Annotated in this window: 57 protein-coding genes and 1 pseudogene (1 of these 58 running past the window's edge); 29 read left to right on the forward strand and 29 right to left on the reverse strand. The window is 64.1% G+C overall.

Translation table 11 applies throughout. The annotated features are described in order from the left end of the window. Positions 1-1,357 (forward strand): annotated as a pseudogene (locus A3840_RS01985) (hypothetical protein); the annotation flags it as partial. Positions 1,358-1,462: 105 nt separating this feature from the next. Here the strand turns inward: A3840_RS01985 and A3840_RS19385 are convergent. The 4 genes from A3840_RS19385 to A3840_RS02005 all read right to left on the reverse strand — a co-directional run bounded on the left by A3840_RS19385 (position 1,463) and on the right by A3840_RS02005 (position 6,472). Further along, positions 1,463-2,200, reverse strand: a complete 738-nt coding sequence (locus tag A3840_RS19385) for a hypothetical protein (RefSeq protein WP_131798219.1) — start codon at positions 2,198-2,200, stop codon at positions 1,463-1,465. Then, entirely contained in the window at positions 2,197-3,174 is a 978-nt protein-coding gene (locus tag A3840_RS19550) for a tyrosine-type recombinase/integrase (RefSeq protein WP_067451075.1), read from the reverse strand. The genes A3840_RS19385 and A3840_RS19550 overlap by 4 nt, the downstream gene beginning before the upstream one ends. A 107-nt stretch (positions 3,175-3,281) precedes the next feature. Continuing rightward, positions 3,282-4,037 carry an N-acyl amino acid synthase FeeM domain-containing protein gene (locus tag A3840_RS02000; RefSeq protein WP_131798220.1) on the reverse strand — a complete coding sequence of 252 codons (756 nt, stop codon included), beginning with the start codon at positions 4,035-4,037 and terminating at the stop codon, positions 3,282-3,284. 125 nt (positions 4,038-4,162) lie between these two features. Further along, entirely contained in the window at positions 4,163-6,472 is a 2,310-nt protein-coding gene (locus tag A3840_RS02005) for a putative bifunctional diguanylate cyclase/phosphodiesterase (protein ID WP_131798221.1), read from the reverse strand. A gap of 185 nt (positions 6,473-6,657) precedes the next feature. Here A3840_RS02005 and A3840_RS02010 point away from each other — a divergent pair, with 185 nt between their 5' ends. Then, positions 6,658-6,975 (forward strand): 4a-hydroxytetrahydrobiopterin dehydratase, encoded by a 318-nt coding sequence (locus A3840_RS02010; protein ID WP_067451084.1) that lies wholly within the window; start codon positions 6,658-6,660, stop codon positions 6,973-6,975. Here the strand turns inward: A3840_RS02010 and A3840_RS02015 are convergent. From A3840_RS02015 to A3840_RS02025, 3 genes are read right to left on the reverse strand one after another with little or no spacing between them, the layout of a single operon-like run. Further along, entirely contained in the window at positions 6,949-10,407 is a 3,459-nt protein-coding gene (locus A3840_RS02015) for an error-prone DNA polymerase (RefSeq protein ID WP_082903578.1), read from the reverse strand. The two genes, A3840_RS02010 and A3840_RS02015, sit on opposite strands and share 27 nt — an antisense overlap. Further along, on the reverse strand, positions 10,404-12,074 hold the full coding sequence (locus A3840_RS19555; RefSeq protein ID WP_067451089.1) for a Y-family DNA polymerase: 1,671 nt from the start codon (positions 12,072-12,074) through the stop codon (positions 10,404-10,406). Before A3840_RS19555 ends, A3840_RS02015 begins: the two co-directional genes overlap by 4 nt. Then, on the reverse strand, positions 11,962-12,768 hold the full coding sequence (locus A3840_RS02025; protein WP_067451091.1) for an ImuA family protein: 807 nt from the start codon (positions 12,766-12,768) through the stop codon (positions 11,962-11,964). Before A3840_RS02025 ends, A3840_RS19555 begins: the two co-directional genes overlap by 113 nt. Before the next feature lie 219 nt (positions 12,769-12,987). On the opposite strand from A3840_RS02025, the gene A3840_RS02030 reads away from it, so the two are divergent. Next, complete coding sequence (locus tag A3840_RS02030) at positions 12,988-13,443, forward strand: tellurite resistance TerB family protein (protein WP_067451093.1); 456 nt, start codon at positions 12,988-12,990, stop codon at positions 13,441-13,443. Here A3840_RS02030 and A3840_RS02035 read toward each other — a convergent pair. Further along, on the reverse strand, positions 13,437-14,009 hold the full coding sequence (locus A3840_RS02035; protein ID WP_131798222.1) for a hypothetical protein: 573 nt from the start codon (positions 14,007-14,009) through the stop codon (positions 13,437-13,439). The two genes, A3840_RS02030 and A3840_RS02035, sit on opposite strands and share 7 nt — an antisense overlap. 94 nt (positions 14,010-14,103) lie before the next feature. On the opposite strand from A3840_RS02035, the gene A3840_RS02040 reads away from it, so the two are divergent. The 4 genes from A3840_RS02040 (at position 14,104) to A3840_RS02055 (ending at position 17,943) form a co-directional block, all read left to right on the forward strand. Next, positions 14,104-14,553 carry a universal stress protein gene (locus A3840_RS02040; RefSeq protein WP_067451098.1) on the forward strand — a complete coding sequence of 150 codons (450 nt, stop codon included), beginning with the start codon at positions 14,104-14,106 and terminating at the stop codon, positions 14,551-14,553. A gap of 108 nt (positions 14,554-14,661) precedes the next feature. After that, positions 14,662-15,192, forward strand: coding sequence for an inorganic diphosphatase (ppa, locus tag A3840_RS02045; protein ID WP_067451101.1), 531 nt, complete (start codon positions 14,662-14,664; stop codon positions 15,190-15,192). Positions 15,193-15,261: 69 nt separating this feature from the next. Further along, positions 15,262-16,641 carry a serine hydrolase gene (locus A3840_RS02050; RefSeq protein WP_067451103.1) on the forward strand — a complete coding sequence of 460 codons (1,380 nt, stop codon included), beginning with the start codon at positions 15,262-15,264 and terminating at the stop codon, positions 16,639-16,641. A 330-nt stretch (positions 16,642-16,971) separates the two neighbouring features. After that, complete coding sequence (locus A3840_RS02055; protein ID WP_082903581.1) at positions 16,972-17,943, forward strand: heme-dependent oxidative N-demethylase family protein; 972 nt, start codon at positions 16,972-16,974, stop codon at positions 17,941-17,943. A gap of 201 nt (positions 17,944-18,144) precedes the next feature. On the opposite strand, the gene A3840_RS02060 is transcribed toward A3840_RS02055, so the two are convergent. The 10 genes from A3840_RS02060 to A3840_RS02105 form a co-directional block, all read right to left on the reverse strand. Beyond that, positions 18,145-20,259, reverse strand: a complete 2,115-nt coding sequence (locus A3840_RS02060) for a sodium-translocating pyrophosphatase (RefSeq protein ID WP_067451106.1) — start codon at positions 20,257-20,259, stop codon at positions 18,145-18,147. A gap of 178 nt (positions 20,260-20,437) precedes the next feature. Continuing rightward, complete coding sequence (locus tag A3840_RS02065) at positions 20,438-20,728, reverse strand: DUF167 family protein (protein ID WP_067451109.1); 291 nt, start codon at positions 20,726-20,728, stop codon at positions 20,438-20,440. A gap of 10 nt (positions 20,729-20,738) precedes the next feature. Beyond that, positions 20,739-21,041 carry a YggT family protein gene (locus A3840_RS02070; RefSeq protein WP_067451112.1) on the reverse strand — a complete coding sequence of 101 codons (303 nt, stop codon included), beginning with the start codon at positions 21,039-21,041 and terminating at the stop codon, positions 20,739-20,741. 311 nt (positions 21,042-21,352) lie between these two features. Continuing rightward, complete coding sequence (locus tag A3840_RS02075; RefSeq protein WP_067451115.1) at positions 21,353-21,976, reverse strand: DedA family protein; 624 nt, start codon at positions 21,974-21,976, stop codon at positions 21,353-21,355. Between the two features lie 140 nt (positions 21,977-22,116). Then, positions 22,117-23,931: a translational GTPase TypA gene (typA, locus tag A3840_RS02080; RefSeq protein WP_067451118.1), complete on the reverse strand. Its 1,815-nt coding sequence runs from the start codon at positions 23,929-23,931 to the stop codon at positions 22,117-22,119. Between the two features lie 553 nt (positions 23,932-24,484). Beyond that, a complete protein-coding gene (locus A3840_RS02085) occupies positions 24,485-24,868 on the reverse strand; it encodes a VOC family protein (protein WP_067451120.1) in 384 nt (127 codons plus the stop codon). Positions 24,869-24,897: 29 nt separating this feature from the next. Continuing rightward, positions 24,898-25,506: a sigma factor gene (locus A3840_RS02090; protein ID WP_067451123.1), complete on the reverse strand. Its 609-nt coding sequence runs from the start codon at positions 25,504-25,506 to the stop codon at positions 24,898-24,900. A 25-nt stretch (positions 25,507-25,531) separates the two neighbouring features. Next, positions 25,532-27,655 (reverse strand): putative bifunctional diguanylate cyclase/phosphodiesterase, encoded by a 2,124-nt coding sequence (locus A3840_RS02095; protein ID WP_067451126.1) that lies wholly within the window; start codon positions 27,653-27,655, stop codon positions 25,532-25,534. Positions 27,656-27,736: 81 nt separating this feature from the next. Beyond that, positions 27,737-28,303 (reverse strand): phosphotransferase-like protein, encoded by a 567-nt coding sequence (locus A3840_RS02100; protein ID WP_067451129.1) that lies wholly within the window; start codon positions 28,301-28,303, stop codon positions 27,737-27,739. A 148-nt stretch (positions 28,304-28,451) separates the two neighbouring features. Then, on the reverse strand, positions 28,452-29,678 hold the full coding sequence (locus tag A3840_RS02105; protein ID WP_067451207.1) for an argininosuccinate synthase: 1,227 nt from the start codon (positions 29,676-29,678) through the stop codon (positions 28,452-28,454). 125 nt (positions 29,679-29,803) lie between these two features. Here A3840_RS02105 and A3840_RS02110 point away from each other — a divergent pair, with 125 nt between their 5' ends. From A3840_RS02110 to A3840_RS02120, 3 genes are all read left to right on the forward strand, one after another. Then, complete coding sequence (locus A3840_RS02110; RefSeq protein WP_067451209.1) at positions 29,804-30,268, forward strand: Lrp/AsnC family transcriptional regulator; 465 nt, start codon at positions 29,804-29,806, stop codon at positions 30,266-30,268. A gap of 309 nt (positions 30,269-30,577) precedes the next feature. After that, entirely contained in the window at positions 30,578-31,225 is a 648-nt protein-coding gene (locus A3840_RS02115; RefSeq protein WP_067451132.1) for a LysE family translocator, read from the forward strand. A gap of 1 nt (position 31,226) precedes the next feature. Next, the gene (locus tag A3840_RS02120) at positions 31,227-32,075 is read left to right on the forward strand and encodes a 23S rRNA (adenine(2030)-N(6))-methyltransferase RlmJ (RefSeq protein WP_067451135.1); all 849 of its coding nucleotides are present in this window, start codon (positions 31,227-31,229) and stop codon (positions 32,073-32,075) included. A gap of 124 nt (positions 32,076-32,199) precedes the next feature. Here the strand turns inward: A3840_RS02120 and rlmN are convergent, their stop codons facing one another. The 6 genes from rlmN to thpR all read right to left on the reverse strand — a co-directional run bounded on the left by rlmN (position 32,200) and on the right by thpR (position 35,717). Beyond that, the gene (gene rlmN / locus A3840_RS02125; RefSeq protein ID WP_067451138.1) at positions 32,200-33,408 is read right to left on the reverse strand and encodes a dual-specificity RNA methyltransferase RlmN; all 1,209 of its coding nucleotides are present in this window, start codon (positions 33,406-33,408) and stop codon (positions 32,200-32,202) included. A gap of 108 nt (positions 33,409-33,516) precedes the next feature. Continuing rightward, positions 33,517-33,639, reverse strand: a complete 123-nt coding sequence (locus A3840_RS20095; protein ID WP_281180529.1) for a hypothetical protein — start codon at positions 33,637-33,639, stop codon at positions 33,517-33,519. Next, positions 33,636-33,857 carry a hypothetical protein gene (locus A3840_RS02130; protein ID WP_067451142.1) on the reverse strand — a complete coding sequence of 74 codons (222 nt, stop codon included), beginning with the start codon at positions 33,855-33,857 and terminating at the stop codon, positions 33,636-33,638. The genes A3840_RS20095 and A3840_RS02130 overlap by 4 nt, the downstream gene beginning before the upstream one ends. A 3-nt stretch (positions 33,858-33,860) precedes the next feature. Further along, complete coding sequence (locus tag A3840_RS02135; protein WP_067451145.1) at positions 33,861-34,367, reverse strand: invasion associated locus B family protein; 507 nt, start codon at positions 34,365-34,367, stop codon at positions 33,861-33,863. An 87-nt stretch (positions 34,368-34,454) separates the two neighbouring features. Further along, positions 34,455-34,976: an invasion associated locus B family protein gene (locus A3840_RS02140; RefSeq protein WP_131798224.1), complete on the reverse strand. Its 522-nt coding sequence runs from the start codon at positions 34,974-34,976 to the stop codon at positions 34,455-34,457. Between the two features lie 201 nt (positions 34,977-35,177). Further along, on the reverse strand, positions 35,178-35,717 hold the full coding sequence (gene thpR / locus A3840_RS02145; protein WP_067451215.1) for an RNA 2',3'-cyclic phosphodiesterase: 540 nt from the start codon (positions 35,715-35,717) through the stop codon (positions 35,178-35,180). Positions 35,718-35,923: 206 nt separating this feature from the next. Here thpR and A3840_RS02150 point away from each other — a divergent pair, with 206 nt between their 5' ends. The 3 genes from A3840_RS02150 (at position 35,924) to A3840_RS02160 (ending at position 37,767) form a co-directional block, all read left to right on the forward strand. Next, entirely contained in the window at positions 35,924-36,694 is a 771-nt protein-coding gene (locus A3840_RS02150; protein ID WP_067451149.1) for a Bax inhibitor-1/YccA family protein, read from the forward strand. A 96-nt stretch (positions 36,695-36,790) separates the two neighbouring features. Then, positions 36,791-37,288, forward strand: coding sequence for a GNAT family N-acetyltransferase (locus A3840_RS02155; RefSeq protein WP_067451153.1), 498 nt, complete (start codon positions 36,791-36,793; stop codon positions 37,286-37,288). Between the two features lie 5 nt (positions 37,289-37,293). Next, positions 37,294-37,767: a P-loop nucleotide/nucleoside kinase family protein gene (locus A3840_RS02160; RefSeq protein WP_067451156.1), complete on the forward strand. Its 474-nt coding sequence runs from the start codon at positions 37,294-37,296 to the stop codon at positions 37,765-37,767. 197 nt (positions 37,768-37,964) lie between these two features. Here A3840_RS02160 and A3840_RS02165 read toward each other — a convergent pair whose 3' ends face one another. From A3840_RS02165 to acnA, 3 genes are all read right to left on the reverse strand, one after another. Then, complete coding sequence (locus A3840_RS02165) at positions 37,965-38,345, reverse strand: DUF2794 domain-containing protein (protein WP_245676530.1); 381 nt, start codon at positions 38,343-38,345, stop codon at positions 37,965-37,967. Between the two features lie 280 nt (positions 38,346-38,625). Further along, positions 38,626-39,369, reverse strand: coding sequence for a DUF1223 domain-containing protein (locus A3840_RS02170; protein ID WP_067451159.1), 744 nt, complete (start codon positions 39,367-39,369; stop codon positions 38,626-38,628). Positions 39,370-39,506: 137 nt separating this feature from the next. Continuing rightward, entirely contained in the window at positions 39,507-42,260 is a 2,754-nt protein-coding gene (acnA, locus tag A3840_RS02175; protein WP_067451162.1) for an aconitate hydratase AcnA, read from the reverse strand. A gap of 153 nt (positions 42,261-42,413) precedes the next feature. On the opposite strand from acnA, the gene ccmA reads away from it, so the two are divergent. The 7 genes from ccmA to A3840_RS02200 all read left to right on the forward strand — a co-directional run bounded on the left by ccmA (position 42,414) and on the right by A3840_RS02200 (position 46,024). Then, positions 42,414-43,040 carry a heme ABC exporter ATP-binding protein CcmA gene (gene ccmA / locus A3840_RS02180; RefSeq protein ID WP_245676531.1) on the forward strand — a complete coding sequence of 209 codons (627 nt, stop codon included), beginning with the start codon at positions 42,414-42,416 and terminating at the stop codon, positions 43,038-43,040. Next, complete coding sequence (ccmB, locus tag A3840_RS02185) at positions 43,037-43,702, forward strand: heme exporter protein CcmB (protein ID WP_067451166.1); 666 nt, start codon at positions 43,037-43,039, stop codon at positions 43,700-43,702. Before ccmA ends, ccmB begins: the two co-directional genes overlap by 4 nt. 140 nt (positions 43,703-43,842) lie before the next feature. After that, the gene (locus tag A3840_RS02190; protein WP_067451168.1) at positions 43,843-44,604 is read left to right on the forward strand and encodes a heme ABC transporter permease; all 762 of its coding nucleotides are present in this window, start codon (positions 43,843-43,845) and stop codon (positions 44,602-44,604) included. Continuing rightward, the gene (locus tag A3840_RS19245; RefSeq protein WP_109442262.1) at positions 44,601-44,747 is read left to right on the forward strand and encodes a heme exporter protein CcmD; all 147 of its coding nucleotides are present in this window, start codon (positions 44,601-44,603) and stop codon (positions 44,745-44,747) included. The genes A3840_RS02190 and A3840_RS19245 overlap by 4 nt, the downstream gene beginning before the upstream one ends. Then, positions 44,747-45,280 (forward strand): DsbE family thiol:disulfide interchange protein, encoded by a 534-nt coding sequence (locus A3840_RS02195; protein WP_067451172.1) that lies wholly within the window; start codon positions 44,747-44,749, stop codon positions 45,278-45,280. Before A3840_RS19245 ends, A3840_RS02195 begins: the two co-directional genes overlap by 1 nt. A 70-nt stretch (positions 45,281-45,350) precedes the next feature. Then, the gene (locus A3840_RS19250; RefSeq protein WP_109442263.1) at positions 45,351-45,494 is read left to right on the forward strand and encodes a Flp family type IVb pilin; all 144 of its coding nucleotides are present in this window, start codon (positions 45,351-45,353) and stop codon (positions 45,492-45,494) included. A 62-nt stretch (positions 45,495-45,556) separates the two neighbouring features. After that, a complete protein-coding gene (locus tag A3840_RS02200) occupies positions 45,557-46,024 on the forward strand; it encodes an SRPBCC domain-containing protein (protein ID WP_067451223.1) in 468 nt (155 codons plus the stop codon). A gap of 193 nt (positions 46,025-46,217) precedes the next feature. Here A3840_RS02200 and A3840_RS02205 read toward each other — a convergent pair whose 3' ends face one another. After that, the gene (locus tag A3840_RS02205) at positions 46,218-46,424 is read right to left on the reverse strand and encodes a DUF1674 domain-containing protein (RefSeq protein WP_067451226.1); all 207 of its coding nucleotides are present in this window, start codon (positions 46,422-46,424) and stop codon (positions 46,218-46,220) included. A 97-nt stretch (positions 46,425-46,521) separates the two neighbouring features. On the opposite strand from A3840_RS02205, the gene htpX reads away from it, so the two are divergent. From htpX to A3840_RS02235, 6 genes are all read left to right on the forward strand, one after another. Next, positions 46,522-47,505, forward strand: coding sequence for a zinc metalloprotease HtpX (gene htpX, locus A3840_RS02210; protein ID WP_082903585.1), 984 nt, complete (start codon positions 46,522-46,524; stop codon positions 47,503-47,505). A gap of 9 nt (positions 47,506-47,514) precedes the next feature. Next, the gene (locus A3840_RS02215) at positions 47,515-48,816 is read left to right on the forward strand and encodes an RsmB/NOP family class I SAM-dependent RNA methyltransferase (protein WP_082903586.1); all 1,302 of its coding nucleotides are present in this window, start codon (positions 47,515-47,517) and stop codon (positions 48,814-48,816) included. Between the two features lie 83 nt (positions 48,817-48,899). Beyond that, positions 48,900-50,507, forward strand: a complete 1,608-nt coding sequence (locus A3840_RS02220; protein WP_131798225.1) for a heparinase II/III family protein — start codon at positions 48,900-48,902, stop codon at positions 50,505-50,507. Between the two features lie 72 nt (positions 50,508-50,579). Continuing rightward, entirely contained in the window at positions 50,580-52,163 is a 1,584-nt protein-coding gene (purH, locus tag A3840_RS02225) for a bifunctional phosphoribosylaminoimidazolecarboxamide formyltransferase/IMP cyclohydrolase (RefSeq protein ID WP_067451177.1), read from the forward strand. 230 nt (positions 52,164-52,393) lie between these two features. Beyond that, entirely contained in the window at positions 52,394-53,800 is a 1,407-nt protein-coding gene (leuC, locus tag A3840_RS02230; protein WP_067451232.1) for a 3-isopropylmalate dehydratase large subunit, read from the forward strand. A gap of 139 nt (positions 53,801-53,939) precedes the next feature. Continuing rightward, a complete protein-coding gene (locus A3840_RS02235) occupies positions 53,940-54,377 on the forward strand; it encodes a metallopeptidase family protein (RefSeq protein WP_067451234.1) in 438 nt (145 codons plus the stop codon). Here A3840_RS02235 and A3840_RS18940 read toward each other — a convergent pair. Beyond that, on the reverse strand, positions 54,374-54,673 hold the full coding sequence (locus A3840_RS18940) for a hypothetical protein (RefSeq protein ID WP_067451183.1): 300 nt from the start codon (positions 54,671-54,673) through the stop codon (positions 54,374-54,376). The genes A3840_RS02235 and A3840_RS18940 overlap by 4 nt on opposite strands. A 76-nt stretch (positions 54,674-54,749) precedes the next feature. Here A3840_RS18940 and A3840_RS02245 point away from each other — a divergent pair, with 76 nt between their 5' ends. The 3 genes in view from A3840_RS02245 to trmD are tightly spaced (at most 57 nt apart) and all read left to right on the forward strand, a layout consistent with a single transcriptional unit that may run on beyond the window. After that, positions 54,750-55,316: a DUF4893 domain-containing protein gene (locus tag A3840_RS02245; RefSeq protein ID WP_067451187.1), complete on the forward strand. Its 567-nt coding sequence runs from the start codon at positions 54,750-54,752 to the stop codon at positions 55,314-55,316. A 57-nt stretch (positions 55,317-55,373) separates the two neighbouring features. Continuing rightward, positions 55,374-55,913: a ribosome maturation factor RimM gene (rimM, locus tag A3840_RS02250; protein ID WP_067451190.1), complete on the forward strand. Its 540-nt coding sequence runs from the start codon at positions 55,374-55,376 to the stop codon at positions 55,911-55,913. After that, a protein-coding gene (trmD, locus tag A3840_RS02255; protein WP_067451192.1) for a tRNA (guanosine(37)-N1)-methyltransferase TrmD crosses the window boundary here: on the forward strand, positions 55,913-56,132 show its start. Its footprint extends 473 nt past the window's final position; 220 of the gene's 693 nt are visible here — the first part of the coding sequence; the start codon lies at positions 55,913-55,915; the stop codon falls past the right edge of the window. The genes rimM and trmD overlap by 1 nt, the downstream gene beginning before the upstream one ends.

Below are 56,132 nucleotides of genomic sequence, written 5' to 3' on the forward strand. Positions count from 1 at the left end.
CTCTACCAAAATCTGGAGGAGATCCAGGGGCTCAGGTCAGGATCAAGCTGCCAACCGTTCGACCGTGAGTCACACCTTCTACGTTGGAGTGGTGGACCACCTCCACGCATCCGGATTCATTGATCACCAAACAGCAAAGGCAGGAAACAATAGGTACTCCTCCCGCATGCGAGCTACACCGCTGCTCGCTGAAAAGCTAGCCGGTGTTCGAGGCCTCTGGGCTTCGGTGTCCATAGACCTGGATGCCCAGCATATCTTTGTTCGAGACGATCAGAAAAAGGTCGTGCCCTACCCTGACCCAGGGCCGTTCGATCTTGCGCAAGCCAACCAAAATCTTCGGCGGATCAACGCTAACCTTCAGACCTCGCTTCTCAACATAGCCATTTCGGACGATCAGACATTGGCGTTGCAGAGGCGCTTGCATGGCGACCCCGACGAGGCAACGGAGGATGATGACGACGAAGACCTGCCACTCGATTTCTCAGATCGGTCACTGAGGCGATTGTTTGCCCAAAACTCGTTCGAACGAGGCGGACGGTTTTATGGGGGATGGTGGCAAGGCGTTCCAAGCGAGCTTCGAAAGTTCATCGAGGTGGATGGGCTGATGACTGTGGAGCTGGACTTTTCGTCTATCCAGCCACGCATTCTTTACGCACTGGCAGGCGAGACGCCTCCCGACGATGCCTATGTTTTCAAGGGCTGGGGAACACTGTTTCGGCCCTTCATGAAGAAGGCCTTCAACCAGTTGCTCAACAGCGCACCCTCATCTCGGGACCCAGCGCAATGGCACAGGTTTGCTCCAGCACTATCTCAGTTCAAGCAGGCCCAACTTAAATTTCCCGGACTGAAACTACCGGCGTTGCCCGAATGGGAAGCAACCTCTCCCCATGCGAAGCGCAAGTTCACTCGCAAGCTCTTCAGCGAGGTTTTGGAAAGAGATTACGATCAGATGCTATCGGCCCTGCTGGCATTCCATGCTCCGATTAGCGACGCATTCTTCAGTGGCGCATGGGCGACGCTGCAGTTTCAAGATTCTCAGATAGCGGAGAGAGTCATGATCAAGATGCTCGACGAAAACGTCACTGCGTTGCCGATACACGACTCATTTATCGTACGTCGAGGAGCTGAACCGATGCTCGATAGGGCCATGAAGGAGGCCTTTCGGGAAGTAGTGGGCATAGATGCATTGGTTGATGCTGATACAAGTTTGTACGCCAACCCCACCAATGATGATCCGGGTCTAGTTTTTGGAAAGGACCTTCACGACGCCATGAAAGATCACATGGTCAGTCACTCCATGTATATCCGAAGGGAATACGAATGGAGAGAAGTAAGAGGATTAGGCGGGATTGACTAACGAACTTGCCGGTCGATGTCGACTGCGGTTTGTGCCTGCGTCGCCACATGACCGGACAGGTGTTGGGAGTGACAAGAATTTCCTCTCATACTAGGGGTCGATAGCTTATTCTAGCCCCGTCAGCGTAACGCTGATGGTATGAGACCGACCGAACTCGTATGCCCTATCCACTTGGTCGAATCCCTCACTGATCATGATCCGAAGCTGCTCACCGCCAACCATGCCTGCTTCGGAGGTAGTAACCGGCGAGGATGTGCCAATACGCTCTATAGTATAAGCACTCCGGAAACACTTTATCATCGTGCCCAAAGGTGGCAGACTTCCATCAAGGTAAAAGACCTGTCCGCCATCGACCGGTTCGCCCGCAGCATTGAAAATTTGGACAGAGACTGCTGCCCGGTCAAGTGTTTGCCAAGTGTAGTTACGGAGCTCAATTAATATAGGGTCGTCTGTGTCGCAGCCGTTGGGCCGAGCAATGACCCCGTTCACCCAAACATGCTGGATCGCGGCCACTGATACCAGGGCGACCATGAAGGCTATCCCGCCGAGCTGCAGCCAATGTCGAGGCACCCGTATGGCTTTTATTGATCGTGCCAATTTGGCGCCATTTGCCTGGCCGAGGGTTGTTGGCGACGGAGCGCTTCTTAGTACGGCGACAAGGAAAACCGCTGCTAAGACAATGACCGAGGCACCTAGCCCCACCCACTCTGGCCTAAAGCAAGTGGAAAAATCGCACGATTGTCCCGCCCAATTTTGATCGAACCGGTTTTGCCAAGCCGAGGCAAAGATAAACACCCCCAAGCCAACCAGAACCGCAGCAATAGTCAACCTAACAATCTTCATTCGCCTTCCTTTAGGTCCATGAGACCGATCACATCCCGAACGTTCAGATGCGTGTACCGCTGGACGCTTCGGCTGTCTTTGTGTCCGCTTACCATCATAATCTGGGCTTGATTGAATCCCTTTCGGGCCACCATGGTGATGCGTGTATGCCGCAGTTGGTGCAGGCGCACGTCCTCATCCAAGCCCACGGCCCTCCTTGCCCTTCTAACAGCCGTGGAGACGCTATGGGCGGCTACCGGGAACAACCTATCATCGGGCGATTTGCAGCGCTCCTGAGCCGCCCTGAGCAGCGTCACCGCGCGCGTTGTGAGCGGAACAAATCGATCACCTGTTTTCCCGTCCACGACTGATAGCACTCGTTCATCCAGATGCAAAACACGTGGAGTCAGTTTGATGATTTCTGATCGGCGCATTGCCGTCTCATACGCGAGCTCAACCAACGCTCTCATCGAAGACGGGAGTGCGGAAATCAAGAGCTCGATCTCGTTCCTTTCAATAACTCTAGATCGGGGCTTGCACGCGGCCGGCAGAGGGATGTTCTTTGCTGGTGACGGAACGTCTCGTTCTCCAAAGATCATTTCTCGCTCTGCCCAGCGAAACAGCTTGTTGATCAGTTGGATTTCCTCTCTCACCGTTGGCCCCGAAACCTGCGTTAAACGATTGAGGCGGAATGAATTGACGTCTGACCGCGTGATACTGATGAGGGCTTGGGGAAACGACTTTGCGACCCGCTCCATCTTCTCTAGCATCATGTGCCTGGACGGCTTGCCTTTGAGCTGTGTGGAGCAATACCGCAAAGCGAGCGCATGCATGGTCAACGTGTTTTGGGAGGCAGGGCTATGAGATGGCGTTTGTGCGCCGACCCAAGCCTGAGCCTCGCCCAACGTGCCGAAGGACCGGGAGCGACTGGGGGCTCCCTTGATTCTGATCTGTGCGTTGAATTTGCCGGATGGAAGCTGCCTAATGCTGGCCACGGGGAGTACTCCTGAGCGTTTCCAAGTACATTAAGTACTTGATATTACACGCTCATTCGTAATGATGGGGTCGTCAGTTCGAGTCTGACAAGCGGCACCAGTTTTCTTCAGCCCACCTTTTCCATTAGTTCGAGCCGCTGTGCCTGGCGTGCCGAGGGCGCGATGGCGACGAGATCGGTCGGGGACGAACCGAACAGGGCGGCGCGTTCCTCAGGCAGCGACAAGAAGAACGGATAGCGGTCCATCACCCTGTCGCGGATCACAGGTACGTCGGCCGTGAAAAGCTGCATGGGGAAGGCCAGATCGGCATAGGTGCGTTCATCGCCCAGCGGCCGAGCGTTGAAGACTCGCCTGTAGAAGGCGGTGTGTTCCGGCCGGACGGCGGACATGCAATAGCGAACCGGAAAATGTTCGCAGGCCATGGCTGCGATCCGGAGCGTGAGATAGGGCAAAGCCGGATAGGCCAGCGACAATTCGAAATCGGTGGTGAAGCGGCCGGGGTCGATAAATGACTTGCCATTGTCCAAGAGCGGCTGCAGCACGTCGGGCCAGACGGACATGCAGGGCGAATATGGCTGCTCGGGCGTCACCACGTGAAAGCGCAGGGAACTGGCCAGCCGGCCGCCGATATAGACGCCGAAACAATAGCAGTTCGGCAATTCGTCGAACTGGTCGCGTGTCACCTGCTGGGAATTGACGGGGATGAAATCCTCCCGCCGATAGGCTTCGTAGCGCAGCCGATAGACCGGATCGAATTGCTCGTCCACGCTGACTCGCCGATAACGCACCTGGTCGAGAAGATCGATCAGCGTATTCGCAAATTGCGAACTGGTACTATTGCCAGCAGGTTTGCCCGCATTCATGAACATCGCCCCCGTTGTTCGGAGCGCATATTAACCGCCTGTTAGGGATAACCGCATTGGGAAAAATGACAGGTCCGCGGTGACGGGAACGGCTGGAAGCGGAATTTCGAAACCGGATCAGGAGGTTAATGGGAGTTAACCACGCGAACGTTTTCCGGCCGCGTTGACACCATGGGCTTGCCGTTGAACCGCTCGATAAGTTCGGCAACATCCTTGGCCGGCAGGGGACGGCTGAAGAAGTAGCCCTGGACCTGCTGGACGCTCGTCTCGCTCAGCATCACATTGAGCTGCTCTTCGGTTTCCACGCCCTCGGCGACGACCATCAGGTCGAGGTCCCGGCCCAGGCGCGCCACATTGGCCAGCAGCCGCAGGGCGCGCGGATCCTCGGCGATATCAACGACGAAGGAGCGATCGATCTTGAGCTTTGTAAACGGCAGGGCGCTGAGATAGCTCAGCGAGGAATAGCCGGTGCCGAAATCGTCAAGCGCGATGGCGATCCCCTTGTCGGCGAGGGTCTGCAAGACGCTGCCGGCCAGGTCGCGTTCTTCGATGAGCGCCGTCTCGGTGACTTCAATTTCAAGCCGGCCCGGAGCCAGCCCCGATTGGGTCAGCGCCCTGTCGATCAGCGCCGGCAGGTCGACACCGCGAAAATCGCGGGCCGAGACATTAACTCCGACACCCACCGGGCTCGACCAGCTTCGGCATTCATGCGTGGCATTTTCGATCACCCAGGCCGTTATGCTGGAAATGATCCCCATTTCCTCAGCCAGGGGAATGAAGGTTGCCGGGGGAATCGGCCCGAATTCGGGATGGGTCCAGCGCACCAAGGCCTCGCAGGACACCACCTTGCGCGTCGCGATATCGAGGAGCGGCTGGAACACCAGGCCCAGCTCCCCCTCCGCCACCGCCTCACGCAGATCGGCCTTGAGCCGCTGACGATAATGATAGTCGATATCCATCTGGGTATGGAAAATCTGGCTGCGACCCTTGCCCTCGGCCTTGGCGGCATAAAGCGCCAGGTCGGCCTTGGTCATCAATTCTTCCAGGTCACTCTGGCTGCCCGGGCTGAGGACGACGCCGACACTGACGCGAACCGGCAAAGCGATCCCGTTGAGCATGAAGGGGGGCTCGAAAGCCTCCAGCACCCGTCCGGCCTCGGCCCGACCATCGGTTTCGTCGCCGGCGGCGGACAAGACGATGAACTCGTCTCCGCCCATGCGGGCCAGCATGGCATTGGCCGGCAGCGCCGCGCGCAGCCGGTCGGCGGCCTGGCGCAGCAATTCATCGCCCACCACGTGGCCGAAGCTGTCATTGACGTGCTTGAACTCGTCGATATCTACGATCATCAGGGTGCTGGAATCGCCGGCAGCAGCCCGTTCCTGCAATTGTTCGAGAGCCAAGATGCCGAAATAGCTGCGATTGGGCAGCCCGGTCAGCGCGTCGTGCCGCGCGATGAAGCTGATGCGCTCATCGGCCAGGACACGTTCGGTAATGTCCTCGAACAGGAGCACGGTGCGCTGCTGGCCGGAACTGACCGTCACCTCGAAGATGCGGTCCCCGTCGATCGAAAGCTGCACCTTGCCCGAGCTGTGCTCCGCGATGATCTCCTGCAACCGGTCCACTGCATTCCTGGGCATTCTGCCGTCCGTACCCAGGCCTTCCAGAATCGGCGCGAAGGGTCGGCCGGCCAGTTTGCCGATATCGAGGGCGGTGAACATCCGCACGGCCCGGTCATTGGCCAGGGTAATCACGCCCTTTTCGTCCAGCATGCACAACCCATGCTCGAGCGTGGTGATGGCGATGTCGAATTCGGCGGCCAGCCGCGAGACCTCGACGCGCCCATGCACGGCGGACAATAGCAGCGAGCGAATGGCCGCCGCGTGCTTGCGATAGCTGATCAGCAGCAGGATCAGCATCGCCGCCAGCAATTGATTGTAGAAGTCGCCCCGGAAAATCATGGTGATCCAGAGCGGCACCGACAGGGAGATGATCTGGATGGTCAGCAATCGGTCGAGGCCGAAATTGCGGGCGACCAATCCCACGGTGGAGGCAATGGTGAGTGTAAAGCTGGCAAGTTCCGCGAAGGGATCACGCACGACCAGAAAAGCCACCAGGCACCACAATCCGTGGGTGAAAGCCACCAGGACGCCACCGACAATGGCCTTGTTTTCCCAGCGCTCGGCCGATTCGGCATCGTCGTCGCCGATACCGGCGCGCCAGAAGGCCCCCATATTGTGGAAACGCACAAAGGCGACCGCCAGAATGGCAAGAGCCACTACCAGCAGGATCGGCGCCTGTGCCTTGAACGCCGAGAGAGCGGCGACGGCGGCGCTGGAAAAAGCGCCCAGCAGCATTTGCCGCCGGTCGCTATAGACCGAGCGGATGATGGACACATAATCCAGAGCCGGCATGGTTTTTCGGGCTGGGGTCAGCACGGAAATTTCCCTGTTACTATGCCATTGGGCCCTTAAGCCCTTAACAAGGTCTTGCTCGCCCTCCCGGCCCAGCGCCTAATCGGCCTGCAGGCTGAACGACAGGTTAATACGGTCCGAACATAGCAGCCTTTCGCGCTTCCCCGCGTTTGTGCCGGTGACGAAGAAGGCCTTTTGAGGAGCAGGACATGGCTGAAAAACTCTCTGCCACGAGCCGCGACGCGGCCTTGGCCAAACTGACCTCCTGGTCCTACGACACCGCGGCGGACGCAATCACGCGGGAATTTCGCTTCGAGGATTTCTCGGCGGCCTTCGCCTTCATGACGCGGGTGGCGCTGGCCGCCGAAAAGGCCGGGCACCATCCCGAATGGTTCAATGTCTACAACAAGGTGCGCATCACCCTATCCACCCATGACGCTGGCGGATTGAGCCGAAAGGATATCGAGCTGGCCGAGCGCATCGACGCGCTCCATTCTGCCTCAGTGAAAATTGCGCCCGCCGGGTAAGGCCGCATAGGCCCGGCGTCTGGCGAGCTCGATTTCCCGCAACGCCTCGCGATTGCGGCTTTCCGGCCGATCCGATCCCGATTTGCCTTCATCGGCCCGAGCCAGCATGCGCTCGCCGATATCCTTGCCGTGTGAGAGATCCAACAGGTACGGCGTCAGGTCCGTCATGTCCTCGGCGACGATATGGATGACCCCATGGCTCGATTGCACCTTGCCGCGCACCGCCAGCATGCGGCTCGACAACAGGATCTTGCGCAGCCGGTCGTCCTTGAACAGTTTGGGCCAGACCACGACATTGGCGATGCCGGTTTCGTCCTCGAGCGTGGCGAAGATCACCCCGCTCGCCGTGCCCGGGCGCTGCCGCACCAACACCAGGCCCGCGACCTCCACCACGATATCGGACGGCACCGAAACCAGGTTTTCCGCCCGTGTCGTGCCGCGCGCCATCAGCATGGGCCGCAGGAATTGCACCGGATGGCCCTTGAGCGAGAGAGCAAGGGTCGAATAATCGTGGATGACCTCCTCGCCCGGCGCCATCAGCGGCAGGTCCGCCGGTTCCTCCGCTGCGCCATCGGACGGCGAAGCGGCGGCGGCAAAAAGCGGCAGCGTCTCGGCGCCATGAGTGCCGATCAACCCCTTGACCGCCCAGAGCGCCTCGCGACGATTGAGCCCCATCGAGGCAAAGGCATCGGCCCGCGCCAGCTTTTCGAGGCTGGCAATGGGCACGCCGCTGCGCAACCAGAGTTCGCGCACCGAACCATAGCCATCGCCACGATGCTCGACGATGCGGATGATATCTTTTTCCGCCAGCCCCTCCACGCGGCGCAGGCCCAGACGCACGGCATGCTCGGTCCGGATTTCTTCGGCCATGTCCCTGTGCCTGGACCAGATATGGTCGCGAGGATCGCGCGCGTTTCTTTCGAGTGCCGATTCCAGGCCCGATTCATTGACGTCCGGCGGCCGGACCTCCACCCCATGCTCGACGGCATCGCGGACGAGCTGGCTGGGCGCATAGAATCCCATGGGCTGGGAATTGAGCAGCGCGCAGAGAAACACATCCGGATAATGGCATTTGAGCCAGCACGAAGCATAGACCAGCAGGGCGAAACTGGCCGCATGGCTTTCGGGGAAGCCATATTCGGCGAAGCCCTCGATCTGTGAAAAGCAGCGCTCGGCAAAGGCGCGGTCATAGGACCGACCGGGATTGTCGACCATTCCGGTGATGAAGCGCTGCTTGAACACATCGATTTTGCCGGTGCGACGCCAGGAGGCCATGGCCCGGCGCAATTGATCGGCCTCCCCTTCGGTGAAGCCGGCACCCTTGATGGCCATTTGCATGGCCTGTTCCTGAAACAGAGGAATGCCGAGGGTTTTTTCGAGCACCATGTCCACCGGATCGTCCGGATCGGCCGTCCATGGCTCGATGCCATCCCGCCGTTTGAGATAGGGATGCACCATGCCGCCCTGGATCGGGCCGGGCCGCACGATGGCGACCTCGATGACCAGATCGTAGAATTCCTTCGGCCGCAGCCGCGGCAGCATGGTCATCTGTGCCCGGCTTTCGATCTGGAATACCCCGACCGTATCGGCGCGATGGGTCATTTCATAGACCGGCCGGGCCCGCTCGGGATGATGATATTCCTCGTTCTGCAATTCGGTCAGCTCGACCCTGCGCCCATAATGGGTTTCCATGAGCTCGAAGGCGCGCCGCAGGCAGGTCAGCATGCCCAGGGCCAGCACGTCGACCTTGAGAATCTTCAAAGCGTCGATGTCGTCCTTGTTCCATTCGATGATGGTGCGGCTGTCCATCGCCGATTTGCTGATCGGCACCAGGCTTTCGAGCGAATCCCTTGTGATGACGAAGCCGCCCACATGCTGGGACAGATGACGCGGAAAGCCCCGTAGCACCTTCACGACCTCGAACATCTGCGCCATGACCGGATCGTCGGGATTGAGCCCCAGGCTCCTGAGATCGCGCAGGTCGAGCTTGCTGCCCCAGCCCCAATGCAATTGATTGAAGGCGGCTATGGTGTCGTCCGACACCCCGAATACTTTGGCCGTCTCCCGGATGGCGCTGCGGGAGCGGTAGGAAATGACATTGGCGGTGAGCCCGGTCCGGCGCCCGCCATATTTCTGATAGACATATTGCATCACCTCCTCACGCCGTTCGTGCTCGAAATCGACGTCGATATCGGGCGGTTCGTCGCGCTCCGTGGAGATGAAACGGCCGAAGACCAGATTGGCCTTGCGCGGATCGACGGAGGTAATGCCCAGGCAGAAGCAGACCGTGGAATTGGCCGCCGAACCGCGCCCCTGACACAGAATGCCTTTTTCCTCGCGCGCGAATTTGACGATGTCGTAGACGGTCAGGAAATAGGCGGCATAAAGCTTGTCGGAAATGAGCTTGAGTTCGGTGCGGATCGTCTGCTCGATATCCTTGGAAAGCCCTTCGGGAAAGCGCTTTGCCGCCCCTTCCCAGGTCAGTCGCTCCAATGTCTGTTGCGCCGTTTCCCCTTCGCCGGTGGTCTCCTCGGGGTAATTGTATTCGAGCTGGCTGAGCGAAAAGCCGATCCGGGCGGTGAAGGCCTGGGTCTGGGCGATGGCGTCGGGATGTTCGGCAAAGAGCCGGGCCATTTCCTCGGGCAGTTTCAGATGCCGTTCGGCATTGGCGCTCAGCCGGAAACCGGCCTCTTCCAGGGTGACATGCTCGCGGATGCAGGTGACCACATCGAGCACCATGCTGCGCTCGGGCTGGTGATAGCGTGCGTCATTGCTGGCGATCATGGCCGCGCCATGCCGCTTGGCCAGGGCGGAGACGCGGTTGAGGCGGACCCGGTCATGGCCATCGAAATGTGGTACGCCCGCCACCCAGACCCGCCCCGGAGCCTGGCGGCTCAGATGATCGAGGTTTTTTTCGGTCAGAGCCCAATCCTGCTCCTCGGGCACGAGGATGAAGAGCTGGCCCTGCGAATAATCCTCCGGCGGGCCCTGTTCCACCGCATCTGCCGGATCGCCCGAACCGAAGAGATCGGAAAACAGCAATTGCGGATTGCCCTTCTCGCCCCTTTTATTGCCCACGGTCAGCAGCTTGCACAGCCGTCCATAGGCCGCCCTGTCGGTGGGATAGGCGATGATGTCGGGCGTGCCGTCGGCAAAGGCCAGCCGCACGCCGACCAGATAGCGGAAATCGGGACTGCGCCTCTTATTGTCGCGCGCCGTGACATAGCCGCGAACCACCCCGGCAAAGGAATTGCGATCGCACACGCCTAGGGCGGTCATGCCCATTTCCATGGCCTGGGCCACCAGTTCTTCCGGATGCGAGCCGCCCCGCAGGAAGGAGAAATTCGTGGTGCTGATCAATTCGGCGTAGAACGGAGGCGCGAGCACGATCGGCTTGGGCGCCTTGTCCTGGGGAGGAAGGGGTGCGTTCATGCGAACAATCCATGCAGATACCAGGCCGGCGGCACCGCGCCGCTGTAAAAACCCTGGCGGAACACCCAGAAACGGCGGCCGTCCTGGTCTTCGACCACGTAATAATCCCGCGTTCCCGCATCGGGATCGAAAGACGGCAGGCGAGGAATATAGGGTGGCGGCTCCGGCTCTTCCCCCGGTTCCGGCTCCTTGGGTGTGGGAGGTTCGACCAGTTTGAGCTGGGCGCCGCTGCGCCACCATTCCGCGCCCAGCCGCTCGGGCCCCTCGCCCCTGATCAGGCGGTAATTTTCCCGTCGCCAGACCATCGAGGCCGGCAGGCCATCGGGCACCTCGGCCATGATCGCCACCCGCTCGGGCTCGGGCAAGAGACGCAAGGGACGCTGCAGCACCGGCGCCGCGAGCGGCTCGGCACGGACGGCCACGGCCGGCACCAGCCGGGCCGCCCGTTCGGGCAGGCGGGAGGCGATCAATTCGGTTTTCAGCACGGCGCCCGGGCCCAGCCGGCTCGCCAGGCGGTCATTGAGCCGATCGATATCCTCGAGGCCGTTTTCGTCCGAAAAGGCCCCTTTCTGGACCGCATCGAGGCTTTCGAGGCTGGAGGCCGCCAAGCGCACCATGTCGATGCCGAAACCGGCATCATATTCGCCCGCCAGCCGCTGGGCCCGATGGCGGAACAGCGCAGTGATATGGTCTGGATCGCGGGTCAGGCGGGCCGCATTGAGCGACAGCGTCATCACCTTGTGATCCACCCGGTAGAGAAAAAGATGGAAGCTCTGCGCGCCCATGCCCGCCTCCGCGAGCCGGCAGCTCAATTGCACCGCCAGGTCATGAAGGATCAGCAACACGTCTTCCATGAGGCTGACCGGCTCGGCGAGGCGTCTGTCGGCATGATGATCGGCCGGCGGCAGCCGCGGGGACATCCGCTCTTCGATCTCGCCATAGGCCTGATCCAGCCGCAGCAGGAATTGCGCGCCGAACCGCGCCTGCAAGGGCTTGCGCGGGCGCTGCCGCACCTGGCCGATCCGGGTCAGTCCCATTTGCGTGAGCCCGGAAACTTGGCTTTCCGACACCCGGAGGGCGGCGACCGGCAGGGCGTCGAGCACGTTCTCGAAGCCCTCCTCCGTCAAGACCTGGCTGCGGGCGAAATGACTGACGGCCCAGGCCGCCCCGATCGTGGACGCGATGGCGCCGGACACCACATAGCCTAGGGCCCGCAGCCGCCCGAGCAGTTGGCGCAGCATGGCGGCCTCGCCACCGAACAGATGGCTCACCCCGGTAATGTCGAGCACCAGATCGCCGAACCGGGACATGTCGGTGAGCACCGAGACCAGCGGGCTGGCATTGGAATGCCAGTCGGCAAAACCTTCGAAGGCGCTTTCGAGCAGCGGCCGGTCGATTTCACGCACCACCATGTCCGGCTTTATCGCCCGGGCATCGGCCAGGTTCTGCCCGATGCGCAGCCCCTCGCGGCTGAGATCGGGATCGATCACGGCCAGCCGCAGCCTGCCCTTGATGCGTTCATAGAGGGCCAGCGGGACCGGCTGCAGCGCCGGATCAGCTCGCTTGAGATAATCGGTGGCCCAGAACGGCAGGTACAGCGCCAGGAAGCGGCGCGGCTGGACGTGCCGGATGCGATATTGCGGGCTGGGATATGAGAGCAAAGCCATTTCTGGTCCATTCCAACAACCAATCGGTGCGATTGCCGGCAATACGGCCCTTTTCCAGCCGCAGCCGCCAGCGCGCAGGCCCGGGCGCGCGCTCGTCGTAAAGCGGGCGGCCACTGGAAAAGGGCCGCAAATGCCAGCGCAGATGCCCGGCGCTGCTGGCGCGCCGCTGCCCGTAGCGCAGCAGGAACAGCGACACCTTGCTGCCGCTGCTGCGCAGGCTGAGCCGCCGGCTGGCGGTGAAATCGAGCAATTTGGGATCGCCCCGCACATCGGCGATCATGGCGGCGACGGCGCGGCAGCCGGCCACCTCCTCGGCGGCCCACAGCAATTCCCCCATATCGGCGGCACGCACGAGCACCAGCCGGGCCGGATCGAGCCCGAACCAGGAGAGACCAGGTCCATAGGGCAGGCCCAGTTTCTGCGCATCCTCGCCCAATTGCAGGTAGAAAATCGTCGGCCGGCGCGCGGTCACCAGGCTCTTCGCCTGCGCCAGGGCAAAGCCCAGGCTGGCGCCGCCATCGCGGATTTCATCGGCGAAGATTTCCTGCACCAGCCCGCCCGGCAGCTCCGGAAAGGCCTCGCCTCCCGCCATATCGGGCCGGCGCGCCGTCTCCAGCAAAGCCGGCTTGCGCTCGATATCGGCAATGACATTGCGCAGCGCGGCAAGGCGCTGTCGGCGATCGGGGGCCTGCATGATGCGACCAATTACATGAACAAAACAGGAACATTTAGACTCCGAATTCTCCCGGAGTCGAGTCTCTTTTTGTCCCCGGTCGGTGTGGCCCGGCTGCATCAGCGCCGGTCAAGAGCACGTGAAAGCGGCCCCAGGCCATTGAGCCCGCGCCGCTTATGACTAAGTCTTGCCCCGCTGGCCCCCGGCCTGATCACGCGATTATTCCCACGGAAGGCCGATATGTTCGAAGCCCTGACCCGCCTGTTCGGCAAGGCCGAGGCGCCCGCCGATCTTTCCGATCCCAAACTGGCCGTCGCCGCCCTGCTCGTGCACCTGGCCGCCGTGGACGGGGTGATGCAGGACAGCGAGCGCAATGCCATTCGCGGCGCGCTGATGGACCATTACGACCTGGACGAGGCGGCGGTGGACAAGCTGGTCCGAGACGCGGCAAGGCGCGATGCCGAGGCGGTGGATTTCTATAAGTTTACCAGCGGCTTGACCCGGCTGGACATGGACGACCGCATCGAGATCATCCGCATGATGTGGCGCGTGGTCTTTGCCGACCGCTCCAATCACGAGCTCGAGGACAACATGGTCTGGCGCATTGCCGAACTGATCGGCGTCTCCAGCCGCGACCGCACAATCCTGCGCAACCAGATGCGCGGCCGGGCCGCCGAAGCGGTCGAGGATCAATAGGCCGAAAAGGCGCCGATGATCTCGACCTCGTCGGTCATGCAGTTGAAATCTCCAGCTTTATCAGCGGCTTGGCGTGCTTTTTCATTGGCGTCTTCATTGGCCAGCGCGTCGATATAGGCGATGTGGCAGCTATTACCCTCCTGGAGCTGGGTGACCACCAGGACCTGGCCCTTGTTGATTCCCGTTTCCGGATCGGCGGTGTGATAGCGCACGATCGTGGCGATGGGCAGCCAGCGGCCCTGGGCATTGGACAGCCGCCATTCCAACGTGTTTCCAAGCTCGTTGAACGGCGGAAGTGTTTGAAATCCCGCATTATTCTTGTCGACATTGAAGCCGTAGCGCAGGGAGAAACGCAGGTCCCCCTCCTGCACCATGAGCGGATAGCCGCGATAGCCCGGACAGGTCCAGCTGGCGCCGAAATCGTCGGCATCGAGCACCAGGCACTGGTCCAGATCGAGCTCGGTATAGACGCTCATCGCCCCCGGCTGGGCCAAAGCGGGGCCCGTCGCCAATGCTAACGCCAGGACCGAATTGGTGAGCAGACTGTTAACCCTGAGCATCGCCAAAATGGTCTCCTCGCTATCGCATCGACATGATCGAGATCAATGTGCCACCATCATGGCCGTGCCAAGGGAAATGCAGTCGAACACGGAGGATCCAATGTTCAAGAATCTGCTGATCGCCATCGACGGTTCCGAGCTGGGCGGCAAGGCGCTGGATGCCGGAATCGCGCTGGCCCGCACCCATGAGGCCGGGCTGCTGATCCTGACCGCCACCGACCCGGTCAGCACCGGCATCGGCTCGGGCGGCTTCGGCACCATCGATGCCGGCCATATCGTCGCCCGGCTGGAAGAGAATTACGCCGCCGAGGCCAGGACGCTGCTTGCCGAGGCCAGCGCCCGCGCCGAAGCCGCCGGGCTCGCCGCCCAGACAGTGCATGTGCCGCGCCAGCGTCCGGCCGATGCCATTCTGGCCGCCGCCAAGGAGCAGGGCATCGATACCATAGTCATGGGCTCCCATGGACGGCGCGGGCTGGGACGGCTGCTCCTGGGCAGCCAGGCGGCCGAAGTGCTGGCGCGCTCGCCCATTCCGGTGCTGATCGTCAAATAGGCCGGACCGCCGGGTGGTGCGGCGGATTTGAGACTTGCCTTTGGCGGGCTTTGTGGGCAGAACCTGCCCCCATTCCGTCCCCTCCCGCACGGCAAGCCAAGGCTAGACATGAATATCGACGCGATCCCCACCGGCAAGAATCCGCCCGACGACCTCAACGTCATCATCGAGGTCCCGCTCGGTGGCGAGCCGATCAAGTACGAAATCGACAAGGAGAGCGGCGCGCTGTTCGTCGACCGCTTCCTCTATACGCCCATGCGCTATCCGGGCAATTACGGCTTCGTGCCCCATACCCTGTGCGGCGACGGCGACCCGCTCGACGTCATCGTGATGAATTCGCGCCCCCTGGTGCCCGGCGCCGTGGTGCGCTCGCGCCCGGTCGGCGTGCTGTTCATGGAAGACGATGGCGGCCAGGACGAAAAGATCATCGCCGTGCCGGTCTCCAAGCTGACCCGCATGTATGACGGGATCACCGATATCGGCGACCTGCCGGAAATCCAGCTCGAACGGGTCAAGCACTTCTTCACCCATTACAAGGATCTCGAGCCGGGCAAATGGGCCAAGATCGACCGGATCGGCAACCTGGCCGATGCGCGCAAGGTGATCCTCGATTCCATCGCCCTGGCGCAAAAGGCCTGATTTTTCGATCCTATCGCGGCTTCCGGCGTTGTACGAAGACCATATTCGTCCCGCCGGAGGCCTTTTTCTATGCATCGTCTCGCCGTCCTCGCCGCCACAGGCCTGCTTGCCCTGCCCGCGATCGCCCAGGAGGCGGCCATGCCCTCCGATGCCGATATCGCGAAAATCCTCGGCGACCGGATCGGCCGCGACCAGGCCAATGTCGGCATCGCCGTGGCGGTGATCGAGAACGGGCAAACCCGTTTCGTCTCCCATGGCACGATCGGCGTCGATTCGGACGTGCCGGTGGACGAGCACACAATCTTCGAAGCCGGCTCGATCACCAAGGTCTTCACCAATCTGCTGCTGGCGCAATTGGTGGAAGCGGGACGGATCGACCTCGATGCGCCCATCGCCACCTATCTGCCCGAAGGCACGATCCTGCCCCGGGAGGGCGGCCGCGCCATCACCGCCTTCGATCTCGCCACCCATAGCGCGGGCCTGTCGGGCCTGCCCGAGGACCTGATGGCGCGCGGCCTCGACAATCCCTATTCCGGCTATGGCGCCGAAGGGCTGATGGCCTGGCTCGCCGATTACGACCTGCCCCGGCCCATCGGCGAGAGCTTCGAATATGCCAATGCCGGCACGGCGCTGCTGGCCCAGGCCATCGAACAGGTCAGCGGCGAACCCTATGTCGACCTGCTGCAGCGAAACATCCTCGATCCCCTGGACATGGACGAAACCAGCCTGGCCCTGACCGGAATGGAGCGGCCCGACATGGCCCAGGGCCATGACGCGGCCCGCGAAATCGTGCCCTATTGGGATTTCGACGCCTTCGCCCCGGTGGGCGGATTGCTGAGCACCAGTTCGGACCTGGCCAAATTCATCGCCGCCGCCAGCGGCGCGGCGGACAGCGAATTGAAGCCGGCCTTCGACGCCATGCTGGCGCGCACCCGGCCGGCCGATGGCGGCGATTCCATCGGCCTGGGCTGGTTCCTCACCGATACGGGTCAGGGCGAGATCGTCTGGCACAACGGCATCACCGCCGGCTTCCGCAGCTTTGCCGGCTTCGAGCGGCAGAGCGGCAATGGCGTGGTCGTCTTGTCCAATATGGTGACCCAGGCCGGCATCGAGGATATCGGCATGCACCTGCTCGACCCGGCCCTGCCGCTGCGCGAACAGCCGCAAATCCGCACCCAGGTGGAGATCGACCCGGCCCTGCTCGACGATTATGTCGGCGAATATGTGCTGGGCCCGGGCGCCGTCATCACCATCACCGCCGAAAACGGCCGGCTCTTCGCGCAATTGACCGGCCAGGAACGCTTCGAAATCTTCCCCGAAAGCGAGACCGAATTCTTCTATCGCATCGTCGATGCGCAGATCACCTTCGATGTGCATGCGGGCGACGTGAAATCGCTGATGCTGCACCAGAACGGCCAGGACCTGCCGGGGCTGAAACTGGTGGAATAGGAGAGATTTGCCCTGCGGGACGGGTCGGAACCCGTCAAGGGGGAGGTGCCGCATCGCGTTTGGGGCACTATTGCGCGTCACACGCCGGCCCAACACCCTCCCCCTTGCGGGCAGGGCTGGGGTGGGGGTCGTGCGGTGATCCGCTGATGGACCCCCACCCTCATTCCCTCCCCTCAAGGGGGAGGGAGGCGATGGAGCCGTCAAATCAATGCAGGAAACGTTCAAAGGGAACACTCCCGGCGCAGGCCGGGATCCACCTTGAGGTGTTCCGCCGCGGAAGATGGACCCCGGCCTGCGCCGGGGTGACATCGGCGCGCGGGGGCGGGTCGGTTGGGGGATGACGCACATTCCCCCGGCGCCATTGCCAAGAGCGTGGCGGGGCGCTCATATGCCGGCATGACGCCCCTGCCCTATGACCTTGCCGCCCGCCTGTTCCAGATCGGCACCCGGCCCATCGATCCGGCGGACTGGCTGGAGCCGGACGCGGCCATGGCAGGCCAGCTCGCCGAAAAGGCGCGGCTGCGACACCTCCATCCCGAGGCGATCTTCGCCGAACGGCCGGAGAGCCGCCCCGCCCAGGCCGAAATCCTGGCGCTGCTGGCCCAATACCTGCCCGGGCGCTTTCCAAAGCTCTGGCGGCGCGAGGGGCGGGTCATCCATATCGCGCCGAGCGGCGAGACCATCGACCTCGATGGCGCGGACAGCCCGCTCCGTGTCGCCGCGCGGCTGATCCAGGACGATCTCCTGCTGCTCGAGCGCGACGCCGAGGCCTGGCGGCTGACCGCCGGGGCCCTGGCCTTTCCCTCCTCCTGGACGCTGGCGGAAAAGCTGGGCCGGAGGCTCGACGCCATTCATGATCCGGTGCCCGGCTTCGGCCCCGGCACGCGGGCGGCGCAGATCATGGCCCGCATGTTCGACGCCGCGCGGCCTGAAACCCCGATGCTGCGCTGGAATTTTTCGCTCTATGGCGATGCGCGGCTCTTCCATCCCGACAATCTCGGCCCGGAGGTGCCGCGCTTTGGCGCCGGGCAGCGCGCCGACCCGGTGGTGCTGCGGGTGGAACGGCAGACCTTGCGAAAATTGCCGCAGACCGGGGCCATGGCCTTCACCATCCGCATCGGGCTGCATGACCTCAACGCATTGGCAGGCCATCCCCAGGCCGGACGCATCGCCGCGGCCTTGCGCGAGCAGGTGGCGGCCCTGACCCCCGAACAGCTCGCCTATAAGGGCCTGACCCGGGAAAAGACCCGCCTGCTGGCGCGGCTGGACGAGATGGGCAAGGCTAGCGCGGGGCAGGTTTAGCATCCAACCCAATCGCAATCGTCACCCTCGGGCTTGACCCGAGGGTTCTTTGTTTTGGATGCATCGCAAACGCCCTCGGGTCAGGCCCGAGGGTGACGATCCGGGGGTGGGGGGAGTTCAGTTATCCACTGATGTCCGGTAAGCAAAAGGCCCGGAGCATGCGCCCCGGGCCGTCTTCGATCCGGTCCGGACAAGGGCCGGCTACATCGCCCAATTGGCCAGCACCGCCAGGAGCAGCAGGGCCACGATATTGGTGATCTTGATCATCGGATTGACGGCGGGGCCCGCCGTGTCCTTGTAGGGATCGCCGACGGTATCGCCGGTGACCGAGGCCTTGTGCGCATCCCCGCCCTTGTGGTGAGTGACGCCATGGCTGTCGGTAAAGCCGTCTTCGAAGCTCTTCTTGGCATTGTCCCAGGCGCCGCCGCCGGCCGTCATGGAAATGGCGACGAAGAGGCCGGTGACGATGACGCCCATCAGCATGGCGCCCAGGGCCGAGAAGGCATTAGCCTGGCCCGCAATCCACAGAATGGCGAAATAGACCACGATCGGGGAGAGGACCGGCAGCAGGCTGGGGACGATCATTTCCTTGATCGCCGCCTTGGTCAGCATGTCGACCGCCCGGGCGTAATCGGGCTTGGACGTGCCTTCCATGATGCCCGGATCGGCCTTGAACTGGCGGCGCACCTCCACCACCACCGATTGGGCGGCGCGCCCCACCGCCGTCATCGACATGCCGCCGAAGAGGAAGGGCAGCAGCCCGCCGAAGAGCAGGCCGACCACGACATAGGGATTGGCGAGATCGAAATTGACCGTCAGATCGGTGAAATAATGTTTCAGGTCCTCGGTATAGGCCGCGAACAGCACCAGCGCGCCGAGGCCCGCCGAGCCGATGGCATAGCCCTTGGTGACGGCCTTGGTGGTATTGCCGACGGCATCGAGCGCGTCGGTATTGTGGCGCACTTCCTTGTCGAGACCGGCCATTTCGGCAATGCCGCCGGCATTGTCGGTGACCGGGCCGAAGGCGTCGAGCGCCACGATCATCCCGGCAATGGCCAGCATGGTGGCGACCGCCACCGCGATGCCGAAGAGGCCCGCCAGGCTATAGGTGACGATGATGCCGGCAATGATGGTCAGGGCCGGCAGGGCCGTGGATTCGAGCGAGACGGCCAGACCCTGGATGACATTGGTGCCATGGCCGGTGACCGAGGCCTCGGCGATGGAATTGACCGGGCGGCGATTGGTGCCGGTATAATATTCGGTGATGACGATGATCAGCCCGGTAATCACCAGGCCGGTGACGCCGCACCAGAACAGGTGCCAGGGAGTGAAGCTCTTGTCGGCGGTCTCGATGGCCACGTTCATGTCGCCGAACATCAGCCACAGCACCGGCAACAGCGCGACCAGCGACAGCACGCCCGAGGCGATGACGCCCTTGTAGAGCGCGCCCATGATATTGTTGTCGGCGCCCAGCTTGACGAAATAGGTGCCGATGATCGAGGTCACCACGCAGGCGCCGCCAATGGCCAGCGGCAGGACCATGCCGATGAGCTTGAACTGCTCGGGCAGGATGATGGCGGCCAGCACCATGGTGGCGACGATGGTGACCACATAGGTCTCGAACAGGTCCGCCGCCATGCCGGCGCAATCGCCGACATTGTCGCCCACATTGTCGGCAATGGTGGCCGGATTGCGCGGATCGTCCTCGGGAATGCCGGCCTCGACCTTGCCCACCATGTCGCCGCCCACATCGGCGCCCTTGGTGAAGATGCCGCCGCCCAGGCGCGCGAAGATGGAAATCAGCGAAGCGCCGAAGCTGAGCGCCACCAGGGCATCGATGACAATGCGGCTGGTGGGCGCGAAGCCCATGCCGGTGAGGATCATGAAATAGAGCGTGACGCCGAGCAGGCCCAGCCCCGCCACCAGCATGCCGGTGACCGCGCCGGACTTGAACGCCAGGTCCAGCCCCTTGCTGAGTGAGCCCACGGCCGCCTGGGCCACGCGCACATTGGCGCGCACCGAAACGTTCATGCCGATGAACCCGGCCGCGCCCGAGAGCACCGCCCCGATCAGGAAGCCGATGGCGGCATAGATGCCCAGCAGCAGCCAGGCGGCGACCAGGATGACCACGCCCACGATGGCGATGGTGGTATATTGGCGTTTGAGATAGGCCGAGGCGCCCTCGCGCACCGCCGCGGAAATTTCCTGCATGCGCGCCGACCCCGCATCGGCCCTGAGCAGGCCCTGGGTGGTCACCACGCCATAAACGATAGACAGACCGCCACAGGCGACGATCAGCCAAAGTGCCAGATCCATAGGATAAGTCCCTTGAAGTTTTCTCCTCCGAGGACCCCGCACCGCCGCGCCCGGATCTTTTGCCCGGTGCGCACCAGCCCTCCGTCGGGCTCCTCCCGCAGGGGAGATTAGCCGGATTGCGGACTTAAGCAATGGAGATTGCGCTATTTTGTCGCGCCGCCGGCGCGGCGGGACGGCCCTAGGCCAGGGCGCGCGCCCGCGCCGCCAGCAGGTCCGCATCCCCCTTCACGGCCAGCGCCTTGATGCGGCCGGTTTCGCCGCTGACCAGGGAAAGACTGGATTTCGGCACGTCGAGCGCCCTGGCGAGCAGCGCCATCAGGGCCGCATTGGCCTTGCCCTTGTCGGGCACGGCGGCGACGCGGACGCGCAGCACGCTGGTGCCGTCGTCGCGGCTTTCGACGCCCATTATGGCGTCGCGACCGGCATTGGGCGTGACGCGGACATGCAGGATGAGCCCGCTCGCTTGCACCCGGAAGAAGCTAGATTCCGGCGCGGACAATTGCCGGATAGATGTAATAGCCGATGATCGACTGGATGAAGAAGATCAGGAGGAAAGCCACCAGCGGCGACAGGTCCAGCCCGGAGAAATTGGGCATGAAGCGCCGGATCGGCCCCAGGACCGGCTCGGTCAATTGGTTGAGCACCCGCCACACGGCGGCGACGAACTGATTGCGCGTATTGATGACGTTGAACGAAATCAGCCAGCTCATGATGATCATGATGAGCAGGACCCACCAATAGAGCTGCAGCAGGATGAGGACGATGTCGAGCACGGCGCGCATGGGCGTCTCCGGAGAAAGGTCGGCGCATTATCTAGTGGGTGCGGGCCGATGCGGCAAGTGCGCCGCTCCCGCGCCCGGGACCGGAAAGCTTCGGGGTCCCACACCGGATATGCGATGCAGGACCCCAAATGACTGACTTGTCCGGTACGCAGCACACTTCATCCGGACAGCACCCTCATTGCACGAAGCGTGCCAGTTCCGGGTCACCCGGAAAACCGGGACCAGAGATTAACGCCTTGTAAAATTTCGCATTTTGCCTCACGGGACCGCCTCGCAAAATGCAAGACATTCCGCAATTTGCGACAATGGCCCTATTCGGCCGGCTTGTCCCCGGTGGGGCGGCTGGGCTTCCAGGTGACAACGCGGAAGAGGTAGATCAGCACCACCAGGGCCAGCACCACATAGCTCAGCGGATCGAGCACCACTTCGATGACGTGGTAATGCTCGTGCAGGAGGAAGCCGGCCATGGTGAGGAAGGTGTTCCAGATCAGCGCGCCCAGCGTCGAGGCCAGCAGGAACAGCGGCAGCGGCATGCGCGAGAGCCCGGCCGGGATGGAGATCAGCGTGCGGATCAGCGGCACCAGGCGCCCGAACAGCACGATGATCGGGCCATAGCGCTTGAACCAGCTGACGGCGACGTCGATCTCGTCCGAATTCATCGCCATGAAGCGCCCGAAGCGATCGGCCAGCCAGCGCACCCGGGCCAGGCCGAAAAGGCGGCCTGCGAAATACCAGGGCAGCATGCCCACGACCGCGCCCAAGGTCGCCGTGACCAGCACGCCCACCAGGTTGAGATCGCCATTGGCCGCCGCGAAGCCGGCAAAGGGGATGATGAGTTCGGACGGTATCGGGGGAAAGAGGCTCTCGGCCAGCATGACGAGGAAAATCCCGACATAGCCCATTTCGGTTATGGTCTGGATGATCCAGTCGGTCATGCAAGAAACTCCTCGAACACAATGTCACCCCGGCGAAGGCCGGGGTCCATCCTGGGGGTCTACGCAGGTTCGGTGAACGTTGAGTTATCTCAAGATGGATCCCGGCCTTCGCCGGGATGACATCTGTGTGTGTGCGACAATCAGGCCGTCTTGGCGGCGCGGCTCATGCGCTTGCGATCGTTCGGATCGAGCCAGATCTTGCGCAACCGGATCGATTTGGGCGTCACCTCGACATATTCGTCCTCGGCGATATAGCCGAGCGATTGCTCGAGGGTGAGCTTCTTGGGCGTGGTCAGGCGCACCGCCTCGTCCTTGGACGTGGTGCGGATATTGGTGAGCTGCTTGCCCTTGAGCACGTTGACTTCCAGGTCGTTTTCCCGGGAATGCTCGCCGATGATCATGCCTTCATAGACGTCGACGCCGGCATCGATCATCATCGGGCCGCGATCCTCGAGGTTCCACAAGGCATAGGCGACCGATTGGCCGGTGCCGTTGGAGATGAGGACGCCCGTGCGCCGCCCCGGCAGATCGCCCTTATAGGGCACGAAGGAATGGAACAGGCGGTTGAAGATCGCCGTGCCGCGGGTGTCCGAGAGCAATTCGGGCTGGTAGCCGATCAGCGCGCGGGTGGGCACGACCAGCTTGATGCGGGTGCGGCCGACGCCCGAGGGACGCATATCGGTCAATTCGCCCTTGCGCTCGGTGAGCTTCTGCACGACCGTGCCGGTAAATTCGTCATCGACGTCGATGATGACTTCCTCGACCGGCTCCAGGGTCTGGCCGTCTTCTTCCTTGAACAGCACTTTGGGGCGGCCGATGGTCAGCTCGAACCCTTCGCGGCGCATGTTCTCGATCAGGACGGCCAGCTGCAATTCGCCACGGCCGGCGACGTCGAAGCTGTCGCCATCGGTGCCGGGGGTGACGCGGATGGCCACATTGCCCTCGGCCTCGCGCATCAGCCGGTCGCGGATGACGCGGGACTGCACCTTGTCGCCTTCCCGGCCGGCCAGCGGGCCGTCATTGATGCGGAAGGTGACCGACAGAGTCGGCGGATCGATGGGGCGCGCGGCGATCGGCTGGGTGATGGAGGGCGAGCAGATCGTATCGGCCACGGTGGAGGTTTCGAGCCCGGCAATGGCGACGATATCGCCGGCCTCGCCGATCTCGATGGGGCTGCGCTCGAGCCCGCGGAACGCCAGGACCTTGGACACGCGGCCCTTTTCGACTTCCTTGCCTTCCCGGTTCAGCGTGTGGATCGGGTCATTGGCCTTGACCGTGCCGGCGGCGATGCGCCCGGTGAGGATGCGGCCCAGGAAGGGATTGCGCTCGATGGTGGTGACCAGCATGCGGAAGGCGCCTTCCTCCACGTCCGGCTCGGGCACGTGCTCGACCACCTTGTCGAGCAGCGGGCCCAGCGATTCCTTGGGGCCGGCCGGATCGGCGGCCATCCAGCCCTGCTTGGCCGAACCGTAGAGCACCGGGAAATCGAGCTGTTCGGAGCTGGCATCGAGGGCGACGAACAGGTCGAAGACCTCGTCCAGCACTTCCAGGTGCCGTTCGTCGGACTTGTCGATCTTGTTGATCGCCACGATGGGGCGCAGGCCCTTGGCCAGGGCCTTGGACAGCACGAACTTGGTCTGCGGCATCGGGCCTTCGGCCGCGTCCACCAGGATCACCACGCCGTCGACCATGGAGAGGATGCGCTCCACCTCGCCGCCGAAATCGGCGTGGCCGGGCGTGTCCACGATATTGATGCGGGTATCCTTCCACATCAGCGAGGTGACCTTGGCCAGGATGGTGATGCCGCGCTCGCGCTCGATATCATTGCTGTCCATGGCGCGTTCCTCGACGCGCTCGTTCTCCCGGAAGGAGCCGGATTGCTTGAGCAGCACGTCGATCAGCGTGGTCTTGCCATGGTCGACGTGAGCGATGATGGCGATATTGCGCAGGGCCATGAGGGTCCGCCTTGTTGGCACGATCCGCAAAACCGCCCCACGGGAGGATCCTCGGGTGGGCTGGCCAGAACAAACCATGCGATATGATGGTGCCGGGGCCGAAAATCGGGGACAGGCCCGGCAGGGTCGCGGGCTGCATATAGCAAGAGGCTCGATTTCACAAGGTTTCAATCTGCAAAGGGGGGATGCAGATGGGCGGGGGAGGTTTGAATGAGCCATTCCCCCTCCCCAGCCCTCCCCGCAAGGGGGAGGGTGCCGGGCCGGTGTATAAGGCTGCCCCAAACTGGATGCGGCACCCCCTTGACCGGCAGTGTCTATTTGGGCGCTCGGCTCGCAGCAGGCTCGGCTCTTTTCCACCCTCCCCCTTGAGGGGAGGGCCGGGGTGGGGGTTCTGAAGGTGCAGCGTGCTCACATGGTTTTGGGGATCGCTGATGGACCTGAACCCCCACCCTCATTCCCTCCCCTCAAGGGGGAGGGAGGCGATGGAGCCGTCAAATCAAGGCAGGGAAGCGCCTAGAGCGACCGCCTTCGCGGGGGTGCCAATTGCGAAAGGTCATTTCAGCGACCTCGGAAGTTCCCCCGCCTGCCAGAGCCCCAGGCCAAAGCCATCGGGGTCCAGAAAGTCGGCGCTCCAGCCGCCGGGCGCCTCCGAGACCGGGGTGACGATGGTGACGCCCTTGGCCACCAGGTCGGCGACGACATCGTCGATGCCGCCTTCGGTGACGTCGAAGACCAGGGCCGGGGTATCGCCTCTCTTGCCCTCCATCTGGAAGAAGACCAGGTCCAGCCCGCTTTCCAGGCGCCCCTGCAGCCAGAAGGGCTCGGCCCCCTCCATGCGCTCGAGGTCCATGCCCAGCGTTTCGTTGTAGAAGGCCTCGGTGCGGGCGATGTCGGATACGTAGAAGACGATGCTGGCGCTTTTCGGCTTGAAGCTCATGGCGTGTTCTCCTTGAAGGTTATGTCTGTCTATTGCCGCGGCTCCGGTTTTTGTGAGCGCCGCACGATGAAAAGGTGTCCGTCCGGATCGTGACTGGCGAAAATCCCGCCATGGCGCCGCAGCGCCGGCAGCAGCGCATCGCGGATGCGGCCATAGGCGAGGTCGAGGCCGAGCCCGCTCAATTCCTCCGGCGCGGCCAGGCCCCGCGCGGTGAGAATGCGCTTGAGCGCGCTGACCCGCTGGCGCAGGGCGCTGTCCGGCAGATCGAGCAGATAGGCGATTTCGCGCCGATTATGCCCGGTCAGCACCAGGGCGGCGAGAATCTTGAGCGCCGGCGGCAGGCCGGCCAGGATTTCGGCGGGACCGGCAGGCTCCCGCTCCGGCTCCCGCGCAGGCGTCTGGCGGGCATCGTGCCAGGCGCTGTCCCGCGCCAGCCGCCGCCGCGCGGCGCGCAGGGCCATGCGGGCGCGATTGCGCACCACGCCGCGCAGCCAGGCCGCATTGGCCGGATCGGCGAGATCGTGGCGGCCGGCCTCGACCGCGATGAGCAGGGCCTCCTGCACCAGGTCCTCGGCCCCCTGCCGGCCGCCTTCGCGCCGGGCGATGGCCAGAAGCTGGGAATGAAGATGGCTGCGCATGTCCCGGCCTCCGGCTGGCCGAAGCCTATGATGCTTTTTTTGCCTGCGTCTTGACCGCTTCCGAATGCAGCAGATTGGCCAGGGTCGAGGGCTGCAGCGGCGGGGAGAACAGGAAGCCCTGCACTTCCGATACCCCGAAATCGCGCACCATGGCCAATTGTTCCTCGGTCTCGACGCCCTCGGCCGTGGTGACCATGCCCAGCGATTGCCCCAGCCCGATCACCGCCTTGATGATGGCGCGGCTGTCATTGCGGGTGGTGAGATCGGCCATGAAGGAGCGGTCGATCTTGATCTTGTCGAAGGGGAAGCTGCGCAGATAGGAGAGCGAGGAATAGCCGGTGCCGAAATCGTCCATGCAGATGCGCACGCCCATGGCGCGCAAATCATGGAGGGCGGCGATGGTGGCCTCGCTGTCGGTGAGCAGCAGGCTTTCGGTGATTTCCAGCTCCAGCCGGGTCGGCTCCAGCCGCGCCTCGCTGAGGGCCGCCTTGACCTGGCCCACCAGGTCCTTCTGCCGGAACTGCACCGGGGAGAGATTGACGGCGACGCGCACCCCGCTGGGCCAGGCGGCGGCCGCCCGGCAGGCCTCGTGCAGCACCCATTCCCCGATCGGCACGATCAGCCCGGTATCCTCGGCCACCGGCACGAATTCGGCCGGCGAAATGGTGCGCTCGTCATGGTCCCAGCGCAGCAGGGCCTCGACGCAGCTCACCCGGTTTTCGCCCAGGCCCAGCAGGGGCTGGTACATGAGCCGCAATTCATTGCGCTGCATGGCCAGGCGCAGGCCCGCCTCGATGGAGCGGCGCTGCTGGAGTTCGGCATCCATGCCGGTTTCGAAGAAATGATAGGTGGAGCGGCCTTCGGACTTGGCCTTGTAGAGCGCCAGGTCGGCATTCTTGACCAATTGATCGGTGGAGGTGCCGTCGCCGGGCCCCACGGCAATGCCCACCGAGGCGCCGATCTCGATCTGCTGGCCGCCGATATTCATCGGCGTGCGCATGGCCTTGACGATGCGATCCGCCACCCTGGCGGCCTGGTCGACCTCTTCGATCGGGCGCAGCAGCAGCGCGAATTCGTCCCCGCCCAGCCGTGCCAGCAGATCGGTTTCCCGCGTCGTGCCCCAGAGCCGCACCGCGGCCTGCTTGATCACCTCGTCGCCCACCGCATGGCCCAGCGTGTCGTTGACGGCCTTGAAATGATCGAGGTCGATATAGAGCACCGCCGCCATCTCGCCGCGCTTCAGCCCCGCCTCGGTGCGGGCCATCTGCTCGAGGAATTCGATGCGATTGGGCAGATCGGTCAGCGCGTCATGGCGCGCCAGGTGCCGGATGCGCGCCTCGGCCTGGCGCTGCTCGGTAATGTCCTCATGGGTGGAGACCCAGCCGCCATCCTTCATCGGATGATGCTGCATCAATATGGTGCGGCCATTGAGCTCGTGGATATTCTTGCCATATTCACGCTTGGCGATGACGTCGCGGCGCCAGGAAATATATTCGTCCTTGCTGCCGCTGGTCGACATGCCCATGTCGAACAGATGCCCCAGAATGTCCTCGAGCTGGGTGCCGGGGCGCAGCAGCGTCACCGGCAGGTTGTAGATGCGCGCATAGGGCTCGTTGCAGATGACCAGCCGCCCCCGCGCATCCATCATGCACAGGCCAATGGAAATATTGTTGACCGCCGCATCGAGGCGGATGTTCTGCCGCTCCAGCTCCAGCTTGCGCTTCTGCTGGCTTTCCAGCCGCGCGATCTCGTCGGTGATGTCCTCATGGGTCACCACCCAGCCCAACTTGTCCGAATAGATATGGGCGGTCTCGATGATGCGGCCGCCGGCGACCACTTCCTGGCTCTTGTGGCGCGCCCCATGGCGATTGGCCAGGAGGTCGCTGGTATAATGTTCATAAAAGGCTTCCGGGCTCTGCCCGGCATGATTGCCCAGCCGCGCCGAGAGGTGCACGATATCTTCCAGCGTCATGCCGCGATGGATGGCATCTTCGGAAAAGCCGTAGAAATCCCGGTAACGCTTGTTCCACATCAGCAGCCGGAATTGCGGCGACCAGACGCAGAACCCATAGGGCATGCTTTCCAGCGCCGCATCCAGGAGCAGCGCCTCGGCAACTTCGCCCACCTTGCCGGTTTCATCCGAGCGCATCGAGTTCCCTTGTTCCCCAGCAGCTTTCCCCGACCGGCGCAAAGGCTAATAAGCCGCGCTTAACGGCCGATTAAGCGCCAGCTACATCGATTGCGGCATTATCCCGCCGAGGCGCGCCGCGCCAGCTTCGGGCGCGAGATTGCCCATATCGAGCCGGAGCGCATAATCCTTGCCTTCATGCACCGCCTCCTGCCAGCGGGCGACGGGCGCGGGAATGCCGGGTCCGGCGACATAGCCCCGCGGATCGGCATTGCGCCGGGCCATGATGATCTCGATGGGGCAATCGATCCCCACCAGGATCGGGTTCAGTCCATTGAGCTCCTGGCGCAGCACATCCAGCGGATCGAAGGGCGCGGCATAGACCGAATGCATGCCCAGATCGGCGACCACGTCGAAACCCTGCCGGGCAAAGCCGGCCATGGCGGAGAAAAAGCCGGTATAGAGCCGCCGCACCTCCGGCTCGAGATCGGGCCGCTCGCCGCCGGGCCGCAATCCGATCCCCGGCAGCAGCGCCGGCGGCAGCGTGCCATTGAAGGCATCGACCCCCCAATTGATCCAGCGCCCCGGCACATGGGCCTGCACCGCCCGGGCCAGCGTCGACTTGCCGGAGCGCGGCGCGCCATTGAGAATGAGAATGCGGCCGGGCATGGGGCGTCTCCATCTGTTTGGCCTTGGCGCATCACCGGATCATTCCCGCGAAAGCGGGAACCCCTGTTCACCAAAACGGAGGTCCCCGCTTTCGCGGGGATGACACCGGGTAAAGCCCGGCCTCATTCCCTGCCATCGCAGGGGCCGGTCAGACGCCGCGCGCCTTCTTGTTGCGGGCCGCCCAGGTCTTGAGGCGCAATCCGTTGAGGCGGATGAAGCCTTCGGCGTCCTTGTGGTCATAGGCCACCGCGCCTTCCTCGAAGGTGACGAGGTCTTCCGAATAGAGGCTATAGGGCGAGGTGCGCGCCACCACATTGGCCGAGCCCTTGTAGAGCTTGACCGTGACTTCGCCGGCGACGAATTCCTGGCTCTTGTCGATCAGCGCCTGCAGCATTTCGCGCTCGGGCGAATACCAGAAGCCGTTATAGATGAGCTCGGCATATTTCGGCATGATCTCGTCCTTGAGATGGGCCGCGCCGCGATCGAGCGTGATCGATTCGATGCCGCGATGGGCATGCCAGAGCACGGTGCCGCCGGGCGTTTCATAGACGCCGCGCGACTTCATGCCGACGAAGCGGTTTTCGACCAGGTCCAGCCGGCCCACGCCATGCTTGCCGCCCAGTTCGTTGAGCTTTTCCAGCAAAGCGGCGGGCGAGAGACGGACGCCATTGACCGAAACCGCGTCGCCCTTCTCGAAGCCGATCTTGACATATTCGGGACTATCGGGGGCCTTTTCCGGATCGGTCGTGCGCTGGAACACGTAATCGGGCGCTTCCATTGCCGGGTCTTCCAGCACGCGGCCTTCCGAAGAGGTGTGCAGGAGATTGGCGTCGACCGAGAAGGGCGCCTCGCCGCGCTTGTCCTTGGCGATGGGGATCTGGTGCCGCTCGGCATATTCGAGCAGCTTGGTGCGGCTGCGCAAATCCCACTCACGCCAGGGCGCGATGACCTTGATCGAGGGATCGAGGGCATTGGCGGTCAATTCGAACCGCACCTGGTCATTGCCCTTGCCGGTGGCGCCATGGGAAATGGCATCGGCTCCGGTTTCATGGGCGATTTCCACCAGGCGCTTGGCGATGAGCGGACGGGCAATGGAGGTGCCGAGCAGATAGAGCCCCTCATACATGGCATTGGCGCGGAACATCGGGAAGACGAAGTCCGACACGAATTCCTCGCGCAGATCCTCGATATAGATGTCCTTGATGCCGAACATCTCGGCCTTCTTGCGCGCCGGCTCCAGCTCCTCGCCCTGGCCCAGATCGGCGGTGAAGGTCACCACCTCGCACTGATAGGTTTCCTTGAGCCATTTGAGGATGATGGAGGTGTCGAGCCCGCCCGAATAGGCCAGCACGACCTTCTTGATGTCATTCGCCATTTTTATGTCCCGAAAAACGATGGTGACAGGATAATTCAGCATGGGCGCAATAAACTTGCAATTATCGCAAGAACCGCGCAGAAATTGGCATAAGCTGCCAATGATTGGCAGATGGAACGCAGAACGTGTCAGAAAAACTCGACGCCATCGACCGCCGCATTCTCCGAGCATTGCAGCGCAATGGCCGCATGTCCAACGTGGAACTGGCCAATGAGGTGGGGTTGTCGCCCTCGCCCTGCCTGCGGCGGGTGAAGCTGCTCGAGGAAAAGGGCGTCATCGACCGCTATGTCGCCGTGCTCAACGGGCCCAGGATCGGCCTGGGGCTGACGGTCTTCACCCGCATCTGGTTCAAGACCCAGCACGCCGAAACCACTAACCAATTCGCCGAGACGGTGCGCAATTTTCCCGAAGTGGCCGAATGCTACCTGACCACCGGGGAATGCGACGCGCTGCTGCGCATCGTCACCACGGATCTGCATGCCTATTGGCGCTTTCAGTCCGATTACCTGATGCGCATTCCCAGCGTGCAGAGCGTCAAGACCGACGTGCCAATGGAAACGATCAAGGCGAGCCTGGAATTGCCGGTCTGACCTGCCGCGATCCGGTCATGTCCACCGGCCGGCACCTCTCCCTTGACGGGAGCGTGTTCGCCCTGGAGGTTTCCCTGCATTGATTTGGCGGCTCCATCTCCCCCTCTCCCCTCAGGGGAGAGGGCGGGGTGAGGGGTGAAGGCCCCGCGGCAGGACCACGACGCTGAACCCCTCACCCGGCGCGAACGCGCCGACCTCTCCCCTCAGGGGAGAGGTAATCAACGCCCAACGCTGGTCCCAAACACGCCCCACCTGTTCACCGGCACGCTTTGATGCAATTGTGCGCCCCGCACCCAACCGAGCCCCGCCATGCCCGCTTTCCTGCCCGACCTGCCCGTCATCCTCGGCTTTGCCCTGGCCGCTTTCGTGCTGGCGGTGACGCCGGGACCGGATATGGCCTTGTTCGTGTCGCGCACCATGAATTGGGGGCGCAGCCATGGCTTCGCCACCGTGCTCGGCGCCATTACCGGCATCGGGGTGCATACCATGCTGGTAGCCTTCGGCATTTCGATGCTGATCGTCACCGCGCCGGCCGCCTTCTGGGTGCTGAAGATCGTCGGGGCGCTCTATCTGGTCTGGCTGGCCATCCAGGCCATCCGCGATGGTGGCGGCATCCTGGTGACGAAAGCCGCCGGCAGGCAGCCGAGCTGGGGCCAGTCCTATCTCACCGGCCTGGGCATCAACCTTACCAATCCCAAGGTGGCCTTGTTCTTCGTGACCTTCCTGCCGCAATTCGTTTCGGCCGACGATCCGGCCGCCGCGGCCAAGCTGATCTTCCTGGGCGTGGAATTCGTCATCGTCTCGATCCCGGTGGTCATCGCCATCGTGCTCTTCGCCGAATGGCTGACGCGCACGCTCAAGGAAAATGCCTGGGTCGGCAAGGCGCTCAACTGGAGTTTTGCCGCCGTCTTCATGGCCTTTGCCGCAACCATCCTCCTCGCCGAAGGCCGCAAGTAAAGTGAACTACCGCCACGCCTTTCACGCCGGCAATTTCGCCGACGTGGTCAAGCACATCATTCTGACGCGCATCCTCGCCTATCTGATGAAGAAGGATGCCGCCTTCCGGGTGATCGACACCCATGCCGGCATCGGGCTCTATGATCTCTTCGGCACCAAAGCCGAGCGCACCGGCGAATGGCAGGACGGGATCGGCCGGCTGATCCAGGCCACATTGCCGCCCGACATCGCCGCCCTGCTCGCGCCCTATCTCGATGCCGTGCGGGCCCAGAACCCCGATGGCGCGCTGCGCTATTATCCCGGTTCGCCCTTCATTACCCGGCACATGCTGCGCGCGCAGGACCGGCTGATGGGCTTCGAGCTCCATCCCCTCGATGCCGAGGCGCTGCGGGAAAATTTCGCCGGCGATGTCCAGACCCGCATCACCGCGCTCGATGCCTGGAAGATTTTCGGCACCCATCTGCCGCCCAAGGAAAGGCGCGGCCTGGTCCTGGTCGATCCGCCCTTCGAGGAAAAGGGTGAATTCGCCCGCATGGCCAAGAGCCTGGTGCAGGGCCATCAGCGCTGGCCCGGCGGCACCTATGCCTATTGGTATCCGATCAAGGAGCCGCGGGAAGTCGACGCCTACGTAAAGGCGCTCAAGGCCAGCGGCATTGCCAAAATCCTGCGGATCGAACTGACCATCGACAGCCCCGCCACCCCGCCGCGCCTGCACGGCACCGGCATGATCGTGGTCAACCCGCCCTATGTGCTGGAACAGGAAATGCGCAACGTGCTGCCGGTTTTGGCGGACTTGCTTGGTGTTGAGGGGCGCGGACGGTGGAGTGTGGATTGGGTGGCGGGGGAATAGCGCGTTCCCCCAAAGACCTCATGGTGAGCCCGTCGAACCACGAGGTCGGGCACGCTGAAATTTGAGTGCCACGCCCTCGCCCTTCGACAAGCTCAGGGTGAGGTCTACTGGATCAGCGGAGGCACTACAGCACCAGGAGCGCGTCCCGATCCTTTTTGCTCAGCCGTTCGCTCTCGCTCTTGAGCTGCCCGCAGGCGGCGAAGATGTCGCGGCCGCGGGGGGTGCGCACCGGGCTGGCATAGCCGGCCTTGTTGACGATGTCGGCGAAGCGCTCGATGCGGCTCGAGGGCGAGGTGCCGTAGTTCGAACCGGGCCAGGGATTGAACGGGATGAGGTTGATCTTGGCCGGAATGCCGGCCAGGAGGCGCACCAGCTCGCGCGCTTCCGCATCGCTGTCATTGATCCCGTCCAGCATCACATATTCGAAGGTGATGCGGCGGGCATTGGAGAGGCCCGGATAATTGCGGCAGGCTTCGAGCAATTCCTTGAGCGGCCATTTCTTGTTGATCGGCACCAGCACGTCGCGCAGGTCGTCGCGCACCGCATGGAGCGAAATGGCCAGCATGACGTCGATCTCACGACCGGTCGGCTCGATATAGGGCACGACGCCGGACGTGGACAGCGTGATGCGGCGCTTGGAAATCGACATGCCGTCGCCGGCCGAGGCAATGAGCAGGGCCTGTTTGACATTGTCGTAATTGTAGAGCGGCTCGCCCATGCCCATCATCACGATATTGGTGATGGCGCGGGTCTCCCCGCCGGGCACGAGACCGCCATCGTCGGGGCGCGAACCGCCGGGAAAATCGCCCAGGCGCTCGCGCGCCATCAGGACCTGGCCCAGGATTTCCCCCGCCGTGAGATTGCGCACCAGCTTCTGCGTGCCGGTGTGGCAGAACGAGCAGGTCAGCGTGCAGCCGACCTGGGACGAGACGCAAAGCGTCCCGCGATCGCTTTCGGGGATATAGACGGTTTCCACCTCGACCGGCGGCATATTGGGGTTCTGCGGATCGCGGAAGCGGAACAGCCATTTGCGCGTGCCATCGACCGAGACCTGTTCGGTGACGATTTCCGGGCGGTCGAGATTGAAGGCCTCGGCGAGCTTCTGGCGCACCGGCTTGGCCACATTGGTCATGCGGTCGAAATCGGTGACGCCGTTGACATAGAGCCAGTTCCAGAGCTGGCTGGCCCGCATCCGCCCTTCCCGCTCGGGCACCACGTCATGCTCGATCAGCGCCGCGGCAAGCCCGGCCTTGGACAGGCCGATCAGCGACGGCCGGCTGGCCATCGCGGGGCGGACGGCACTCGAATGGTCAAGGTTCAGCGCAAGGCTCATGGGCGGGCACGCGGGCTCACAAATGCGGGAAGTGCGCGCCAATAGCACAGGCGCAGCCAATTATCAAAGCGCGACGCGCTCACGAAGGGCTGATCGCGGGCAGGCCCGCTATTCGCCCGGAGCGGGATGGCCCGGCTTTTTCGACCGGTCCAGCGTCAGGACGAAGGCCGCTATCGCGGCCGCGCCGATGAAGACGATCCCGTAGCTGAGCAGAAATCCGAAATCGGTCATTCTTCCAACTCTTTCAGGGCAATTCTCGCCAGTAAATGTAGGCCCGCGCTCGCCAGAATACAACCGAACACCAGGAGCGGGATCAAAGGCGAGGCCGGGCCGGATACGGCACTGGCGACCAGCGGGGCAAAGCCGCCGATGCCGAAAAAGGCCATGGCGAGGCCATTCATGTAGTTCGCGGTGAGCTTGCGCTGTTCATTGCGAACCAGCTTGCTCATGCATCAGCACTCGGCGCCGATGGCCTGCTGGGCGGCGGTAGCGCCGGAGAGGGAATAGGATTGGGTGACCTGGTTGCCATTGGCGGCGGTGCCGGTGACTACCAGGGTCGAGCCGGCGCGGATGGCGGCGGCCAAATTGGCGGCCTGGGCGCTGTCGTCGAGCCAGGCGGCGTCGCCCTGGGTGAAGAGCGGGAAGCTCTGCCCGCCCACCGCCACGCTGGCGGTGGAGCCGGTCTGGAAAGTATAGCCGGCTACCACGTTGAATTCGGTCACCACGTCCTCTGCCGGGCGGTTGGTGACATAGACATAGGCCTCGCCGGTGACCTCTGCCGCCGGCTCGCTGCTCTTGGGCCGGGTCATGGCGAAGCAGATCGTGCCGGTGCCGTCATCGGCGGCATAGCTGGACCAGTCGCGAAAATCCCCCAGCACCCGCGCCGATTGCGCCTGGACCGGCAGGATCGTGGCGAGGGCGACGGCGAAAGCGGCGGCAAGGGCGGAAATTCGGATCATCAGCAGGACTGCTCTCAAGAAGCAAAGGGCGGCGGACCCAGAGGCCCGGCGCCCAGTTAGGGTGTTTCCGGCGCGCGGGGCAAGCCTTTACTGGCAGGCCGCGTCGATGGCGTTCATGGCCGCGGTGGCCCCGGACAGCGAATAGGTATCCACCGTATCGGTGCCGCGCTGGCTGGTGCCGCGCACCACCATCTGGTTGCCGGCCTTGAAGGCCTGGACGAACCCCGCCTCGTCCCCGGAGGAGGCCAGCCAGGCCGTCGAGCCGCGCGCCGCCATCGTATAGGAGCGGCCATCGACCGAGACCGAAGCCTTGGCGTCGGTGGTGTTGTAGGGATAGCCGATCTGCGTCTGGGCCTCGTTCTTGGAGCCCATGCCCTTGCGGTGCACGATGAGGAACTTGACCGGATCGCGATTGACCCCCGCGGGTTCGCTGCGCGTGGGTTCACCGATGATGAAGCAGAGCTGTCCACTGGCATCGCTGGCCGTATAGGCCGACCAGGCATTGAACGTCCCCAGCTCGGTGGCCTGCTGCGCCTGCGCGGCCGGCGCCAGAGCCATGAACGCTGCGACCGCGAGCCCGATCGAGAGGCCACCGGTTTTCATCGTCATCGCCAATTCTTCCTCTTGTCTTGCTGCAATTCGGGGGGAGTCCTGCCCGCACAGAATGCCCCGAATAGGGTTACCAAGGTGTCAAATCCGCCTGTATTCGACAGCATTTGCCTCAAATGGAAGCCAATCGCGGCGGCAATTTGGCGGCGCCGGAGCTTCCGCGCCCCGTTTGGGGCCGAAGGGTTAACGCCGCGCTAACGCTCACGCCGCCAGCGGATAGCTCTGTTCCACCAGATAGGGCCCGCCGCCGACCGAATCGCGGCTCGAAAACAGGACGAACCGCGCCGGCACGAAAGTCAGCGGCTCGAAGCGCGCCGCCTCGGCGATGAAGCGGGCCATGTCCTCGGCCGCGGTGCCGCGCAGCCGCGCCAGGGTGACATGGGGCACGAATTTGCGTCCTTCGGGTGGCAGGCCCGCCCGTTGCAGCACCCGTTCATGGGCCGCCTGCAGCCGGCTCAGCGCCTCGGAGGGCTCGACCCCGGCGAACAGGGCCCGCGGCTTGTCGCCGCCAAAGGTGCCCAGATGGGTGAGGCGGATGGAAAAGCGCAGCGAATTGGCCAGCCGGTCGAGGCTGTCGGCCACCTCGTCGGCGGTCTGCCCATCGACATCGCCGATGAAGCGCAGCGTGATGTGATAATTTTCCGGATCGATCCAGCGCGCACCGCTCAGCCCGCCGCGCTTGAACGAGAGCGCGAAGGCGACGTCCTGGGGAATTTCAAGGCCGGTAAAGAGCCGGGGCATGGCGTCCTCCCTGGCGAGGCGATGATCGACGCGATTCTGCCCCGACCCTAACACAATCATTTTATCGGGCCAGTCCCGATGCCGCAGGGGACCATTTATCCTTGTCAATCAATGATTGTGTCCCCATATTCCGTGCCAAGTGGCAAGAGCCAATTGCCCCCGGCGGTAGCAAGACCGCAATTTCGATTGGGAAAGGAAACCTGAGAATGGCTGAATATGACCGTCAGACCCTCAATGCGCGGGCCGGCTCGGCCTTGGCCATCGACGAGGGCCTGCGCAGCTACATGCTGCGTGTCTACAATTACATGGGCCTGGGCCTGGTGATCACCGGCCTGGTGGCCTGGTTCGCCGCCGCCGCGGCCGTCACCACCGATCCGTCCGCCGCCGTGGCCCAGCTCGAGAACGGCCGCTACCTCACCCAGTGGGGCACGCTCCTGTTCGGCAGCCCGCTGTCCTGGGTCGTCATGCTGGCGCCGCTCGGCTTCGTGCTGGTGCTGAGCTTCGGCATCAACAAGCTGTCCGTACCGGCGGCGCAGGGCGTGTTCTGGGCCTTCGCGGCCATTATGGGCCTGTCGCTGTCCTCGATCTTCCTGGTCTATACCGGCGCCTCCATCGCCAAGGTGTTCTTCATCACCGCCGCCACGTTCGGCGCGATGAGCCTCTACGGCTACACCACCAAGCGCGACCTGACCGGCATGGGCAATTTCCTGTTCATGGGCCTGATCGGCATCATCATCGCCTCGATCGTGAACATCTTCATGCAGTCCTCGATGATGGAATTCGTCATCTCGGTGGTCGGCGTGCTGATCTTCACGGGCCTGACCGCCTATGACACCCAGAAGATCAAGGAAAGCTATTCCGAGCATTATGGTGCCGATGTGATGGCCAAGAACGCCATCATGGGCGCGCTCTCGCTCTATCTCGACTTCATCAACCTCTTCATGATGCTGCTGCGCCTGTTCGGCAACCGCGAGTAACAGCAAGAGCCTTGATGGTCCGATCAAACAATTTGGTTGGACGGCAAACCGGACCGCAGCCTACAAAGCTGCGGTCCTTTTCTTTGCGCTGACGCCATGTCCGATATCCTGCTCCGCACCTTTGCCTGGTCCGACATTCCCGCCATCACCGCGATCTATCGCCATTATGTCGAGCACAGTGCCGTCACCTTCGATACCGAGGCGCCGGGCGAGGAAGCCATCGCCGAAAAATATGCCGGGCTGAAAAAGCTCGGCCATCCGCTGATCATCGCCGAGCGGGCGGGCAAAGTGGCGGGCTATGCCTATGCCAGCTTCTACCGCCCCCGCGCCGCCTATCGCTTCACGGCCGAGGATTCGATCTATCTCGATCCCGAGGAGACCGGAAAGGGCCTGGGCAAGCTGCTGCTGAGCGAATTGCTGCTCCAGTCCAAGGCCTTCGGCTTCCGCCAGATGCTGGCCGTGATCACCGCCGACACCGCCAATTCCATCCGCCTGCACGAGCAGTTCGGCTTCAGCAAGGTCGGCTATTACACTGGCGTCGGCTACAAGTTCGATCGCTGGCACGACATCGTGCACCTGCAGAAGACGCTCTAGGCGACATGGCCGTTCTGCATCTCATGGTCGGCCTGCCCGGCTCGGGCAAGACCACCCGGGCAAAGGCGCTGGCGGCAGAGACCGGCGCCCTACGCCTGACGCCGGACGAATGGCAGAACCGGTTGTTCAGCGACGACATGCATCATCCCGACCATGACCGGCGCCACAGTGAAATCGAGGCGCTGATGTGGGAAATCGCCACCGCTTTCCTGGGCGCCGGAGGCGACGTCATCCTCGATTTCGGCTTCTGGACACGGGCCGAACGGGCAAGCTTCGCCCGCCGCGCCGAAGCCATGGGCGCGCAATGCCGAATCCATTACGAGGACATCGCGCTCGACGAGCTCGAGCGGCGCGTATCGGCCCGCAATGCCACCGCCGCCGGCGGTCATTTCGTCATTCCGCTCGACAATCTCCGCCAATGGGCAAAAGTGTTCCAGCCGCCGGATGCAGAGGAATTGTCGGGCCGCTTCACCGCCTGAGCGTTTTGCGCATCGGATAACCCGCTTTGCATCTGCTGAAACACCAGTAGACCTCATCCTGAGCCTGTCGAAGGGCGAGGTCGTGGCACTCGGGCTTCGGCGGGCCCGACCTCGTGGTTCGACAAGCTCACCATGAGGTCTTCGGGAGCGTTCGCGTCAGAAAAGTCAGATAGCTGCGCGCCGGGCGTATCGTCAGGTCAGCCGATGACGGCAAGGTCGGGATCGAGCACGCGCAGGACCTGGGCCAGGTCATGGCCACGCTTGAGAATGCGGCCCTGCTGATTGGTGACGATATATTGGCCCTGCTTGTTGCGCAGCTTGGGATTCTTCTCCACCACGAAAAGCGGGCGTTCGGACACGCGGGCATAGATGGAGAACAGCGCCCGGTCCTTGAGGAAATCCATGGCGTAGTCGCGCCATTCCCCTGCCCCCACCTTGCGGCCATAGACCGACAGGATCTGCATCAGTTCGCGCCGGTCGAAGGCGACGATGGGCATGGCGGAACGCGATGGCTGGGCCTGCGGTTCGCCCACATGCACCAGGGAAAGCTTCCGATGATCGTTTGCGGGACCCTGCACGCCGCCTCAATGCCTTGTCATTGCGCCGTCATGATCGGCCCATTCGCCAGGCATGGCAAGGGGGACGAAATTCCCCAATTCGGCCATTATCTGTCCCTTTTGGCGCCCCATTGACCGGCCATTGTTCAACCATTGCCTCCAGTGGCTGGCGATCGGGCCGACCGAGCCCCCAAACCATGACGCCCGATTGCCAGCCGCCCCCGACCTGAAAAGTTGACCTTAGTCAGTCACCCGCTCCTGCCTCCAGGGAGCGGGTTTTTTCGTATCCGCCGTCCGGGGATCAGAATTCGTAGAATGCCGCGCCCAGGATCGGCCCGGGCAGGCCGTTGCGCTCGTTCTGCACCAGGACGGCAAGGCCGGTATTGCCCGGCGCGTCGCCCTGCAGGCCGGCCAGCGGCAGCTTGATCTCGGCGCCGGTTTCCGCTTCCCACATGCCCAGGATCTGCCGGTCGGTGACCACCTGGGTATAGACCATGTTCTTGCCGGCATTCTCCCCGGCATCGATCGCGACATCGGCCCGCACCATGTAGCGCACCAGCCAGATATTGGCGTCGGCCAGGGTCTCGTCGGCGGGCACGCGCACGGCCAGCATGTCGCCCTGGGGGCTGAGATCGACGGCCAGCGGCAATTGCGCCGAGGCCAGCGCATCCTGGACCGCGTCGCGCTTGGAGCCGACCACGCCTTCGGCCCCGTTCACCACCATTTGCGGCGTATAGATGCGCGAGGAGCCCCAGCTCTTGGCATAGGCGCGCTGGCGATCGGAAAAGCCCTTATGGGCGAAGGTATCTTCCCAGCCGATATAGTCCCAGTAATCGACGTGATAGGCCAGCGCCACCACGTCGCCGCGCTCGGCCAGGCTGGTCAGCAGCGCATCGGCGGGCGGGCATTGCGAACAGCCCTGGCTGGTAAAGAGCTCCACCACCGCGCGCGGCTGGGCCGGCGCGCTCTCGGCACCGGGCGCCCCCACCAGAGCAAGGGAAAGGGCAGTGCCGGCAATGAAGGCGAGAGCGATGCGGGAGGACATGGGCAAGGTTTTAAGCCGCCGCGCCGCCGCCTGCCTAGTCAAAACCGGGTGAGAGAGGCCGATTTTCTGCCCCGGCGCGCAAAGAAAATGGCGGCCCCTCGGGACCGCCATCCTCAGATCGGCAATGTAAACGCTGCTTACGCGGCCACCAGGCTGCGCAGCACGTAATGCAGGATGCCGCCATTGCGGAAATAATCGAGCTCATTGGCGGTATCGATGCGGCAGCGGGTCTCGACATCGAGCACCTCGCCATTGGCGCGGGTGATCTTCACATTGACCATGGCGCGCGGCTCGATCTCGGCAATGCCGGCAATATCGATGGTCTCGGTGCCGTCCAGGCCCAGGCTCTGCCAGCTGTCGCCGTCCTTGAACTGCAGCGGAACGACGCCCATGCCGACCAGGTTCGAGCGGTGGATGCGCTCGAAGCTCTGCGCGATCACGGCCTTGACGCCGAGCAGGTTGGTGCCCTTGGCCGCCCAGTCGCGCGAGGAGCCGGTGCCGTATTCCTTGCCGGCGAAGATCACCAGCGGCGTGCCCTGGGCCTGATAGGCCATGGCCGCGTCATAGATCGGCATCTGCTCGCCCGAGGGCCCCTTGGTATAGCCGCCCTCGACGCCGTCCAGCATCATGTTCTTGATGCGGATATTGGCGAAGGTGCCGCGCATCATCACCTCGTGATTGCCGCGGCGGGCGCCGTAGGAATTGAAGTCCTTCGGGGCCACCTGGCGCTCGGTGAGATATTGGCCGGCCGGGGTGGTCGGCTTGAACGAGCCGGCCGGGGAGATGTGGTCGGTGGTGATCGAATCGAGGAACAGCGCCAGGACGCGCGCCGAGACCACGTCGGTCACCGGCTTGGGCTCGATGGTCAGGTCCTCGAAATAGGGCGGATTCTGCACATAGGTGGAGGACGAATTCCACCCATAGGTCTCCCCGCCTTCCACGGCGATGGCCTGCCAGTGCTTGTCGCCCTTGAACACGTCCGAATAGCGCGAGCGGAACATCTCGGCATTGACATATTTGCGTACGATCTCGGCGATCTCGTGATTGGAAGGCCAGATATCCTTGAGATAGACCGGCTTGCCGTCCTTGCCCGTGCCCAGCGGCTCGGTGGTGATATCGACATTGAGCGTACCGAGCAGCGCATAGGCCACCACCAGCGGCGGGGAGGCCAGGTAATTGGCGCGCACGTCGGGGTTCACGCGGCCCTCGAAATTGCGGTTGCCCGACAGGACCGAGGCGGCGACCAGCTTGTTCTCGTTGATGCAATCGGAAATGGCCTGCGGCAGGGGGCCGGAATTGCCGATACAGGTGGTGCAGCCATAGCCGACCAGGTTGAAGCCGATGGCGTCGAGATCGTCCTGCAGGCCCGCCGCGGTCAGGTAATCGGTGACCACCTGCGAGCCGGGGGCCAGCGAGGTCTTGACCCAGGGCTTGGAATTGAGCCCCAGCGCCCGCGCCTTGCGGGCGACGAGGCCGGCAGCCACCAGCACCGAGGGATTGGAGGTATTGGTGCAGGAGGTGATGGCGGCGATCACCACCGAACCATCGCCGATCTTGTATTCGGCGCCATTGACCGGGAACGCGGCTTCCTCGGGGATATCGTCGACGCCGGTGGCGCCTTCATCCACATAGCGGCTTTCCTGCTTGTCGGCCGGCAGGCGGGTGCGCTCGATGCGGCCGCCCGACAGGTCGGGCAGCGCTTCGGCGAAAGCGCGGGTGACGTCCTTGAGGGCCACGCGGTCCTGCGGGCGCTTGGGGCCGGACAGGGAGGGCACGACGGTAGAGAGGTCGAGCTCCAGCGTCGCGGTGAAGACCGGATCGGGGCTGTCCGAGGTGCGGAACATGCCCTGCGCCTTGGAATAGGCTTCCACCAGGGCGACGCGATCGGGATCGCGGCCGGTGGTGGCCAGGAATTTGAGCGTATCGGCATCGACCGGGAAATAGCCGCAGGTGGCGCCATATTCGGGCGCCATATTGGCGATGGTCGCCTGGTCCTCGAGCGAGAGGTAATCCAGGCCCGGCCCGTAGAACTCCACGAACTTGCCGACCACGCCCTTCTTGCGCAGCATTTCGGTGACGGTCAGCACGAGGTCGGTGGCGGTGATGCCTTCATTGATCTTGCCGGTGAGCTTGAAGCCCACGACTTCGGGGATCAGCATGGTGACCGGCTGGCCCAGCATGGCCGCCTCGGCCTCGATGCCGCCCACGCCCCAGCCCAGAACGGCCATGCCGTTGACCATGGTGGTGTGGCTGTCGGTACCCACCAGCGTATCGGGATAGGCGACGATCTCGCCGTTCTCTTCCTTGGTCCAGACGGTCTGGGCCAGATATTCGAGGTTCACCTGGTGGCAGATGCCGGTGCCGGGCGGCACGACGCGGAAATTGTCGAAGGCCGACTGGCCCCAGCGCAGGAATTCGTAGCGCTCGCCATTGCGCTCATATTCGAGCTCGACATTCTGCTGGAAGGCCAGCGGCGTGCCGAAGCTGTCCACCATCACCGAATGGTCGATGACCAGGTCGACGGGGACCAGCGGATTGATCTTCTGCGGATTGGCGCCCAGCTTGGCGGTGGCGTCGCGCATGGCGGCGAGGTCGACCACGGCGGGAACGCCGGTAAAGTCCTGCATCAACACGCGCGCCGGGCGATACTGGATCTCATATTCCGAGCTGCGGGACACCAGCCATTCGGCGATGGCCTTGATGTCTTCCTTCTTGACCGTGCGGTCGTCCTCGAAGCGCAGGAGGTTTTCCAGCACCACCTTCATGGAGCTGGGGAGCTTGGAAACGCCGGCCAGGCCATTCTTTTCCGCTTCCGGAATCGAATAATAGGTATAGGTCTTGCCGCCGACATTGAGCGTCGATTTGGATTTGAAGCTGTCTATCTGTGTCACGATGCTCCGCCCTTCTTGCTGCTGGCGCGTTTTTCCGGGCAGATGGGGCCGCCGGGAATTCGCGTTTTCTGGAATGAGTCCAATCTCCCCGGCTTATAGTCAATCGCTTGCACCCTTGCCAGTACGACCATGGGTTCAATACGAGATGGGGCCATGACGCAACGGCAAGTCTATCCTGAAATTTCCCTCGTGGCGGAAGGCCTTGCCTGCGGCCGGGGCGGCCATGCGCTGGCCGCCGATATCGCCATTGCCCTGGCTCCCGGCCAGGGCCTTCTGCTGCGCGGCCCCAATGGCGCCGGCAAGTCCACCCTGCTGCTGACCCTGGCGGGCCTGCTGCCGCCGCTGGCCGGCAGCATCCGCTATGCCGGACACGATGCCGAAGCCGGCCCGGCCCTGCATTATTGCGGCCATCGCAATGGCGTGCGCGCCCGGCTGGGCGTGGCCCAGACCCTCGATTTCTGGGCCGGCCTCAACGGCCGCACCGGCCTGTCCATCGCCGCGGCTTTGGAAGAGGTGGGGCTGGCCGGGGCGGCCGGGCTCGATGCCGGCTATCTCTCCGCCGGCCAGCAGAGGCGGCTGGCCCTGGCGCGGCTCCTGGTCACCCGCCGCCCACTCTGGCTGCTGGACGAGCCGAGCGCGGCGCTGGACACCGCCGGCCAGGCCCTGCTCGCGCGCCTCCTGGCGGACCATCTCGCCCGGAACGGCCTGGCCGTCATCGCCACCCATGACGCCATCGCCGTGCCGGATTTGTCCGTGCTCACCCTGGGAGAGGCGGCATGAACGGCTTTTCGGGCATCCTGCGGCGGGAATTGCGCCTGGCCCTGGCGGGAGGCGGCGACATGCTGACCCTGGTGCTGTTCTTCGTCATCACCGGGGCCTTGGTGCCCTTCGCCGTGGGCCCGGACAGGGAATTGCTGGCCCGGATCGCGCCCGGCATCGTCTGGATCGCCGCTTTCCTCGCCATGCTGATGGGGCTCGATCGCCTGCTCCGGCCCGATCGCGAGGATGGCACCCTGGCGCTCTACCGCCTGGCCGACCTGCCGCTTTCCGCCATCCTGGCCGCCAAAGTGATCGTCCATTGGCTGACCAGCGCCCTGCCCCTGATCCTGGCCGCGCCCTTCCTGGCGCTGATCCTGGGCATGGACCCGCAGACGTTCTGGCGCACCCTGCTCTCGCTGCTCCTGGGCACGCCGGCCCTCGCCGCCTTCGGCACATTCGGCGCCGCCGTAACCGTGGCGATCCGGCGGGGCGGGCTGCTCGCCCCCATCCTCATCGCCCCGCTCTGCGTGCCGGTGCTGATCTTCGGGGTGGGGGCCATATCGCCCCTGGGCGGTCCCGACCAGGCGGGGGCGGCGCTGCTCCTGCTTGCGGCACTCAGTCTCATGGCCTGCGCACTCTCTCCCTTCGCCGCCGCTTTTGCGATAGACTGGGGAGAAGAGTAGAGCCCCATTCCCATTCACCGGGACATTCCCGCGCAAGCGGGAAGCCCTGTTTGACCAGGCCGAAACGGAGGTCCCCGCTTGCGCGGGGATGACACAGCGATGCAGGATCGAGCTGTGACAAGAACAAGCTATCGAGCGGCATGACCATCGACACGACCCCCAAAATGCGCTGGTGGGACCGGCTCGCCCATCCCGGCCAGTTCTTGGCCTGGACCGGCTATCTCGTCTGGCCGCTGATCATCCTCACCGCGCTGCTCTTCGCGCTCGGGCTCTATTTCGCCTTCTTCAATTCGCCGGCCGATTACCAGATGGGCGATACGGTGCGCATCATGTATGTGCATGTGCCCAGCGCCTGGCTCAGCCAGTTCGTCTATGGCGCCATGGCCGTTTCCGCCCTCGGCACCCTGGTCTGGCGCCATCCCATGGCCGATGTGTCGATGAAGGCCGCTGCCCCGCTCGGCGCCGCCTTCACCGCCATGGCCCTGTTCACCGGCTCGATGTGGGGAAGGCCCACCTGGGGCACGTTCTGGGAATGGGATGGGCGCATGACCTCCACTCTGGTCCTGCTGTTCATCTATCTCGGCATCATCGCGCTCTGGCGCGCCTTCGACGACCAGCTCCGCGCCGCCCGCGTCATCGCCGTCTTCACCCTGGTGGGCGCGGTCAATGTGCCCATCATCAAGTTCTCGGTGGATTGGTGGTCGACCCTGCACCAGCCGGCCAGCGTCTTCCGCGCCGACGGGCCGACCATGCCGCCCTCTCTGCTCATCCCGCTTTTTATCATGTTCTTCGCCTTCACCTTCCTGTTCATCACCCTGCAGGTGGTGACCATGCGCACCGAGGTGCGCCGGCGCCGGGTGATCACGCTGGAGCGCAAGGCCGCGCGGGAGACCGGAGCATGATCGAACTGGGACAGCACGCCACTTTCATCGCCGCCGCCTATATCGGCGTCTTTGCCGGCATTGCCGGCCTGAGCCTCTGGGCCGTCTTCGACAGCCGCCGGACCACCCGCCGGCTGGAGGAACTCGGGGACCGGCGCCGCTGATGCGTTATCTGTTCTTCGCCCTGCCGCTTGTGCTCCTCGCGGCCCTGGTCGGCGTCTTCGCCTTTTCCATCGATCGCGATGCGGGCCTAGTGCGGTCGGTGCTGATCGACAAGCCGGCCCCCCAATTCACCCTTGCCGCGGTGGAGGGCATGGACGTGCCCGGCTTCGACAATGCCGCCCTCCTGGGCGAGCCCAGCCTGGTCAATGTCTTCGCCTCCTGGTGCATTCCCTGCCGGGACGAGCATCCGCTGCTCGAAAGCCTCAAGGCCGAAACTGCTATCCGCATGTACGGCATCAATCATTCCGACGCGCCCGAAAATGCCCGCGCCTTCCTGGCCGAGCTGGGCAATCCCTATGACGCGATCGGCGCCGACCGCGACCGGCGCGTCTCCATCGACTGGGGCGTCTATGGCGTGCCCGAAACCTTCCTGGTCGATGCCAATGGGGTGATCGTCTACAAGCATGTGGGCCCGCTCACCCCCCGCGCCATCGAGACCGAACTCAAGCCAGCCATCGCCGCCTTGCGCTCCTGAACCGCGTTCAGCTTTCATTCAGCTTTGGACGCGCATTTTGTCGCCAAATTCGCGGTGCAGAAGAGCCTATATGTTGCGTTTGCTGAAAAAATTCGCCTCCGACGAAACCGGGATCAGCCTGGTCGAATATGGCCTGATCGCCGCGATCATCACCGTGGCCACCACCTTTGCCGTCTCCGCCGCCGGCTATAATATCACCGATATTCTGGGCTGATCCGCCGTCCCGGCCTTGGCCCCGTGGCGCTTCTGCTTCATGCTGGGGCCAAGGAGATCATCATGGCCCGCATCGATCAAGCCCACCGCCTCATCGAGGCCAGCCCGGAAGCCGTCTATGACGCCATGACCAGCGCCGAGGCCCTGGTGGCCTGGCTGCCGCCCACCGGCATGAGCGGACAGATGCTGGAATTCGACGCGCGCCCCGGCGGCCATTACAAGATGATGCTGCGCTATGAGGACGCGGCCATTGCCGGCAAGAGCGGGGACAATGCCGACATCGCCGAAATGCGCTATCTCGACCTGGTGCCCGGCGCCCTGGTCTCCCAGGCGGTGGATTTCGTCTCCGACGACCCGCTCTTTTCCGGCACCATGGTGATGAACTGGCTGCTGGAAAGCCGGCCGGAAGGCACGCTGGTGACCATCCGCGCCGAAAACGTGCCCGCGGGCATCAGCGCGGCGGATCATGCCGAGGGCCTGGCCTCGTCGCTGGAAAACCTGGCGCGCTATGTCGAAGGCGAACAGCGCTAGGGCGGTCCCATTGAGCTGGAATCGCGGCTCCATCGCCTCCCTCCCCCTTGAGGGGAGGGAATGAGGGTGGGGGTCCATCAGCGGATCACTGAACGCCCCCCACCCCGGCCCTCCCCTCAAGGGGGAGGGGGCAAAGAACCGGCCCTGTCGCGCAAGCCGCACCATCCCCACCCGATTGGGTTGGATGAACGATCTAGAAATCGCTGGTGAGACCCTTGATCTCCCAATCGCCGTAGCGGCCCGGCTCGAGCCCGCCGCGGCCGCCCTTTTCCTTGGGCGCCATGGCCGTGGCGGCGTCGATCTCGAGCCGCCGCGCCTCGGCTTCCGCCAGGGCCCGCCGTGCTGCGGGCGACAATACCCGCGCTGGCCGCGTTTCGCTCTCGGTCTGCTGCTCGCTCATTTCCACATCCGGGGTGACATTATGCGCTTCCGCTTGCACGGAACCGGCAGACACACAACATAGTTGCTCGAAAGATCCAACCCAAGGGGTTCGACCCATGTTCAATGCCTTCCGCACCTTTGTCCTGCTTGCGGGCATGACCGCGCTCTTCATGGTGGTGGGCTATTTCATCGGCGGCACCGGCGGCATGATGATCGCGCTGGCCTTCGCCGCAATGACCAATCTCTTCGCCTATTGGAATTCCGACAAGATGGTGCTGCGCATGCAGAATGCCGTCCCGGTGGAGCGCTCCCGCGCACCCGAGCTCTATGACATGGTGGACGTGCTGGCCCAGCGCGCCGGCATTCCGACGCCCGCGGTCTATGTCATCGAGACCGATCAGCCCAATGCCTTCGCCACCGGCCGCGACCCGAACAATGCCGCCGTAGCCGTCTCCTCGGGCCTGCTGCGCCAGCTCGAAACCCGCGAAGTGGCGGGCGTGGTCGCGCACGAACTGGCCCATATCAAGAACCGCGACACCCTGACCATGACCATCACCGCAACGCTGGCCGGCGCCATTTCGGCCCTGGCCCAGTTCGGCCTGTTCTTCGGCGGCGGCAATAATCGCGACAATCCGCTGGGCGGCATCGGCGCGCTGCTCATGGTGTTCCTGGCGCCGCTGGCCGCCATGATCGTGCAGATGGCGGTGAGCCGCACCCGCGAATACGAGGCCGACAAGGACGGCGCCGCGATTTCCGGCGATCCGCTGGCCCTGGCCTCGGCGCTCAACAAGATCGCCAGCCTGGCCGGCCGGCAGGTCAATGTCGCGGCCGAGCGCAACCCGGCCATGGCGCATATGTATATCGTCAATCCCCTCAACGGCGCCCGGATGGACAATCTCTTTTCCACCCATCCCGATACCGGCAACCGCATCGCGGCGCTGCAAAGGCTTGCAGCCGAGATGAGCGTGGACGATAAGGAGCGCCATTCCCAGCCCCGTCCCCGGCCCGCCTCCAGCGGCCGCGATATCGGCGGCGGCTGGCGCGTGCCGACCGTGGGGCGCACCGAAGACGATGGCGGTGCGCGCGGTCCCTGGGGATAGAATCGAACCGTGGCGCATAAACCCGATCCTGCGGGCCTGAAACTCCGCCTCATTGCCGCCCAACGGCTCCGCGCCGTGCTGGGCGGCGACCATTTCGTCCCGCTCGACGCCGCCGACCTGCCGGATGGCCGCGACCGGGCCCTGGCCAATCGGCTGATCAACACTGCGCTGCGCCGCCATGGCCAGATCGACGTGATACTGGCCGAATTGCTCGAAAAGGGCCTGCCGTCGCGCTCGGGTTCCTTCGAGGCCGTGCTGCGCCTGTCGCTGGCGCAATTGGTGTTCCTGCCCGATCTGGGCGCCCATTCCGCCCTGTTCCTCGCCGTCGAGGCCATCAAGCGCGACAACAAGGCCCGCCATCTCGCCGGGCTGATGAACGCCGTGCTGCGCAAGGCCCAGTCCAATTCCGCCCGCTATGGCCTGATGGATGAGAGCCTGGTCCTGCCCGAACCGGTGCGCAAGCGCTGGAGCGATCTCTATGGCGCCGAGGCCCTGTCCCGCTTCGCCAATGCCCTGATCGAGGGCGCCCCGCTCGATCTCACCCTGCGCGACGACGATCCCGGCCTGGTCGAGGCCCTGGGCGCCGAAAGGCTGATCGCCGATACGGTGCGCCTGGAACAGCGCGACCGGCCGGTGGACGCCCTGCCCGGCTACGCGGAGGGGCGTTTCTGGGTGCAGGACGCCGCTTCCGCCCTTCCTGCGCGCCTGCTGGCCCTGCCCGAGGCCGGCGCCGTGCTCGATCTCTGCGCCGCCCCCGGCGGCAAGACGGCGCAATTGACCAAGGCCGGCCACCGGGTGACCGCGCTCGACAATGACCCCAGCCGGCTGGCCCGGCTGCGCGCCAATATGGAGCGCCTCGGCTACGATCCCGAACTGGTCGAGGCCGACGCCGCCAATTATGCGCCGCTCGCCCTTTTCGATGCCGTGCTGCTCGATGCGCCCTGCTCGGCCACCGGCACGTTCCGCCGCCATCCCGAAGTGCTCTGGCACCGCTCGGCCGGCGACATTGCCGGCCGCGTCCGCCTTCAACAGGCGCTCCTGGCCAATGCCTTCCGCTGCCTGAAGGCGGGCGGGACGCTGATCTATTGCACCTGCTCGCTGGAACCCGAGGAAGGCGAATTGCAGGTGGATTGGGCGCTCGACGCCTTGCCCGGGCTGGAGCTTTTTCCCATAAGGCCCGAAGAACTGGCCGATTTGCCGGAAATCGTGACCCCGCGCGGCCTGGTCCGCACCCATCCCGGCATCACCCCCGGCCAGGGAAATGCGGGCATGGACGGGTTCTTCGTGGCGCGATTCCGCCGAACGCGGTAAACAAAGCGTGAAGTGCGTCGCCCAAGCCGGCGGCAAGGACGAGTGAGATTGGCTGACACAGCGCGCCAGGCGGGACAAGGACAGTGAACGGGCGGTTGCTAGAAACCGGCCGGCAACTGGCTTTGGGCCTTGCCGACCAATTGGTCACCCTGCCGCTGCTGCGCTGGACCTGGCGGGGCCAGGGCGACATCGCCTTTGCCGGCGACCTGCCCGATTTCCGCCCCGCCGACCGCGAGGCGGTGCGCGAGATGATGTCGGGCCGCTATCTGCTGGCCTCCAAGCTGTTCGAGACCGGCGGCGCCTCGCCCTTCTCCATCGATGCCGACCACCCCGATTGGTGGAACAATCTGCATGCCTTTTCCTGGCTCCGGCATTTTCGCGATGTCCGCGATCCCGGCGAACGGCTCTTCGCCCGCACCCTGGTGCTCGACTGGATCGGCCGCGAAGGCCAGTTCGAGCATGACAGCTGGACCCTGACGCTGACATCGCAGCGCGTGCTCAACTGGCTGCGCCACCTGGCCCTGCTGCTCGACGGCGCCACGCCCGACCAGGCCCGCACCATCCAGCGCAGCCTGGGCACCCAGGTGCAGAGCCTGCGCGTGCGCGGGGCCCTGGCCGCCGATCCCGTGGAAACGCTTTTCGCCGCCATCGGCCTGCTCGGCGCCGAATTGTGCAATGTCGCCGACCTGCCCGATATCGACAATGCCGTGGCCCGACTCGATGCGGTCCTGGCCAGGCAGCTCGACCATGACGGGCTGCACCTGTCGCGCAATCCGCGCCTGCAATTGGCGCTTCTGACCGAACTGACCAGCCTCAAGCGCGCTTTGGGCCGGCATGGCAGCCCGGTCATGGCGGAATTGTCCAACCGCATCGACCGCATGCACGAGGCGCTGGACGCCCTGACGCTGTCGAGCGGCGAGCCCGTCTATTTCAACGGCTGCGGACAGGTGCCGCACGATATCCTGGTCGCGGTCCAGGCCAATGGCCCCACCGCCTCGCGCCATTCGCGGCTTCTGGGCGGCTATGGCATCGTGCGCGCCGGCGACAGCGTCGTCATCGCCGATACCGGCCTGCGCCCGCCGCCCGGCTTCGAGGCCGAGATGCATGCCAGCGCCCTGGCCTTCGAATTCGCCCATGGCAGCGAATTGATCGTCGGCTCCTGCGGCCCCGCGCCGTCCGACATGCCGGAAAGCCGCGCGCTCTTCCGCCAGGGCATCGCCCATTCGGCGCCCACGCTGGACGCGGAAGACGCCGTGCCGAAGACCAGGGGCCTGCCGCCGGTGGAGCTGGATGGGGCCGAGCACATGCTGGCCATGACCAGCGCCGCCTATGCCAGTGGCTTCCAGGCCGAGATCGAACGGCGGCTGACCCTGCTCTCGGACGGCACGACCCTGGTGGGGCAGGATTGCATCCTGGCCCGGGGCGAGGCGCCCAGCGGCCGGCTGGCCATCCGCTTCCACCTGGCCCCCGGCATCATGGTGCGGCATGCCGGCGGCGAGGGCATGGCGCGGCTGATCCTGCCCAATGGCACGATCTGGAGCTTTCTCTGGGAAGGCGCCGATTTCCACGAGGAGGACAGCGTGCGCCAATCCTCCTATCTCGGCTTCCACCGCACCCGCCAGCTCGTGCTCGAAACCGAGGTCACGCCCGGTGCCGAGATCGCCTGGATTTTCACGCTGGAACAGCAATAGCGATTGGCCTTTGCGGCGCTTCGTGTTAGCGAGCCGGCGAAATCCTCCTCAATTGACGGCGAGACATTCCCCATGGGCAAGACGGTACAGGTCGGGCGCGCACTGCTTTCGGTTTTCGACAAATCGGGGATGACCGAATTCGCCAGGGGGCTCGCCGAAGCCGGCGTGGACCTGGTTTCCACCGGCGGCACCCATCGGCTGATTTCCGAGGCCGGCCTGCCGGTGCGCGAGATTTCCGACCTCACCGGCTTTCCCGAAATGATGGATGGCCGGGTCAAGACCCTCCATCCCAAGGTCCATGGAGGCCTGCTCGCCGTCCGCGACAATCCCGCCCACACGGCGTCGATGGACGAACACGGGATCGGCCCTATCGACCTGGTCGCGGTCAATCTCTACCCCTTCGAGAAGACCGTCGCCTCCGGCGCTTCCTATGACGAGATCATCGAGAATATCGATATCGGCGGCCCCGCCATGGTCCGCTCCGCCGCCAAGAACCATGCTTTCGTGACCATCGTGGTCGATCCCGCCGATTATCCGGCGATCCTCGAGGCTATCAAGGCCGGCGGCATTCCCTTCGAACTGCGCCAGAAGCTCGCCGCCAAGGCCTATGCCCGCACCGCCGCCTATGACAGCTTTATCTCCGCCTGGTTCGCCAGGGAGATCGATTTCCAGGACGTCCCCTGGCGCAGCTTTGCCGGCACGCTGAGCGAAGTCATGCGCTATGGCGAGAACCCGCATCAATGGGCCGCCTTCTACAAGAACGGCGAGGATCGCCCGGGCGTCGCCACCGCCAACCAGGTGCAGGGCAAGACGCTCTCCTACAACAATATCAACGATACCGACGCCGCCTTCGAGCTGGTCAGCGAATTCGACCCCGCCGAAACGGCCGCCGTCGCCATCATCAAGCATGCCAATCCCTGCGGCGTCGCCGTGGCCGGCGACTTGAAGACTGCCTATCTGAAGGCTTTGCGCACCGATCCGGTCTCGGCCTTTGGCGGCATCGTCGCCACCAATCGCGAAATCGACGCCGCAACGGCCACCGAGATCGTCAAGGTCTTCACCGAGGTGATCGTCGCCCCCTCCGCCACGCCGGAAGCCCAGGACATCATCGCCGCCAAGAAGAACCTGCGCCTCTTGCTCACCGGCGGCGTCGCCGATCCCAAGGCCGACGGCCTCATGGTCAAATCGGTCGCCGGGGGCCTCCTGGTCCAGGGCCGCGACAATCGCAATGTCGATGATTGCGACCTCAAGGTGGTCACCAGACGCCAGCCCACCGAACAGGAACTGATCGACCTGAAGCTGGCGGCGAAAGTGGCAAAACACGTCAAGTCCAACGCCATCATCTATGTCAAGGACGGCGCCACCGCCGGTATCGGCGCCGGGCAGATGTCGCGCGTGGATTCCGCCCGCGTCGCCCATCGCAAGTCGATCGACGCCGCCGCGGCCGCCGGGATCGAGGGCGCGCTGACCCAGGGTTCGGTCGTCGCTTCCGACGCCTTCTTCCCCTTTGCCGACGGACTCGAAGCCCTGGTCGCCGCCGGCGCCACCGCCGTGATCCAGCCGGGCGGCTCGGTGCGCGACGACGAAGTGATCGCCGCCGCCGACGCGGCCGGCATCGCCATGGTGATGACCGGCATGCGCCATTTCCGGCATTAGCCCGTTCTATCCTGCTGCTCGATCCTTCCCGCCGTCGTCATTGCCGGGCTTGTCCCGGCAATCCATCTTCGCTTGGTCCCGTATGGACCACCCGGATAAACCGGGTGGTGACGATCTGCGCTGACTTGGCGCCGGCCATAACCGTACCCGAGAGTACGGTTATGCTTGACCCCCGGCCCGGCTTCGCATTAGAACCGATCCAAACTTCATTCCTGCTCGGAAATATGGAAATGACCAAGGCCCGCACGCTCTACGACAAGATCTGGGACGACCATCTGGTCCAGAACAACGAGGACGGGACGAGCCTTCTCTATATCGACCGGCACCTGGTGCACGAAGTGACCTCGCCCCAGGCCTTCGAAGGCCTGCGCCTGAACAATCGCAAGGTCCGCCATCCCGAGCGCACCCTGGCCGTGGTGGACCATAATGTCCCTACGACCGACCGTTCCCTGCCCAATCCCGATCCGGAAAGCGCCATCCAGATCGCGGCCCTGGCAGAGAACACCAAGCATTTCGGCATCGAATATTACGACCCCTTCGACGTCCGGCAGGGCATCGTGCATATCGTGGGTCCGGAACAGGGCTTCACCCTGCCCGGCATGACCATCGTGTGCGGCGACAGCCATACCTCGACCCACGGCGCCTTCGGCGCGCTGGCCCACGGCATCGGCACCTCCGAGGTGGAACACGTCCTGGCGACCCAGACGCTGATCCAGCAGAAGGCCAAGAACATGCTGGTGCGTGTCGATGGCCAATTGCCCGAAGGCGTCACCGCCAAGGACATCATCCTCGCCATCATCGGGGAGATCGGCACGGCCGGCGGCACCGGCCACGTGATCGAATTCGCCGGTGAAGCCATCCGCTCGCTCTCCATGGAAGGCCGCATGACGGTCTGCAACATGACCATCGAGGGCGGCGCCCGCGCCGGCCTGATCGCCCCGGACGAAAAGACCTTCGCCTATGTCAAGGATCGTCCCCGCGCGCCCAAGGGCCAGGCCTGGGACATGGCGCTCGATTATTGGAAGACCCTGCATACCGATGAGGGCGCTCATTACGACAAGGTCGTTGTGCTCGACGCCGCCAAGCTGCCGCCCATCGTCTCCTGGGGCTCCTCGCCCGAGGACGTCATCTCGGTGCAGGGCGTGGTGCCCAATCCCGACGAGATCGCCGACGAGACCAAGCGCGCCTCTAAGTGGCGGGCCCTGGACTATATGGGCCTCAAGCCCGGCACCCCGATCACCGACATCAAGCTCGACAAGATCTTCATCGGCTCCTGCACCAATGGCCGCATCGAGGATCTGCGCGCCGCCGCCGCCATCGTCAAGGACCGCAAGGTCGCCGGCCATGTCTCGGCCATGGTCGTGCCCGGCTCCGGCCTGGTCAAGGCACAGGCGGAACAGGAAGGCCTGGACGTCATCTTCAAGGATGCCGGCTTCGAATGGCGCGAGCCCGGCTGCTCGATGTGCCTGGCCATGAACCCGGACAAGCTCAAGCCGCAGGAACGCTGCGCCTCGACCTCCAACCGCAATTTCGAGGGCCGCCAGGGCTTCAAGGGCCGCACCCATCTGGTCTCCCCCGCCATGGCCGCGGCCGCCGCCATTGCCGGCCATTTCGTCGATATCCGCGAGTGGCAGTGAGGGCTGCCCTGGATTGATCGTCATCACCGGGCCATCCTCGGGCTTGACCCGAGGACCCGGTGATCCATCCTTCAGCGCTCGCGGAGACATGGATTGCCCGGACAAGCCGGGCAATGACGATGGTATGGAGACGCTTTGGATGGGCCATTCAGACAACGGCTGGCACGACCGCTACGCCCCCAGTCTCGACGATTTCGAGGCCATGGCGATCGACGCCCTGGCCAATCTGCCCGAGCCCTTCAAATCGCTGGCGGCCGATGTCACCTGCTCGGTCGCCGAATTCGCCGAGGATGACGTGCTCGAAGGCTTCGGCATGGAAAGCCCCTTCGAATTGATGGGGCTGTTCCACGGCATCGGGCTGACCGAGGACGGCGCCGTGCCCCAGACCGGGCAATTGCCCAATACCGTCTTCCTCTATCGCCGCGCCATTCTCGATTACTGGGCCGAGCACGACGACAACACGCTGGGCGAGATCGTCACCCATGTGCTGATCCACGAACTCGGCCACCATTTCGGCTTTTCCGACGACGACATGGAGGCCATCGAGGCCGCCGCCGACGCCGAAGAAGGGCATTAGTCCCTGTCCACGAAGCTGAACTCGGCCTCGTTGCCGCCCGCCGGGTCGTCGGACACCATCAGCGCCAGCCCGCCATTTTCGAGCGCGGCGAACCATTCCTCCCAGCTCACCAGCTGAAAGCCGCCCAGCCGGTCGGGCCCCTCGTTATTGTCGGCATTGAGGATGTCCTGCCCGAAGGACAATTGCAGCACCGTGCGCGTCTTGCTGCCCTCGGGCACATCCATCAGCACCGGATTGCCGCCCCGGGCAATGACCCATTGGCGGATGGCGTCGCGGTCGGTGAGAATCTGGGACATGGCAGGCTCCGTTATCGTGTCCTTGAGAAAGCACAATTGCCGTGCAAGGTTCCGTTGCCGCCACGAGGAGCCATCCATGTCCGTTCGTTCCCGCCCCTTCGCCGCCCTGGCCCTGGCCGGATTGCTCGCCCTGCAGCCGCTCTCGGCCCTGGCCTGCACCATGCCGAAAACGGCCGGGCTCAACCCCGCCGACCAAGAGCGGATGCGCGATTTCTGGGGCGCGCGCAGCCAGGGCCTGGCCGAAGCCCTGGTCGCCGAATCCGCCGGCGACGCCCCGCTTCAAGCCATTCCCGACGGCGATTATCGCTGCCGCACCATCAAGCTGGGCGGCCTCTTGCCGCTGACCGTCTACTCCGCTTTCGACTGCACCATTTCCGGCAACGGCACCCGCATCGACAAGCAGACCGGCTCGCAGCGCTTTTCGGGCAGCCTTATGCCGGCCGGCACGGCGCTCTTTTACCGGGGCGCCCTCAATTACGACGACGAGGCCCCCCTCGCCTATGATGCCGATCCGGAGCGCAACCAGGTCGGCTGCCTCTATGGCGTGCCCGATAATGGGAGCGGCCCGCGCTATCGCCTCGAATTGCCCCGGCCCCATTTCGAGTCCAATCACGACGTGATCGAGCTCGTTCCGAAACGCTGAGCATTTGCGTTGCCGGCGCGGCCTGCTAAGGAGCGCCGGACACGTCTGGAAGCGGCCATGACAGAAAAGACCAATCTCATCCTTCTCGGCACGATCGGCGCCGCCCATGGCATCAAGGGCGAAGTGCGGATCGCCTCCCATACCCAGGACCCCGAAGCCATCGCCACCTATGGGCCCCTGGCCACCGACCGGCCCGGCCTCACCATCGTCATCGAGACGGCCCGGCTCAACAAGAACGTGCTCGTCGCCCGGCTCAAGGGCATCCGCGACCGCAACCAGGCCGAAGCGCTCAACGGCGTCTCCCTGTTCGTCGCCCGCGACAGCCTGCCCGAAACCGGGGACGAGGACGATTTCTACCATGCCGACCTCATCGGCCTCGATGCCCGCCTGGTCGAAACCGGCGCCAGCATCGGCGCGGTGATCGCGCTGCCCAATTACGGCGCCGGCGATCTCATCGAGGTGCGCGATCCCCGCTCCGGCGATACCTTCCTCTTCCCCTTCACCAAGGCGGTGGTGCCGGAAATCCGCGTCCACGAAGGCTATCTCACCATCGCCCCGCCCCTCGATGCCGAGCCGGGCGAGGAAGAGCCGGATTGATGTTTTCCGCCGATATCGTCACCCTCTTTCCCGAACTCTTTCCCGGCCCGCTCGGCGCCTCGGTGCTCGGTCGCGGCCTCAATGACGGGCTCTGGCGCCTGGGCGCCCATCAATTGCGCGATTTCGCCCAGGACCGGCACCGCACCGTGGACGACACGCCGGCCGGCGGCGGCGCCGGCATGGTGCTCAAGCCCGATATCCTGGCCCGGGCCATCGATG

Source organism: Devosia elaeis (assembly GCF_001650025.1).
Taxonomy (GTDB): Bacteria; Pseudomonadota; Alphaproteobacteria; order Rhizobiales; family Devosiaceae; genus Devosia; species Devosia elaeis.

Bases quoted from the DNA above. Each gene is read 5' to 3' on its own strand.
- A3840_RS02195 (WP_067451172.1), top strand. From the start codon at position 44,747: ATGCGTTATCTGTTCTTCGCCCTGCCGCTTGTGCTCCTCGCGGCCCTG.
- A3840_RS02030 (WP_067451093.1), top strand. From the start codon at position 12,988: ATGTTCGAAGCCCTGACCCGCCTGTTCGGCAAGGCCGAGGCGCCCGCC.
- A3840_RS02095 (WP_067451126.1), bottom strand. From the start codon at position 27,655: ATGCGCTCGGATGAAACCGGCAAGGTGGGCGAAGTTGCCGAGGCGCTG.
- A3840_RS02015 (WP_082903578.1), bottom strand. From the start codon at position 10,407: ATGAACGCACCCCTTCCTCCCCAGGACAAGGCGCCCAAGCCGATCGTG.
- A3840_RS02205 (WP_067451226.1), bottom strand. From the start codon at position 46,424: ATGAGCGAGCAGCAGACCGAGAGCGAAACGCGGCCAGCGCGGGTATTG.
- A3840_RS02010 (WP_067451084.1), top strand. From the start codon at position 6,658: ATGGCTGAAAAACTCTCTGCCACGAGCCGCGACGCGGCCTTGGCCAAA.
- A3840_RS02085 (WP_067451120.1), bottom strand. From the start codon at position 24,868: ATGAGCTTCAAGCCGAAAAGCGCCAGCATCGTCTTCTACGTATCCGAC.
- A3840_RS02075 (WP_067451115.1), bottom strand. From the start codon at position 21,976: ATGACCGACTGGATCATCCAGACCATAACCGAAATGGGCTATGTCGGG.
- A3840_RS02000 (WP_131798220.1), bottom strand. From the start codon at position 4,037: ATGAATGCGGGCAAACCTGCTGGCAATAGTACCAGTTCGCAATTTGCG.
- rimM (WP_067451190.1), top strand. From the start codon at position 55,374: ATGACAGAAAAGACCAATCTCATCCTTCTCGGCACGATCGGCGCCGCC.
- typA (WP_067451118.1), bottom strand. From the start codon at position 23,931: ATGGCCCTGCGCAATATCGCCATCATCGCTCACGTCGACCATGGCAAG.
- thpR (WP_067451215.1), bottom strand. From the start codon at position 35,717: ATGCCCCGGCTCTTTACCGGCCTTGAAATTCCCCAGGACGTCGCCTTC.
- A3840_RS02150 (WP_067451149.1), top strand. From the start codon at position 35,924: ATGGCTGAATATGACCGTCAGACCCTCAATGCGCGGGCCGGCTCGGCC.
- A3840_RS02155 (WP_067451153.1), top strand. From the start codon at position 36,791: ATGTCCGATATCCTGCTCCGCACCTTTGCCTGGTCCGACATTCCCGCC.
- A3840_RS02160 (WP_067451156.1), top strand. From the start codon at position 37,294: ATGGCCGTTCTGCATCTCATGGTCGGCCTGCCCGGCTCGGGCAAGACC.
- A3840_RS02200 (WP_067451223.1), top strand. From the start codon at position 45,557: ATGGCCCGCATCGATCAAGCCCACCGCCTCATCGAGGCCAGCCCGGAA.
- A3840_RS02245 (WP_067451187.1), top strand. From the start codon at position 54,750: ATGTCCGTTCGTTCCCGCCCCTTCGCCGCCCTGGCCCTGGCCGGATTG.
- A3840_RS18940 (WP_067451183.1), bottom strand. From the start codon at position 54,673: ATGTCCCAGATTCTCACCGACCGCGACGCCATCCGCCAATGGGTCATT.
- A3840_RS02060 (WP_067451106.1), bottom strand. From the start codon at position 20,259: ATGGATCTGGCACTTTGGCTGATCGTCGCCTGTGGCGGTCTGTCTATC.
- A3840_RS02170 (WP_067451159.1), bottom strand. From the start codon at position 39,369: ATGTCCTCCCGCATCGCTCTCGCCTTCATTGCCGGCACTGCCCTTTCC.
- ccmB (WP_067451166.1), top strand. From the start codon at position 43,037: ATGAACGGCTTTTCGGGCATCCTGCGGCGGGAATTGCGCCTGGCCCTG.
- A3840_RS19385 (WP_131798219.1), bottom strand. From the start codon at position 2,200: ATGAAGATTGTTAGGTTGACTATTGCTGCGGTTCTGGTTGGCTTGGGG.
- ccmA (WP_245676531.1), top strand. From the start codon at position 42,414: ATGACGCAACGGCAAGTCTATCCTGAAATTTCCCTCGTGGCGGAAGGC.
- A3840_RS02050 (WP_067451103.1), top strand. From the start codon at position 15,262: ATGCATCGTCTCGCCGTCCTCGCCGCCACAGGCCTGCTTGCCCTGCCC.
- leuC (WP_067451232.1), top strand. From the start codon at position 52,394: ATGACCAAGGCCCGCACGCTCTACGACAAGATCTGGGACGACCATCTG.
- A3840_RS20095 (WP_281180529.1), bottom strand. From the start codon at position 33,639: ATGACCGATTTCGGATTTCTGCTCAGCTACGGGATCGTCTTCATCGGC.
- A3840_RS02130 (WP_067451142.1), bottom strand. From the start codon at position 33,857: ATGAGCAAGCTGGTTCGCAATGAACAGCGCAAGCTCACCGCGAACTAC.
- A3840_RS02115 (WP_067451132.1), top strand. From the start codon at position 30,578: ATGCCCGCTTTCCTGCCCGACCTGCCCGTCATCCTCGGCTTTGCCCTG.
- ppa (WP_067451101.1), top strand. From the start codon at position 14,662: ATGAATATCGACGCGATCCCCACCGGCAAGAATCCGCCCGACGACCTC.
- A3840_RS02100 (WP_067451129.1), bottom strand. From the start codon at position 28,303: ATGCCCGGCCGCATTCTCATTCTCAATGGCGCGCCGCGCTCCGGCAAG.
- htpX (WP_082903585.1), top strand. From the start codon at position 46,522: ATGTTCAATGCCTTCCGCACCTTTGTCCTGCTTGCGGGCATGACCGCG.
- A3840_RS19555 (WP_067451089.1), bottom strand. From the start codon at position 12,074: ATGGCTTTGCTCTCATATCCCAGCCCGCAATATCGCATCCGGCACGTC.
- A3840_RS02025 (WP_067451091.1), bottom strand. From the start codon at position 12,768: ATGCAGGCCCCCGATCGCCGACAGCGCCTTGCCGCGCTGCGCAATGTC.
- A3840_RS02070 (WP_067451112.1), bottom strand. From the start codon at position 21,041: ATGCGCGCCGTGCTCGACATCGTCCTCATCCTGCTGCAGCTCTATTGG.
- A3840_RS02090 (WP_067451123.1), bottom strand. From the start codon at position 25,506: ATGCGCAGCCATCTTCATTCCCAGCTTCTGGCCATCGCCCGGCGCGAA.
- A3840_RS02190 (WP_067451168.1), top strand. From the start codon at position 43,843: ATGACCATCGACACGACCCCCAAAATGCGCTGGTGGGACCGGCTCGCC.
- A3840_RS19250 (WP_109442263.1), top strand. From the start codon at position 45,351: ATGTTGCGTTTGCTGAAAAAATTCGCCTCCGACGAAACCGGGATCAGC.
- A3840_RS19245 (WP_109442262.1), top strand. From the start codon at position 44,601: ATGATCGAACTGGGACAGCACGCCACTTTCATCGCCGCCGCCTATATC.
- A3840_RS02140 (WP_131798224.1), bottom strand. From the start codon at position 34,976: ATGACGATGAAAACCGGTGGCCTCTCGATCGGGCTCGCGGTCGCAGCG.
- A3840_RS02040 (WP_067451098.1), top strand. From the start codon at position 14,104: ATGTTCAAGAATCTGCTGATCGCCATCGACGGTTCCGAGCTGGGCGGC.
- A3840_RS02105 (WP_067451207.1), bottom strand. From the start codon at position 29,678: ATGGCGAATGACATCAAGAAGGTCGTGCTGGCCTATTCGGGCGGGCTC.
- A3840_RS02235 (WP_067451234.1), top strand. From the start codon at position 53,940: ATGGGCCATTCAGACAACGGCTGGCACGACCGCTACGCCCCCAGTCTC.
- rlmN (WP_067451138.1), bottom strand. From the start codon at position 33,408: ATGAGCCTTGCGCTGAACCTTGACCATTCGAGTGCCGTCCGCCCCGCG.
- A3840_RS02135 (WP_067451145.1), bottom strand. From the start codon at position 34,367: ATGATCCGAATTTCCGCCCTTGCCGCCGCTTTCGCCGTCGCCCTCGCC.
- purH (WP_067451177.1), top strand. From the start codon at position 50,580: ATGGGCAAGACGGTACAGGTCGGGCGCGCACTGCTTTCGGTTTTCGAC.